The sequence below is a fragment of the Thiomicrospira sp. genome (assembly GCF_036568485.1).
Taxonomy (GTDB): Bacteria; Pseudomonadota; Gammaproteobacteria; order Thiomicrospirales; family Thiomicrospiraceae; genus Thiomicrospira.
The window spans coordinates 1-57,671 of the sequence record NZ_DATCSL010000006.1 but is presented as its reverse complement, the minus strand read 5'-3'; the positions used below and the strand labels follow the sequence as shown (position 1 = coordinate 57,671).

Below are 57,671 nucleotides of genomic sequence, written 5' to 3'. Positions count from 1 at the left end.
TATTTTGATTTTAAAGAGGCGGTCGACAAAGTTATTATCGATGTGCATCGAGCCCATTTCTGGGATATTAGTGCGGTGTATGCGTTAGATAAAGTAGTAATTAAACTGCGTCGAGAAGGTGCAGATGTTGAAATTATTGGCTTGAATGAAGCCAGCGAAACTTTGATGGACAAATACGCGGTGCATAACGACCCGGCAAAAATTGAAAAAGTGATGGGAGGTCACTAATGCAGACATTAGAGCAAAAATGGGTCATGGCTTGCGTAGACGGTTCAGAATTGTCTGACGCTGTTATCGATTATTCCGCTTGGATTGCGCAAAAAGTGAACTCGCCATTAGAGTTAGTGCATTCAATTGAACACAGTATGTTGCTGGATCACACCGACCACTCGGGCAATTTAACCCCAAACATGCGTGAAAACTTAATGCAGACTTTGTCCGAAGACGAACAAGCCGAAAGCAAACGTTTGATTGAATCCGGTAAAGCCATGTTGGAAAAAGCCAAAACACGCATTGCTAACATTTCGATTAAAGAGGTGTTAACCAAGCAGCGTCATGGTGATTTGGCCGAAACCCTAACCGATCTGGAAGCCGAGATTCGTGTATTGGTGTTAGGTTTACGTGGTGAAGATCATACTGAAGAAACCAAAGGCATCGGTTCACAATTGGAAACCTCGATTCGTGCTTTGCATAAGCCTATCTTTATTGTGAACGGCGACTTTAAAGAACCTAAGTCGATGATGTTGGCTTACAACGATACGGAAGGCGCAAATAAGGCACTAGATATGGTTTGTAAAAGCCCTTTGTACCGTGACATGCAAATCCACTTGGTACACGCGTCAGACAAGCCTGACGCGCAAGCTTTGTTAGATCAAGCCGCAGGGCAGCTAAAACAAGCGGGTTTGTCTTATCAAGTGGCTTTGCTAAGTGGCGATGCACAAACTGAATTATTGAAATATCAGGATGTAAATAATCTGGATATGACGGTAATGGGGGCATTTAGTCATGGTAAGTTACGCAGTTTGTTCTTTGGCAGCTTTACTTTGAAGATGCTCGAGAACAATAATAAACCTGTCTTGTTGTTACGTTAGACTATCGCGCGTGAAACAAAAAAGCCGACATTTACTTGTCGGCTTTTTTGGGGGCTTAAACAATGTAATTAATTACCAGGCCTGGTAATTAATCAGACTCGGTGGTTTGAGTTAAGGCATCTTTACCTGTTCCAGCTGGGCTACTCAATCCCATCTTTTCCATTTGTTGCTCACGGAAAGCCGCTAACCCTTGTTGGACGAGGTCGTAGGTTTTTTCAGCATTGTCTTTAATGGAGTCTTGATAAACCCCAAACCCTTGCAATATATTGGTCGCGTCTTTAAAGCCAGACTCGATTCCGCCACCAATCACGCTTAAGAATTTATCCAATAACGCTTCACCCTCTAAACCGGGGTTAGCGGCTTTGTAAGATTCAAAAAAACCGGTGGTGCCTTGCACGATACGCCCAGCGGTGTTTTCGGGTGACCAGTAGTCCATGCCACCTTGTTCCGCTAGTTTTTCGGCACTAATCGCATTTGGGCCTAAATCTGGCGCTAAGACTTCGTTTAGCTTTTCGATGGTTTCTTGAAATAAAATCTTAAGTGCATTCGATTCTTTAGGTGCGCCTTTGCCAAACAAATGTTCAATTAGGTTGGCTTGTTGCTCAACCTTTTGTTGTTCTTTGGTTAGCGGCTTGTCTTGCCCAGGCGCTTGGCTGGATGCATTAGAGCCATCCAGCGAAAACTTCTCGGTCTGACGAGCTTGATTGTCGAGCAACTTGTTCTGTGGTGTCGCGTTTTCGATTTGCGACACTTTTGAGTAAGCTTGGTTAAGGCCGTTAGCAGATTGAATAGCCATAGTAAAATCCTTTTCTGGTCAAGGGGTTAGCAGGTTTAACTTATATTTTATTTTAACGTACTTTTTTATTTAATGTGTTATTTCACCACCAGGCCTGGTGGTTTGTGTACTTTAACTATATCGGCGGAATTAACGAAAGCTTTAGGCTTGTTCAAAAACGTTCCTAGGATTTGGCTAATAATGGTATTATTCACGGTTTAAATTTTGATGGGAATAAGGCTCAATGGAACTTAATCCACTGTATAACCGAATTGACGATTACCAAGCCCGCAGCCAGGTGCTGAGGGGGTATCTTTGACTACGAAACCAAATCCGAACGTTTAGTCGAAGTCTCGCGTGAATTAGAAGACCCAAAAATTTGGGATAACCCGGAAAAAGCTCAAAGTTTAGGCAAAGAAAAAGTCCAACTCGAAAAGGTTGTCGGCACGCTGGACGAATTGTTAGGCGGCTTAGAAGCCTGTAAAGAACTGCTAGAAATGGCTGAAGCCGAAGACGATAGCGGCATGGTCGAAGAAGTCGAAACCGAACTCGATAGCTTAACCAAAAAGCTCGATGAACTTGAATTTCAGCGCATGTTTTCGGGTGAGATGGACCCCAACAATTGCTACTTGGAAATTCAGTCCGGCTCGGGCGGCACCGAAGCGCAGGATTGGGCGAGCATGTTATTGCGTATGTATTTACGTTGGATCGAATCGAAAGGTTTTAAAGCCGAAGTATTGGAAGTATCCGATGGTGAAGTCGCCGGCATTAAAGGCGCGACCATTCATGTGGTGGGCGACTATGCTTATGGCTGGATGCGCACCGAAACCGGCGTGCATCGTTTAGTGCGTAAATCGCCGTTTGACTCCGGTAGCCGTCGTCACACTTCGTTTGCTTCGGTATTTATCTCGCCGGAAGTGAATGATGATGTCGAAATCGACATTAACCCAGCCGACTTGCGGATTGACGTATATCGCGCCAGTGGGGCGGGTGGTCAGCACGTCAACAAAACCGAATCAGCGGTGCGTATTACGCATTTGCCCACCAATACCGTGGTGCAGTGCCAAAATGGTCGTTCGCAACACCAGAACAAAGCGGAAGCGATGAAACAGCTACGCGCCAAGTTGTATGAGCTTGAAATGCAAAGCCGTAATGCCGAAAAACAAAGCTTGGAAGATTCTAAATCGGATATCGGTTGGGGCAGTCAAATTCGCTCTTACGTATTGGATTCTGGGCGTATTAAAGACTTACGAACCAATGTTGAGACCGGCAACACCAGTGCGGTGTTAGACGGAGACTTAGACCAGTTTATTGAAGCCAGCTTAAAGGCCGGCTTATAACCACCAGGCCTGGTGGTTGATTACAGAATTAAAATTTAGGGAAAAATCGAATGTCAGAACAAACACCTACGCCAGAAGTCGATGAGAACAAAATTATCGCTGAACGCCGCGCCAAGTTAGACAGTTTGCGCCAAACCGGCCAAGCTTATCCCAACACTTTCCGCCGTGATGTATTAGCGATGGATCTGCAAAACGAGTATGCCGCTAAAACCAAAGAAGAATTGGCGGCGATGGAGCCAGTGCGCGTTAAATTAGCCGGCCGTATGATGTTGCGCCGTATTATGGGGAAAGCCAGTTTTGCTACCTTGCAAGACATGAGCGGGCGCATTCAGGTGTATGTCACACGGGATGAATTGCCAGAAGGCTTTTATAACGAGCAGTTCAAAAAGTGGGACTTGGGCGACATCGTGGGTGTATCGGGTTATTTATTTAAAACCAATACCGATGAATTATCAATTCATGTGGAATCGATTGAATTGATCACCAAAGCTTTGCGCCCATTACCGGACAAGTTCCACGGTTTGCAAGATCAAGAAGTGCGTTATCGCCAGCGTTATTTGGATTTGATCATGTCTGAGCAAAGCCGTAAGACCTTTGAGATGCGCTCAAAAATCATTCATGCAATGCGTGAATTTTTTGTACGCAAAGGCTTTATGGAAGTTGAAACCCCGATGATGCAAGTCATCCCCGGTGGTGCATCGGCCAAGCCGTTTGTGACCCATCACAATGCGTTAGATATGCCATTGTTCTTGCGTATTGCGCCAGAGTTGTATTTAAAGCGTTTGTTAGTTGGCGGGTTTGAGAAGGTATTTGAAATCAACCGCAACTTCCGTAACGAAGGGTTATCCACCCGCCATAACCCAGAGTTCACCATGGTTGAGTTCTACGAGGCCTATGCCGACTATAACGACATGATGGACTACACCGAAGAAATGTTTAAAGAACTGGCGCAGTTGGCGTTAGGCAGTGGCGAAGTGCCTTACCAAGGTCAGGTGTTCCATTTTGATAAATCGTTTGCACGTATTCCACTAAAACAGTCGATCGCGATGTTTAACGAAGGCGTCAATGCGGATGATTTAGACGACATTGAATACTGCATCGCGTTGGCCGAAAAGCTAAAAATTGATGTACGCCCAGGTTATGGTTTGGGCAAAATTCAAACTGAAATTTTTGAAGAAACCGTTGAACATCGTTTAATGGACCCAACCTTTATCACCGAATACCCAGCCGAAGTGTCGCCTTTGGCACGCCGTAAAGATGACAATCCGTTTGTGACGGATCGCTTTGAACTTTTTATTGGTGGGCGTGAATTGGCCAATGGTTTCTCAGAGTTAAACGATGCTGAAGACCAAGCCGAACGTTTTATGGAACAAGTTCGTGCGAAAGATGAAGGCGACGATGAAGCCATGCATTACGATGCCGACTTTATCACCGCGTTAGAACACGGTATGCCACCGGCCGCCGGGCAGGGTATTGGTATTGACCGTTTGGTAATGCTGTTTACCGATTCAGCCAGCATCAAAGACGTGTTGCTGTTTCCGCACATGCGGCACGTCTAATTCTAATTGTTACCAACTGCCACCAAAGCCCGTATTTACGGGCTTTTTTTATTTATGCCATGTTTCACTTTGAAACCATAAAAAACCAAGCTAAACACAAAATAGTGGGTTTATGGTGGGTTTTGGGTTAATATTTAAACCCACCTCGTTTTGAAAGGTGGGTTTGGTATATTTGAAGGAGTTTCAAATGCTTACGGACATGGAGTGCAGAAAGGCAAAGGCTAGCCAATCTAAGGTGTTGAAGCTGTTGGATCAGAATGGGCTCTACTTGTATGTCAGACCCACCGGATTAAAACAGTGGGTTTATCGTCGTAAAGCTAAAATAAACGGTAAACCTAAAGACCAGTCCTATGTGATAGGTGAGTATCCACAAACATCCTTGGTTCAGGCGCGACTAACTCACGCCGAGCTAAGAATGCAGGTGAAGCAGGGCATTGATATTCAAACAGCAAATCAGCCACAAGCTTCAGCTGAAAATAAAAATAGAATGACACTGAGTGAGCTGTCAGAAAAATGGTACGAGCACAAGCTGGCTCGCATGGCAGAGCGAACAGCGTATAACATAAGAAGTGTTTTGCGTAACCATATTGTGCCCATGCTAGGTGATATGTTTGTTGAAGAATTAAAACCCAGTCATGTGCTGGCGATGCTGCAAGAAATTGAGGCCGCTGGAAAAATGACGGTTGCCATACAGGCACGCCAGTTACTTTCTCAAATGCTTCGTTATGGCATATTGTTGCAAATTGTAGAAACCGATGTTGCAAGCAGTCTGGAAGGGTATATCCAGCGACCACCGATTCAACATGCTCGTGCGCTTAAACAGGATGAAATGCAGCAATTCCTTTGTAAACTCGCCGTTTATAATGGCCGTTTTGTTACACGTGAGCTGGTTTTATTTCAAGTTCTAACGTTTGTGCGTAGTGCTGAAGCGATCAATGCACGCTGGGAAGATATAGACTTTAAAGAAAAGTTATGGCGTATTCCTGCCGAATTTATGAAGATGCGTAAACCACATGTGGTGCCGTTAAGCGATCAGGCTATTTTGATCTTAGAGACGGTTAAAAAACTTACGGGCAAGTGGGATTATGTATTTCCTGGTACGGATAAGCGAAAGCCAACGGGTTCAACAACGATTAACAAGGCGATTGCTAACGCGCTATTTGGTTATAAATCATCCAAAAGAGGGGTTATCACAAGTCACGATTTCCGTGCGACGGCAAGTACATGGCTAAACGAAGCGGGCTTCCCTCACAACATAATAGAAATGCAGTTGGCGCATCAGTCACAAAACAAGGTTGCGGCTGTTTATAATCAAAGCGAGCATTTAGCCAAAAGGCGAGAGATTATGGCTTGGTATTCCAAAAAACTGGAACAACTTTGTCCGCAAGTTTTTGTTCCAAGGTACTGAATATTTGAGGCTTTTCAAAAGATTAAATTTCATAAAAATACTTAACGCAGGCCAAACACCATGACCGATAAATCCGAATCACAATCCGATAGCCGCTCTGGCACTCACCACCACGACACCGGTTATAAAGAACTATTTTCCTACCCGGAAATGGTGCAAGCACTAATCGAAGGCTTTCTGCCACAAGAATTGTCGCAACGAGTTGATTTTGAGACGCTCACGCCACAGCCGGGTAGCTATGTCACTCCCTTGTTTGATGAGCGTATTGAAGATGTGGTCTGGTCAATGGAAATTGACTGTGCAGGAACACGTCAGCCGCTTTATCTAGTATCGCGTAAAACCCCCGTGGTTTAGTTATTACTCGTTTGGCACAGCGTTTTCTGCGTTTTTTGAGTGATATCGCTACTGCCTGCGGTCTCGCGATATAGCACCTCGCAATAGCACCGGATTGCTCGCTATGACTAGGGGTTTGATTGGGTTTTGTGGTGTTGAGACCGTTTTAAGGTAGAATGCAATCTTGTGAGTTGCTTACTCCAGAGGTGAAAAGTCATGTTACGCGAAATTATTAGACCGGACATCGAGTTTTATAATTTGCACATCCCAAAAGAGTATGTGGGTAAGGATGTGGAAGTGATTGTTTTGCCGCTTTTTGATTTGGTTAAAACCTCATTGATTGGTGAGCGGAAGGCGTTTGACCCGATGGCGTTTTATGGTGCGGCTTCTGCGAGTAAAGAGAGTATAGATGCTTATCTATCCCGGACAAGAAGCGAATGGGATTAAGTCGTGAAAAATAGATATTTGCTTGATACCAATGTTGTTATCTATTTTTTTAATGGGCTTACGGATGATGCGACATTGATTGAGATTCTTCGGTCAAGTTTTAATATTTCGATTATCACTAAAATCGAGTTCTTGAGTTGGCAGAAATTGTTGAATGATCCTGTTCTTAATGACAAGGCGCTCGAGTTTATTTCAAATGCTAGAGTTTTTGATCTTGATGAAGTGGTGGCAAATCGTACGATTAAAAACAGGCAGCAATTTAAAATTAAAACACCCGATGCGATTATTGGTGCCACGGCATAGGTGCATGGCTTTGAGATAGTGACGAATAATGTTGATGATTTCAGGATACTAGATTTAAAAGTAACGACTGTCTCGATCAAATAAAAAACGCCGTACCATTTCAGCTTCCTCTTGTCATCTATTGAGCAGGAACGTCTTGCAGTAATGCAACAACGTGAGCTCAAAGGTAGGCTGGAAGCAGCGCAAACAATGGTGAAATATTTTGGAATATTGGTTAAAGATGCCGCATTAAAGTTAAAGGTTCCACTTGATCAGCTTACAGAGTATCTCAAAAAACGAGAACAGTAAATTTTAAAAAATCCGCCCCAATCATGGGGCGTTTTGTCATACATAACACGCTCAATCTAGCAGTGCTTTTGTGACCAAATGTTGTATTAACTATAGCGCGATAAAACATGCAAAAAACGCCCACAACTCAAACTCAAAAGTTACCACTTCAAAAGCCATCATCAATTCAAATGCGCTAAAATAGAGCCCAATAAAACAGGACGCGCTATGACAGATATTCAGGCAAGTAAGGATTCAGACAATCAAGACCACGACAGCCCATGGAAAGATGCCTTGGAACTGTATCTTGAACAGGCGATGGCATTATTGTTTTTCGGTGTTCACCAAGCGATTGACTGGGCACAACCGGTGACTTTTTTAGACAAAGAACTGCAAAAGATTCTAGCTAAAGCCGAACGCGGTCGCACCTATGCCGACAAACTGGTCAAGGTTAAACTTATCAACGGTGAAGAGAAGTGGCTGTTGATTCATATCGAAGTGCAAGGTGAGCCGGAAGAGGGTTTTTCACAACGTATGTTCGATTACAATAGCCGGATTCGCCAGCGTTACAAAAAGGATGTAATCAGTTTAGCGATTTTGACGGATAGCCGTAAAAACTATCGCCCTGATGAATATCTGTTTGAAATGCTAGGGTGTCGAATTCAATTTAACTATCCGGTTGTAAAGTTGCTAGACTTTTTACCTCAGAGAGAGGCTTTGCTCAATCATAATAATGTATTTGGCTTAATTGTGGTGGCTCAACTCGATGCCAAACAACTTAAAGACCCTAGGCAGCGATTTGGAGCAAAAGCAAGCTTGGTACGCAAACTCTATCAACGAGGTTTTGATCGAAAACAGGTATTAGTCTTGTTTGATCTGATTGACTGGATGATTACGTTGCCGCATAATTTAGAGTATGAATTTAAAGACGTCGTTCACCAAATTGAGGAGGAGCAACACATGGCCTATATGAATACGATTGAGCGCCTAGCTATAGAGCAAGGCATGCAGCAAGGTATGCAGCAAGGTATGCAGCAAGGCAAGCTGGAAATGGCATTGGAAATGGTACGGCAATTAAATGTATCTGTTAAACAAGCCGCTGAAGTTGCTAGTGTGTCGGTAAAAGACTTGATGGACTACATTAACCAGCGCGAAAAATCCTAATAAATCAAATCAATAACCGCCTCTCAAGCACCCCTTAAATGGGGTGTTTTTGTATGGTGCGTTTAAATTCATCAGACATTTTCAATCCATTCCTGCATCGTTTTAACCAACCGAAACTCAAATACATATTACTGCTCTGACAAGCTAACCGGCTTGATTTGAATATTCCATGATTTTAAGGAGGGTATATGTCTCATTTTTCAGCCTGCCCAAAATGTGGCAGCCATAACTGCGTATCTCAGTATAGGGCAAGAAAATTCGGTGGCATGCTCGGCATGATCGGTGGAGGCATGAGTGGTGCCAGTGGTATGTGGGCTGGTGCTAAAACTGGTGTTATTCTCGGTGCAGGGCTTTCCCAAATTGCGCCCACTTCTCCGCCTTATCCTTTGTCACTCTTGGCAGGAGCGGTATTAGGTGGTCTTGCCGGTGCCGCAGCGGGTGGCTTGGCCGGTGCCAAGTTAGGGCAAGAAATAAATCGACACTTGCTAGACAACCGCCAGTGCGTAGATTGCGGCTATGCGTTTTCAACAGAAGATTAACACAATATTATTTGATAAGACTGGGAGAAATAGCATGAGTGCATTAACACCAACCACCACAACACACACCAGAACCTGTCAGTTAAACTTACTGCTCGACAAAGATCTAAACCTTTTCCCATTTCCCTCTCATTTAACAAAAAAATCGCATTAAAAAATATTTCAAATACATATTACTACCATGATGAAACGCTACCACAGCGAGACATCAAACGCCCGCCATCATCAGCGGTGTAACCTTTATATGTTTTAAATTGAGGAAAGAAGCTATGACGATTTATTGCCCAAGGTGTGACTCGCATCATGTTTTAAGGAAAGATATTGGTCGAAAAGTCGGCGGTACGGTTGGTGCTGTCGCCGGTGGCGTAGCCGGATTGACAGGAGCTATGACAGGCGCGAGAGCCGGTGCTGCGATGGGAGTTATTGCAGGCCCACCCGGAATGGCATTAGGTACGCTGATTGGTGCGGTTTTTGGAGGTTTAACAGCGGGCGCGGCTGGCGGTTTAACCGGCGCCAAGCTTGGTGAACAAATCGATCAGCGAGTGTTACACAATTTTGTTTGCTCGGATTGTGGTCATAACTTCACCACAAGCTAATGCTTAATTTTTAAGGAGATTATTATGTCTGCAATTCCATCAAAAACCAACATAGATGACAACGATACATTCAGCCACCTTAAAGTTGTGCGGCGTTATGCTCAAGCTGAGCGTGTGGTCGATACCAAATCCCTCGACCGTAGTGATTGGCTCGCTTATCGAAAACAAGGCATTGGCAGCTCGGATGCCGCCGCTGCGATTGGCTTAAACCCCTATAAATCCCAGCTTGAACTCTGGATGGAAAAAACAGGACGTAGCCCAGTTGAAGCCTCTAACGATGAAGCTAGTCAGGACAGTGCGTTGCATTGGGGTACGGTGCTAGAGCCGATTGTCGCGGATCAATATGCTCTTCGTACCGGTTATAAAGTACGTCGGGTTAATTCCGTTTTACGCCACCCAACAAAACCTTGGATGTTGGCTAACCTTGATCGTGAGATTGTAGGGCAAGCCGATGTGCAAGTTTTAGAGTGTAAAACAGCGGGCATCAACGGCGCAAAACTTTGGCGTGACGGTGTACCGGAATATGTTCAAGTGCAAGTCATGCATCAGTTGGCGGTCACCGGACAACAAGCGGCGGATGTCGCGGTCTTACTCGGTGGTCAAAAGCTGGAGATTCACCGCATTACCCGCAATGAAGCGATGATTGAAAAAATCGCCTTGTTGGAACAACACTTCTGGCAGTTGGTTGAAACCGATACCCCACCGCCAGCCGACAGTTCCGATTCAGCCGGTCAAGCCTTGCGCTGGTTATTCCCCACCGATGATAACAAAACCGTAGATTTCAGCCAAGACTTGGCTTTATCTACAACATTCGACCAACTGCTGAGAGTCCGAGCGGATCTGAGTCAACTCTCCGATGAAGAGTCATTACTTCGCCATCAAATCCAACAGGCGATGGGTACGTCATCGGTGGCGTTATTTCATAATGGTCGGGTGAGCTGGAAGCAATCTAAAGCATCGGAACGGCTGGATGTAACCGCATTAAAATCCGACCATCCTGAGTTAATTGCCACCTATCTAAAACCCGTTGAAGGGTCGCGACGGTTTTTAGTGCAAGCGGCCTGATCCATCAACTTTTAACGCAACGCTTTTCCTGTTTTGTTCTGTCTTCGCCCCTACCGGTTGTCGGTTTAGGGGCTTTTTTATACCCATTTTTCAACAAGGAGTCCTGACATGATTAAAGGTCTGGCAATCACACCGCCGGTTATCGGACGGATTAGTATTGGTAAGGTCGTTGAAAAAGACGGCAAACGCTTACCGCAAAAAGATGATCAATTTACTCTCACTACCCAAATCCAAGGGCGTGATGGTTGGGTTGAGCATCCCATCAATAAAAAACTGCGCTCTGAAACTTCAGGCAAATTACGTTCTATCCCGATTCAATTGTTATTCAACCAACCTGACTTAAATTGTCGCGTGCAATACAGCCTGTTTGACCGTAGCTCTGCACGTCCCATCTGTGTCGGTAACGGGGAAACCTGTAAACGCCATACTCAAAACGGTATGGAAACTTTGCCTTGCCCGAGTCCGCAGGCTTGTGAGTTTGGCGTACAAGGCAACTGTAAACCGTATGGTCGCTTAAACGTGGTGGTCGGTGACGATGATCCACTGAGTAGTTTTATGTTCCGCACCACGGGCTTTAACAGTATCCGAACACTGGTGGCACGCTTGCATTATTTTAGTGCGCTGTCTGGTGGGCGTTTAGCTTGTTTGCCTTTGGCCTTAAAGCTACGCGGTAAATCCACCCGGCAAAGTTATGGTCAACCTATTTACTATGCCGACATTACCCTTCGAGAAGACCTCTCTCTCGAACAAACCTTAACCCAAGCCCATCAGATCGAGCATCAACGCATTAAAGCGGGCTTCGATCAAGCGGCGTTAGATCAGACCGCCCAACAAGGATTTAACAATGGTGCCTTTGAAGACACTGAGGATGAAGTGGAATCGATTGTGGAGGAGTTTTATCCCGCCCACGATTCGGTTCTTAATCATCCTCATTCAGCTACTTTACAGGATTCACGTCCAAGCTTGGCCGAGAAGATTAATCGGCAAGCGCAAGCATTAAGTGCTTAAAAGCTTAATAGTTACTAGAACAGATTTTTTCAACTCAACTTTCAACTCAACCCCTTTGCCATTTAGTGTGGCATTGGGGTTTTTTATTATTTATCGAAAAGGAGAATTCATCATGGCGATGACAATCTTAACCCCAGAAAAGCTACAAAAACTCGCGCCAGCGGTATTTGCAACGGCACCGGATCACCAAGTATCAGACCGTTATGGCTTTATGCCAACCATTGAAGTGGTTGATGCCCTGAAACACGAGGGTTGGTATCCGGTTCGTGCCTTACAAACCAATGTACGCGACACCTCAAAACGCAATCTTACCAAACACATGATTCGATTTAGACAAGACCCTGACCGACAAATTAAGGTCGGCGACTGTTTAACCGAACTGGTGTTAACCAACTCTCATGACCGCACCGCCGCTTATCAGCTCGATTTAGGGTTGTTTAGACTGGCCTGTGAAAACGGCATGGTGACCCAAACCAATGATTTAGGTGGCATTAAAGTCAAACACGGCAAAAACATTGTTGACTCCATTATTGATGGCAGTCTGAATCTGATTCAGTACGTGCCTAAAATCAGTGAGTCCGTCGATCATTACCGCTCAACCCTCATCTCAAAAGAAGAAGCGCGTCTGTATGCTAAGGCCGCCTTGTCATTACGCTACGGTGAGGATTGGGTGTATTCTTGTCCAGTTAGGCCGGATGACCTGTTACAAGTCCGACGCATTGAAGATCACGAATCCAGCCTTTGGAAAGTCTTCAACCGCGTGCAAGAAAACCTTTTTAAAGGTGGCCTAAGTGGTCGATCATCCAACGGGCGCAATGTCCGTACCCGTGCGATTCAATCCGTGAGCGAGGATGTGAAACTCAATCGTGCCCTGTGGCAATTGACTGAGGAATTCTCCAAGCTCAAGGATGGCGATCAGCTTGGCTTCTTAGTGCCTAAAGCGGCATAGGAGGTCACCATGATGCCACAACCTTTTATCGCCGATGAAAGTCGTGGGTATTATCGCGTCGAGCAACCCATCAGTGCCGATGCGATTATCCAAATGGCGCACTTCTTAGCGAAACAACAACTCAGCCCCGGTCAAACCCTCGACAGCCCTGAAAAGACCTATACCTATCTACAAACCATGCTCCAGCAATTGGAGCATGAGGTCTTTGGGGTGTTGTGGCTGGATCAGCAACACAGGTTGATTGTCTACCAAGAGTTATTCCAAGGCACGATTAATCAAGCGCAGGTCTATCCACGCGAAGTGGTGAAGCACGCGCTTAAACACAATGCCGCGGCGGTTATCTTGGTACACAACCATCCATCGGGCAACCCGCGTCCGAGTCAATCCGACAAGGCCATCACCCAACAAATCAAACAAGCCCTTCAGTTAATCGAGGTGCGATTGTTGGATCATGTGGTGGTCGGAAGGGAAGGATTTGTGTCGCTGGCGCAGTTGGGGGATGTCTAGTGTATGTAAAATTTTACGTATCAACACTATGTTATGAACAGTGACGCATAGTGAAATTTATTGCCAAGCTGTCAATAACTTTAAACCTCACAACCCGCTAAACAAAGCGGGTTTTTTATTGGAGACGTTTTTATGAAACAGCTAAATCAACAAGACATCACATTAATCTTAAACCAACTCAAACAAGTGCAGCAAGAATTGATCGAGCTTAAACGCTCAACTAGGTTGGACTTACTGACGATGGAGGAGATTTGTGAGATGACCAAGTTTTCCAGAAAACACATTTACTTCATGATGAATGAAGGCCGGTTCCCACGTCAAATCAAAATCGGTGGCTCATCTCGTTGGAAACGAACCGATTACGAATCTTGGCTAGAAGCGCAGGTAGCACAAACCGCCGCTTGAATTCAAACCATGCCATGGGCGCTTATTGTGGCCATGGTATTTTTTTTTGGCCAAAACCGGCAGACACATAACATAGTCCGCTAAGTAAAAAAATATTGCACCACATAGTATGAGCAATTCGTTTTTTAACCGAGTCTTCGTTATTTAACTGTTTTCCCGAGTTTTGATGCGATTTTGATTTTTGAGATCAATCTATGCATAGCATTTTAGCGCCTCAATACCGGGGTTAATAGTGTTATATAGTGTTTACGTTAGTAAAAACACTATACACATAAACAGTTAAGAATAGTAACCATAAGACAGGATAGCTATAACGAATTGTAAGCCTATAAACTCTATCAAAAAAGGATTACAAATATGAATAACCAAACCTATCCATTGCGTCACCCAGCCAATAAAGAACTCAAATTACATTATGACAAAAGCTATAGAAATGCACCCGTGGAAACTAAACGTGGCCCAATGGTGACCCAATACCTAGATGGCTTAATTGAGACCATCCGTTGTCAGATTGACCAATATCCTAAAGTTTTTGCTGTGCGGATTGATCTTTATTTTCCAAGTGACTGGAATGAATCAGAGCGAGTAAGCTCGGATTACTATACTCGGTTTATGGACTCCTTAAAAGCCAAGCTCGATGCGTTTAATCACCGCAAAGCGCAATCAGGGGATAGCCGATCAAATACCGTTAGATTTTGCCGTGTTTACGAAGTTGGCGAGTCGCGGGGATTGCATATCCATGCGGTTCTATTATTTAACGGCCATGTCTTTAGAGGGTTGGGTAATTTTGAGTCAACAGAGGAAAATCTTTATCACCGAATTAATGGCGCTTGGGCGAGTGCATTAGGTTTGCATCCAGCGCATATCGTCAATCAGGGTTTAGTCCATTTTGCAGACACCTTTTATATTGAAAAAGGTCAGCCTGATACCCCAGAGCAAATTAAACAAATCTTTACCCGCTCAGCTTACATTTGCAAAGCCGATACTAAACGATTCGATCTTCCAGTGAAAGTGTTTAGTCGTTCACGAGGGTGTATTGGTTAATGACATAAGTTGGCATTTATTTGTTTGAGGAGGGTTAAGTGTTTATGTAAATATTTTATTAAATAATGCAAGTATTTACTGCTACATTTGCTTTATTAGCAGTTGTAGCAGATAATTTATATATTGTATTTAATAAATTTTGGAATACGTGATGAATGAAGATAAAAAGCTACTAGATGAAGATATAGATTTTGAGGTCAATATAAGACACGATATTCATCGTTTTTTTGAGTCTGAGTGGCCGTCATTTGGTGAGACAAGTTTGTTGGAATCTGCGGTTATTGAAGCAGTTGAAAATATTCAAGTCAGCAAACCTATGGCGATTAATTGTGCATTAGGTGCGATGTCTACTGCTTGTCAGGGTCGGGTTCAAGTTCAGCAGCCGACAGGTAATGTTGTAAATACAAATTTAATGTTACTCACGATTGCTGAATCAGGTGAGCGGAAAACGACGGTAGAAAAGCAGTTTTTTAAATCGATTCGTGATTTACAAGCCAGAGCTTCTGAGGATGCCCAAACTAAAAATGCTCAGAATGAATTGGCAAAATTAAACTGGAAGACTGAGTGGACAGCGCTCAATTCTTCTCTGAAGAAGGCTAAACAGAAAGAGGTGTTAAAGCCTGATGATGAAGAGGCAAAAGCCAATCTAAAGCTTATTAAAGACGCGATTAAAGAACACAATGAATCCGAGCCGAAAACCATTACACCGGTTAAATTTATTTATGACGACACCACACCGCAAGCCTTGGTTCGGATGATGCACAAGCATTATCGTCACGCTTGCTTGTTATCGAGTGAAGCTAACGGCATTTTTAACGGTCGAGCGTTTGATGATCTTCATATGCTTAATAGTTTGTGGGATGGTATTGATATTCCGGTAGATCGAATTTCACAACCCAGTTTTATTTTATCCAATGCGCGTTTAACACTGGCTTTGATGACGCAAATGCAAGTGATTGAGTCCTTTTTGACCAAACGTGGCGAAGAGGCAAGGGGTTTGGGTTTTTTGGCAAGATTTTTGGTTGTGCAACCGCCCCATATGTCTGGGGAGCGTGATGCAACGGCAAAGCTCAACAATCTTGTTCATCTTAAAAATTTCAATGATCGCGTTCAGCAGATTATGCTGGATGATATGAAGCACCAGCAAAACAAAACCCTCACAAAGAATGAGCGCGATAAAAAAACGATCTTAACCTTTAGCGCAAAAGCGTCTCAGTATTGGAATCGTTATGCTCAGGCTATTGAGGACGCGCAAAAAGAAGGGCAGGTGTACGAGTTTTACAAGGATCATGCTTCAAAGCTAATGGATAATATTACACGTATAGCGGGTCTAGTTCACTATTTTCACGATCAAGACGATACACAAATTAATCATGCTACGCTTGAGTATGCCTACCAACTCGGTATGCGCTATTCAAAGCATTTTTTAACCTATATTGCTGACGAGCCTGCTTTAATTAAAAACGCCAAGGCGTTGATTGCCTATTTATATCAGCCACCGGCTGAAAGGGTGCCAGAAGGTTGGCAGGAAAACCTAAGTGATCGTTATAACCCTAACAAACAATGGCGAGTCCCGCCATGTAAAGTTATTGAAGGCGCTCACTACCGCGAAGGTCGAGTCATTAAGTTTACTGGGCGTGAAATTCGTCAATTTGGGCCATCCATGTTGCGCGACCCGCAAAAACTCTATCGGGTGATTGAGCTGCTTAAGCGAATGGGCTTTGTTACCCAGCAAGAGCGTGGACGAAAAACCCATTGGGTGTTTTATGAAGCCACCGTCTTTAGCAAGCGTGAGTTAATGCATAAGGATGACTTTAATCCAGAGTTTAAGAACGGGCATCAATATTCAATTAGCAGTTTGCCGTTATTTGAGGAGATTGAGCCGATTGAAAATGTTCGTTTAGATCGAGATCGAATAGAGGGGCAGCAGCAGGTCTATAGAGGAAGATTCAATACGAACCCAGATGGTTTGCAGTTGCGCATTCGCTGTAAAAATAGTGAAGCTGATTAATAAAAATCATGGTTATTCTTTGAATTGTAGTTTAACTCTGGCAAATAGGCATCCATTTCATAACCAAAGCTGGTGTAGGGTTGTGTGCCGCCACCAAAAAACCTGGGTGATAAGTGATTGCCTAAGCGGTCAAATGACTTCAGGCGTTCTGGTATATCGGGTGATGTGCGTTGGGCGCGATTGTGATCAATTTTCATGGCGTAGCCCGCTAACCGCATTAACACGGCAATAAATGCAGTATGCAGTTTGTCGGCATCTAAGCGGCTGTTAGAAGTCTTCGCTAGATCAATGCTCAGAGTTCGTTGATTTAGGTCGCATTCGTTGTTAAGGCTCTGTTCGCATGCCCAAACCACGGGACGACGCATAGCAATTTTGGGGGTAGCTGGAAAATCTAAGTGGTTTAGCGGCCATATTGCGCCATCCAATAATGCGACCACGTCTTTTTGCATGTCGTGTGAGAGGGTGTTTTGTGGCCCAAGATTTATTAGATGTCCTTCAAATGCCGCCTGCACCAGTTTATATGGATTAGAATCCGAGATAGGCTCAGAAGGTTGCTCGATACGGTTAAACCATGCAGTCAGGGTTTTTGTAAAATTTTGCGTCGCTTCTGGTGTTCCAACTACTTCAAGCGCAATTTGTGGTTCATTTAAACGTAAGCATTGCACCAGCCACGTAATCGTTAAACAGTGGTAATCACTTGGCACACCTGCACGCTCTAGCCAGGTAACCAACGGGTCAACTAGGTTTTTAAAATCCCAATTAAGTTCATTAAAACGATGATAGTGTTCATTTATATGCACAGGTTGATTGTTTTGAGAAAACGGGCGCTCAATATAGTAGTTGACGTGCTCAACGGCGGTTTTGGAGTTTTGTGGGGTGTCTTGAGAAATCGCCATTAAAAATCGATACTCATGGCGGTTGGGTAGAAAAGGGTGGATTTGCTGAGAATTTGGATTTTGACAGATGTAGGCGTAGCTTTGTGGGTTCAAGTGCCAGCGGGTTGAGTTATCATTACAAGTTACTGTCGAACTTCTATGAAGAAAGTCGATGTCAGCGGGGTCTTTAGGGATTTGGTGCAACGCACGCCATAGCAATATTTCAATCTCTTTTGCAGACAAGTTGTTCAGTTCATTACCCAGTTCACTTGTCATTAACGTTACAGCATGTTTTTTAAAGGCTGGATCGAGTAATTCATGTTCTTCTAGTTGGGTTTGAGCAATCAGGCCTGCTTCACTGGCAAATAAAAAGTCAACTTTTGCTTGATGCCTGCTCTCTGGGTCGAGCAGGTCAATTCGTCCATAAACTAAATGGTTGCCACCTTCAAAACACTGAATGTTTTTATTACGCAGCCAGCTTACAGCAGAAGAAAGCGAGGGCGAAAGTGACTGATCAAGCCTTGTTAAAAAATGAATGGACATGCCGATTAATTTACCTGTTAGTTGTTATTTTTAAGATTTTATGACATTTTTGTATGCAAAAGGCAAAACCTAATAATGTCATACAAAGCCGATTTTACCGACACTCTCGTTTCAAATGTTGTACAATCTCGACCAAATATTTTATGAGTCGTATTTGGTATCTTGCCACGTCTTATTTTGCAAGTAAAACTAGCCATCAACCCTAGGATAGGATGCTGATGAAAGTGAATTTGGAGTCAGAAGCTGTATTGTGCGTACTGCGTTTAGCAGGAGCGCATCTCAATCAGCGCATGATTTCTGAGAGTTTAGGGTTTAGTTTAGGCAAAACCAATTACTTATTGCGGGCGCTCATTGACGAAGGCTTAATAAAAGCCAAGCCGATAGCAGCAGACGCGGGCTTTGACAAACGTGCGAAATACCATTACGAGCTGACGAAAGACGGTCTTGCGTTAAGGATAGCCTTAACGGAAAAATTTATAGAACTAAGGCAGCAAGAGTGCAAAGAATTACAAGTTGAACTCAGTTCACTAAAAAATAACTAAAAGATGTAGCGAGGATTGAATGAAAGGAATTGTTTTAGCAGGCGGATCAGGGACACGACTTTACCCACTGACACGTGGCGTGTCTAAGCAGTTGGTGCCTATTTATGATAAACCAATGGTGTACTATCCCATTTCAGTTTTAATGTTGGCCGGTATAAAAGAAATCTTGATTATTACCACGCCTGAAGACCAAGAAAGTTTTAAGCGCCTGTTGGGTGACGGCACAGAATTTGGCGTCACATTTGAGTATGTTGTTCAACCTTCACCGGATGGTTTAGCGCAAGCGTTTATATTAGGCGAAGAATTTATCGGTGATAGTGATGTTTGTTTAATATTGGGTGACAATATCTACTATGGTCATGACTTAGCTGAAATGACAGCAAGTGCTGTGCAAAATGCCAAAGAAGAATCTAAAGCGACCGTGTTTGGCTATCATGTTCATGACCCTGAGCGTTATGGTGTGGCCGAATTCGATTGTCATGGCAATGTCATTAGTCTTGAAGAAAAACCGGAAAAACCAAAGTCAAATTACGCAGTAACGGGTCTATATTTCTACCCAAATGACGTTATTCAAAAAGCCAAAGCTGTTAAACCCTCGCATCGTGGTGAACTAGAAATTACCTCAGTAAATCAACTTTATCTAGCCGAAGGGCGTTTAAAAGTAGAGTTAATGGGCAGGGGTTATGCATGGTTAGATACCGGAACCCACGAAAGCCTGCTTGAAGCGGCGACTTTTATTGAAACCATAGAGAAAAGACAAGGCTTAAAAGTGGCTTGCTTAGAAGAAGTGGCCTATGAAATGGGTTATATCACCAAACAACAGCTTATAGATTTAGCCAAACCCTTGGCTAAAAACCAATACGGTCAATACCTGTTAAAACGCGCAGAAGAGATTTGCTAAATTATGGAGTTTGTTAAACAGTCCATTCCCGATGTGGTGCTGATTAAGCCAAGGGTTCATGGCGATGAGCGTGGTTACTTTGTGGAAACCTTTCGTCAGGATAAATTTGAGCAAGCCATCGGCTATAAAGTCAATTTTTGTCAAGATAACGAATCAAAGTCATCTAAGGGTGTCTTGCGTGGTTTGCATTTTCAGTTGCCACCTTTTGCACAGTCTAAATTGGTTAGGGTGATTGAGGGCGAAGTTCTGGATGTGGCGGTTGATATTCGTCAAGGCAGTCCAACCTTCGGTCAGCATGTGTCCGCGATACTAAACGATCAAAACAAACATCAATTATTTGTTCCGCGTGGTTTTGCGCATGGCTTTGTGGTGTTAAGTGAGACGGCCATATTTTCTTACAAAGTGGATAACTATTATTCCCCGGAATGTGATCGCGGTCTTGCGTTTGATGACTCTGCCTTGGGCATTGACTGGCATTTGTCAGCAACGGAACTTAAATTGTCTGCAAAAGATCAAGTGCAACCTAAGCTGAATCAAGTGCAATCAGAAATCAACGCATTTCAGTATGATGTGAACCTCTATGATTAAGCGCATTCTTGTTACCGGAAAATCAGGCCAGCTTGGGCAAAGCATTCAGAAACTTGCCAAGCAATACCCCCAGTTTGATTTTCAATTTGTCGGACGAGACGAACTTGATTTATCACAACCCAATCAGCTTAAAACCCAGCTTAACCAATGGGCGTTTGATGCAATTATCAACTGCGCGGCTTACACGGCAGTTGATAAAGCCGAAACCGAAACCGAACTCGCTGATGCGATTAATCATCGCGCCGTGGGCAAGTTGGCACAAATCGCCAAAGACAGAAACGTATTTTTGATTCATGTCAGCACCGACTACGTTTTTAATGGTCGTCACTTCAAGCCCTATGCTGAATCTGATGAGGTAGAGCCGCAGAATGTGTACGGTGACAGCAAGCTAAAAGGCGAGCAGGCCATTCGCATTATCAATCCGAGCGCAGCGATTGTCAGAACCAGTTGGGTGTATTCCGAGTTTGGTAATAACTTTGTCAAAACCATGCTAAGACTTGGCCAAGAGCGCGATCAGCTAAACGTTATCTTTGATCAAGTCGGCACCCCAACCTATGCGACAGACCTTGCAAAAGCCTTGTTGCAAATTTGTGAACAGCAGAACGTGTCAAGTAACAAGTCAGGCACTGCCATTTATCATTTCAGCAACGAAGGGGTGTGTGCATGGTATGACTTTGCCAAAACCATTTTCGAGTTAAGTGGTATAAGTTGCGATGTGAGTCCAATTGAAACCAAAGACTACCCAACACCGGCAAAACGGCCCCATTACAGCGTATTAAACAAAGCAAAAATAAAACAAGACTTCGCTTTAGCCATTCCTTATTGGAAGGACTCACTCAAAGCCTGTCTATTAGAAATTGAGAAAAACGATGCAAAATAACACCACCATTCTTGTCACCGGCGGTGCCGGGTTTATCGGCTCGGCGGTCATTCGTCATCTTATCAATGATACCAACCACAAAGTGATCAATGTCGATAAACTCACCTATGCGGGTAATTTAGAGTCGCTAGAAAGTGTCGCCGACAATCCACGGTATAGTTTCGAGCAGGTCGATATTTGTGATGCTCAAGAACTCAAACGTGTGTTTAACCAACATCAGCCGGATATTGTCATGCACCTTGCCGCAGAATCACATGTTGACCGTTCGATAGACGGCCCGGGTGAGTTTATTCAAACCAATATCGTCGGCACTTACACGCTGCTTGAACAAGCAAGAGCCTATTGGGCAGGCCTGCAAGACGACAAAAAAGCTAATTTCCGCTTTCATCATATTTCAACCGATGAAGTCTATGGCGACTTACCGCACCCGGATGAGGTGGGTGAAGGGAAAGGAGAGAAGTGTGAAGTCACCTCACACCTAACCCCTCACTCTTTACCGCTCTTTACAGAAACTACTGCCTATGCGCCAAGCTCACCATATTCAGCTTCAAAAGCCGCTTCTGACCATTTAGTACGTGCCTGGCTAAGAACTTACGGTTTTCCCACCTTAGTGACTAACTGCTCAAACAACTATGGCCCGTTTCATTTCCCGGAAAAACTGATTCCGCTCATGATACTCAACGCGCTAGAAGGCAAACCGCTACCGGTTTATGGCAAAGGCAATCAAATCCGCGATTGGCTCTATGTTGAAGACCATGCGCGCGCATTAGTGTTGGTGGCGACTCAAGGCAAAGTCGGCGAAACCTACAATATTGGCGGTCACAACGAAAAACAAAATATCGAAGTGGTCAAAACCATTTGTGAAATTTTGGATGATTTACGCCCTCTCCCTCAGGGAGAGGGAAGGGGTGAGGGTGAGATTTCAAGTTATGCACAACTCGTGACCTATGTAAAAGACCGCCCCGGTCACGACATGCGTTATGCCATTGATGCCAGCAAAATCCAAAAAGAACTCGGCTGGACACCACAAGAAACCTTTGAGTCCGGTATTCGCAAAACCGTGCAATGGTATCTCGATAACCAGGCCTGGTGCCAACGAGTACAAGACGGTAGCTATCAACGCGAACGTTTAGGAGAACAAGCCTAGGTGTTTCGTTATATTAAAGAACTAGCACGATTTGCCAAGCATCTAATTCAAAGCCGAACGCTCATGTTCGCTTTGATAAAAAACGACTTCAAAAAACAATATCTGGGCTCTTACTTAGGTTTGGCTTGGGCATTTATTCAACCACTGATGTTTATGCTCGTTATTTGGACGGTGTTTGAACTAGGTTTCAGAATCGGTCCCACCGCCACCGGTGTTCCATTCGCACTATGGCTGCTTGCCGGTATGGTACCCTGGTTCTTTTTTGCAGACGCCATCCGTTCCGGTGCCGATGCGGTTACCGGCAATGCGTTTCTAGTCAAAAAGGTCGCCTTTAGAATCAGCATCCTGCCGCTAGTGAATATCGGCTCGTCTTTTCTTATCCACCTAGGCTTGGTGTTGTTCCTTGTTATCGCCTTGCTGCTAAATGGTTTTTGGCCAACCCTATATTGGTTGCAACTCCCGTTTTACATCGCCTTGACCATTCTGTTTGCTATGGGCTTATCTTGGCTTACCAGCGCCATTCGCGTTTTTGTAAAAGACGTAGGCAGTGTCATCGCTGTATTACTTCAAATGGGCTTTTGGTTAACCCCCATCTTTTGGTCGCTGGATCTCGTACCTGAAAAATACCATTACCTCATTAAACTCAACCCGGCTTATTACATCGTCGATGGTTATCGTGATAGTTTTATAAGCCAAGTCTGGTTTTGGGAAAAACCAATCTGGTCGCTTTACTATTTGGCGATTACCTGCGTTATTTTGATTTTAGGATCCTTAGTGTTTAAACGTCTAAGACCCCACTTTGCGGATGTGTTGTAATGTCAAATACTGCTATCTCGGTTAGGAGCCTCACCAAAACCTATAAGCTTTATAATCAACCGATTGACCGGCTAAAAGAGGCGTTGCACCCACTTAAAAAGTCTTACCATAAAAACTTCAACGCACTCGATGGTGTCAGTTTTGAAATTAATCGTGGTGAAACCGTCGGTATTATTGGGCGCAATGGCAGCGGTAAATCCACTTTACTCAAACTCATTACCGGGGTGCTAACCCCAACGTCCGGTCGTGCAATTGTACATGGTCGTGTGTCTGCCATTTTAGAACTGGGTGCGGGCTTTAATGGTGAAATGACCGGACTTGAAAACATTTACCTAAACAACACCATTAACGGTATCCCCGAATCAGAAACTGCCAAAAGGGTAGCGCAGATAGTTGATTTTGCCGAACTGGGCGAGTTTATTCACCAGCCGCTTAAAACCTACAGCAGTGGTATGAAAGCACGTTTAGCGTTTGCCGTAGCGATTAACGTCGAACCGGATATCCTCATTGTGGATGAAGCGTTAAGCGTCGGCGATGCCGCATTTCAACGAAAATGCTTTGCCAAAATGGAGCAAATTCGCCAAGCAGGTGCCACCATTTTATTTGTGTCCCACAGTGAAGCCAGTATCGTCAGCCTCTGTAATCGTGCAATATGGTTAGTCAATGGCTCCAAAGTATTAGACGGCGAGCCAAAGCTCGTAACAAATCTTTATTTAAAACACATAAATAATAAAAAGCTCTCTGTGAAAGAATTATTAGACGAATATGAAGCACTATTAATAAGTCCCAAGCCCAAAGTAAAGGATAAGACGGAAAATGCTATTACTAATAATGTCGATTTTGGCAAAGAGTTTTTCAGCGCTGACTTGGAAAGCAAGTCTAAAATTATTCACCGAAGTGATGGTGCAGAAATATTAGGTATTCATATTCAAAATGAAAGTCAAAAAAAAGTGAATGTGATTCATCAAAATAACCTTTATCGGATATATTTCTCTTTCAAGTTGTTAAGAAATATGCATGACGTAAGAATAGGTCTTGCCATAAAAGACATAAAGGGAAACATTATTACGGGTGCGGCATTCGAGTTTGTTAAGCATTCTGGTGTGAATGTCAATCAAACTGGTATACACGAAGGTTTTTGGGAGTTTGATTGCCTTCTAGTGGAGGGTGTATTTGTAATTGATGCCGTCGTTATTGAACATGCTGCAACAGAACGAAAAGTTGTGAGTAAGGTAAATGATGCCTATTTGTTTAAAGTCATGCCAAATAAGAATGAACAAATAATAACGTCACACGTGGCTTTAATAAAAGGATTCGAGGTTATTTAATTAATGTTTTTTAAAAGTATTTTTAGTGGGCTTTTAAGTCAAAAAAAATCTATCTATTCGTGCCTTGTAGACGATCAACCCAAATATTATTTACAAGGTTACTACTTTGTTTTGGCTCTGGTCAAAATTGCTAAGGTTTCAGGTAGTCGTATATACATTCACATGACTACTAAAAATCTAGAATTTGAAAGTTTAGTTTCTCAATATGGGGTTAATATTGTTTATGTTCAGCCCTGGGGTGACAAAAAATACTGCAATAAGTTAGCACAGTTGGATACGCCTGCTTTATTAAAAGCTGATTATGTTTTTTTGTGTGATGCAGATATTTGCATTGTCGATGACTTAGCTGAGCTTGTAGCGCGTGATAAGGTATCGGGTAAGATCGTTGACTTTGATAATCCACCCTTAGAACAATTAAAACAAATTTACAATCATTTTAAGGTTGCTTTACCTGATGAAAGTAGCGACACACTTAACGCCAAACCAACCCTTGTCGGTAATTTTAACGGTGGTCTCTACGGTATTCCTGGAAAACATTTGAAAAAGTTTGGCGAGAAATGGAAAGAATACGCTCTGGCAATGTTGAATGATCAACACATTAAAGACCTGTTGAAAGAAAAAGTGATTCATATAGATCAGATTGCGTTTTCTTTAGCCCTTAATGCACTTAACTTACCTTTTAACTTGCTACCGTATGAATTGAACTGCCCAACTCATCTTAAGGACTTTAATTCATTAAACCAGAAATTGAAAACCAGCCCATCTGTTATCCACTATCATGCAAACTTAACCACTACGGGTCTGCTAGGGGATGTAAACCTCGATAAGGTTCAGTCTGTAATCAAACAAATAAACACGGTTTTGAGTCAAAACTTCAACAATGCGTTATTTTGGAACTATCGTTACAGCTCCAACCCTGCACTAGGCTCAGGCGTAGGCTCAAGGGGTGAAATAGCAGAATACAAATACAAACTTCTAAAGATGTTAGGCATTGAAGCGCAAAATAATGTGCTTGATGTAGGTTGTGGCGATCTAGAAATACTTGGTAGATTTAATATTCCGAATTACACCGGAGTGGATGTTTCAACGGAAGCACTGAATCGAGCCAGAGATAAATACCCTAACTTAAGTTTCTACTCTTATATTTCTCAACAGGAATCTGTTGAATCATCTGATATGGTGGTATGTCTTGATGTGGCTATTCACCAGCCTTCATCGGAAGATTATCATAAATTAATTAACTTCATTTCGAGTAAAACTAGAAAAAGATTGGTGGTGTCTGGGTATGACGCATCTTCAGATAAATCACACATGTGTTTTTATTATGAGCCATTAAAAGAATCTTTAAAGGAACAAAGTAAGTTTAAGTATATTTTTAAAATCGCTGAATACCGAAATTTATCGGTGTACTGTGCAGATATGGGTGATTTATCAAAACTTGATCAAGCTGTACCAAATGATATTACTAATCAAGAACTTGAAGAGTATTTAGTAAAATATTCAATTAGTCTAGATCAATTGCTATCAGCTGTGGTTGCATCGCGTGAGGCATTTGGTTGGTTCACGAAACATCGCCCTAGAATGATTGAGTACCCATGGCTACTGGAGAAGTTTTCTTATGATATGTCAGGTTTAAATGTTGTAGATTTTGGGGCAGGCATTACCCCATTGCCCATCATGCTTGCACAAAGAAATGCGCATGTATTTACGATTGACAATAATCAATCTATTCGACAAAAACAAGACTTACTAAAAGCAAATGAGTGGGGCTTTTTTGATTATGCTGTTTTATCAGATGGTATCACCAGCATTAATAAGACATTCGATGAAAACAGTTTTGAACCCGCCTCTTTGGACGTGTTTTACAGTATATCAGTTATTGAGCATATGCCAGCCATCCATAGAAGGGCGGTTCTTGCTAACGCAGCAAAATCGCTTAAAGCGGGTGGCAAGGTATTTTTAACTATTGATTTATGTAAAGAATCAGAAAATCTATGGAATATGGCGGCAGGGCAGATTGTTGAGAGTACAGAAGAACATGGAACGCTTGAAAGTTTGTTGCTTGAGTTAAAAAACGTAGGATTAACCGTGGAAGAAACACAAGTTATAAGACTTCCAGATGTTGAGCGTGTTGATCTAGCGCTTATATCGGCTGTGAAGGAGCCAACAAAATGAAACAAACCTGTATCTTAATTCTAGGTATGCATCGCAGTGGTACCTCAGCCTTATCCGGTACATTGAATTTATTAGACGTGTACTTGGGTACAGAGTTGATGAAGCCAATGGAGCAGAATGCAAAAGGGTTTTATGAAAACACCCACCTGTACAGGATTAACGAAAAGCTGCTAAAGCAAATGAACAGCCGTTGGGATGATGCTTTTTATACGGAATCAAAACTCAATGCGATAGACGACACAACAGAGCTCGAAGCAGTATTAAAACAAGAGTTTCAGTACAGTCAGCTTTTTGCAATCAAAGACCCGCGTTTAGCTTATTTGTTTCCGCTTTATACCAAGGCGTTAACCAATATGGGCGTGGATATAAAAGTGATTATCCCTTTTAGAAACCCCTTAGAGGTCGCAGACTCCCTCAAAACGCGTAACCAATTTAGCCAAGAAAAAGGCCTACTGCTTTGGGCCTATCATTTCTTGTTATCAGAAAAACTAAGTCGTGCTTTGCCTAGAGTTTTTACTCGCTTTGATGAGTTAGTTCAATCACCACAAACGGTGATAAAGCAGATAGACCAAAAATTAAAACTAAACCTAAATTCAAAGTACAACGCTAAAAAAGATCAAATAGCCGACTTCTTAACGCCGGGTCTAAAACACCACAATATCGCATTGGATAACTTGTCGGAAAAAGTGCCCAAACCGATAAGGGATATTGTGAGCTTGGTGCCAAATCTGAATGAAACAGAGTTGGATGCAAAATTTGATGAACTTCGCCAACAGCTTTTTGATAATCAAAGCCTGTTCTACAACGGTGATATTTTAAAAAGCATGCAAGAGCTGGAGCAAGCCAAACAAGGGCTGCAAGCAAAAGACCAAGAGCTAGAGCAAGCCAAGCAAGGGCTGCAAGCGAAAGACCAAGAGCTAGAGCAAACGAAACAAGGACTGCAAGCGAAAGACCAAGAGCTGGAGCAAACCAAACAAGTACTGCAAGCAAAAGACAAAGAGCTAGAGCAAACCAAGCAAGGGCTGCAAGCGAAAGACAAAGAGCTAGAGCAAGCCAAGCAAGGGCTGCAAGCAAAGGACCAAGAGCTAGAGCAAATTAAACATGAACTTGTTGCTATGCACTTAAGCACTAGCTGGAAAATAACGCGTCCACTGCGAAAAGTTAAAAGATTCTTTAGGTTAAAAAAATGAACAAATTAAAACGCTTAGTTAGAGCTATTAGAGATTACTACGTCATCAAAAACAGTGGGTTATTTGATGCGCATTACTATTTAACAAATAATACAGATGTTCGTCACGCTGACATAAACCCACTTAAACACTATGTAAAACACGGTGGACTGGAAGGGCGAAATCCATCTTCGGAGTTTGATGGGGAATATTATCTAAATGCGAACTCTGATGTTAAAGAAGCTAACCTTAATCCTTTAGCGCATTATATAAAACATGGTGGAAAAGAAAATAGATCACCCAATAAGGCTGGATTACACCTTTATAAAAATAAAGGCTTACACAATGATGCCGTTCAAAATGACACGAAGCTAATTGCTTCTCTTAAGCGTAATACAAAAAACAAAAATGTTATTGTTTTTCATGTTTTTTATATTGAGCTTGTTGACCACTTCATTGAAAAGTTTTCGCATCTTGAAGGCATTGATTTTGTCGTAACTTGTAGGGTTGAGATTTACCCAGACGTTAAATCTAAATTTGAAAATTTGAGTCACAATAGTTGTGTCTTGGCAGTAGAAAATCAAGGTTATGATGTATTACCTTTTTTAAAATTACTTAAACCTTTAAATGACGCGGGATATCATAACTTTATTAAGCTTCATACTAAAAGAGATCATCCGAATAAGTTGGTATCAAGTATTTGGCGAGAGAGTTTAGTTGATGATTTGATCAGAGATAACAAACAAAAAGACCTTGTATTTAATCAATTGTCAATAAAGGGTGGGGCAATTTTAGTTGGTTCAGGTATAAATTATTTATCCTATCGCTACACTAAGTACCATAACCATAACCATAACCATGTGGTTCAGATAGCTAAATTATTTAAACTCCAGATTTCTGAGTACGACGACTGGGGTTTTTTTGCCGGTACGATGTTTGCAGGTCGTGTTAAAGAGTTTCAAAAGCTTGATAATAAAGATTTAATAAAGTTTTTAATTGATGAGAATAAGGCCGCTTTAGGTTCAGGTGTTGACTCTTCTCCCTACCATGCATTGGAGCGTTTATTTTGTTTGTTGCTAACAAGAGACACCTCTCGTATTTCTTGTGTGGATTACGATATATCGAAAAATAATGTACATCCACAATTTACTTCGGACATTAAACCGCTTATGGCTAGTGCTGAAATAAGATACTCTTATTACAAAAATAAAGCCTATCTGAAAAAAATTAAGCTGCTTGAAAGAGCGAATTTATTGGATCCTTGGTGGTGTTACCACGAATATAGGATCATGGATATTGATCAGATTAATTTATTTGAAGCCTACGTAACCGGTGAGATTAATTTTTTATCAGAGGATCATAAAAAAGACATCATCAGTTTTAATTTTGATGAGGATAGGCTAAAAATTAAAAGCGGCTCTTTAGAATCAGAGGTTCGGCTAAATGAAGCATTATTAACACGCAATGTTTGTTTTAAGGATGGACTTAAGCCTGCTAATCAAGTAAATGGTAAGAATGAGATAAAAGTATCAGTCATATGCCAAACTTATAATCATTCAAAGTTTATTGATCAGGCTATAGAGTCCATGGTCAATCAAAAAACAAATTTCAAATATGAGATTTTAATTGGTGATGATTGTTCTACCGATGATAGTGCAAAAAAAATAGCGGTTTGGGCAAAAAAATATCCTGATAAGATTGTTTTTATAAATCGTGGAAAAAATATCGGGCCAAAAGAAAACTTCAAGGATTTGCTACAACGTTCGAAGGGAAAGTATATTGCTTTAAATGAAGGCGATGATTTTTGGTGTTCTGAGCACAAATTGCAGAAACAAGTTGATTACATGGAAGCTAATTTGAATTGTAATGTATGCTTTCATCAGGTTAAAGTCATTAATGATGAGGTTCGAGATTTTAAAGGTTTATTTCCTGGTAATAATATCAAGGGCGATATTATTTTGGTTGAGGATTTATTTGATCGTAACTATATTCAAACCAATAGCGTTATGTATCGAAAAAGCGAGGATACATTTGTCGCATTGCATAAGGATTTAATGCCCGGGGATTGGTTTAGACACATCCTACATTCTTTACGGGGCGAAATTCATCTTTTGCCAGATGTTATGTCGGTATATAGGCGTCATGCAGGTGGTATTTGGTCACCTTTAGCTGATCCAGCTAAAAAATTTGGTTACAACCAAGCTGTTTTTTTCAACCAATTAAACAAACTAACATCAAATTACTTCCATAGAAAAACCACAAGTAAAATTTATCACTTATACAGAAGAAAGTTCTGGGAAGCATTTGCTTCTAATGATCATGATTTATTATTTAAATTATTTACATTGGATAGATCTCTTAGTCGATATTTCTTTTACAGAGCTGGTTTAGCTGATTACATTGCAGAAGAAGCATTCGTTAGCTTAGAAAACTTTATATGTTTTATGAAAAGCCTGTTTAGTATTGATGTTATCGTTACATCTTACAATCATAAAGAATATTTACCAAAAACCCTAGATTCAATTTTAAATCAAAAGGGTTTGTATACATTCAGAGTTCTTGTTAGTGATGATTGCTCCCCTGATGGTACGGGTGATATTTTAGAACAGTATGTTCATACCTATTCTCAAGTTCTCCACAATATTTCACCTTCTAAAAACTTGGGCATGCTCAAAAATATGAAGCACGCTTTTTCAAAAGTAAGCGCAGAATATCTTGCTATTTGTGAGGGTGATGATGAATGGTTATCAGATCTGAAACTACAAAAGCAGCTTGGTTATATGTTACAGAATAAAGATGCATCAATGTGTTTTAATAAGGTGCTCCTAGACTATCCCGAAAAAAATCATACCCAACCACACCCTGGGCAGGAAAAAATAAAAACGGATAGTATTGACTTTAAATACATATTAAATACAGCAGTAACGGCTAATTTTTCTTGCTGTTTTTATAGAACGGATTTTGTTAAGTCGATACCAGAGAGCTATTTTGAGCGGAAGAATGTAGCTGATTGGTTGTTTAATTTATACATGGCTTCTTTTGGTAAGGTCGGTTTTGTGCCTGAGTTACTCTCTAAATACAGAGTCCATTCAGGTGGTCAATGGTCTGGCTTAAGTAAAGAAGAGCAATATGCACGTAAACAAAATTCATATAAATTGTATCTTGAACTTTTCCCTGCTTATGAAGTTGATATCAAGCCTTTAATAGATGTTCAACTATTACAAGAAGATAGCCAATGATCCCTGTCACCAAAGCCTATTTACCCAATAAAGACAAATACAAAGCCTATGTGGATCGTATTTACGACACCGCTTGGCTCACGAATAACGGCACACTCTTGCAAGAGCTTGAGCGCCGTTTAAAAGAACACTTGGGCGTTAAACATCTAATTTTGGTGGCGAATGGTTCGCTTGCCTTGCAGTTAGCCTATAAAGCGCTCGATCTAAAAGGTGAAGTGATTACCACGCCCTTTAGCTTTGCCGCCACCACCAGCACGCTCGCCTGGGAAGGCTTAAAACCCGTGTTTGCGGATATTCACCCGACTTGCTTTAACCTCGACCCAAATAACATCGAACCGTTGATTACCGAACACACCAGCGCCATTGTGCCGGTGCATGTATTTGGCAATCCTTGCCAAGTCGAAGCCATACAAGCGATTGCGGATAAACACAACCTCAAAGTCATCTACGATGCTGCCCACGCCTTTGGAACAGAATACACCGACCAGCACGGCCACACACAAAGCGTGCTTAACTACGGCGACATCAGCACCATCAGCTTTCATGCCACCAAACTGTTTCACACCATTGAAGGCGGGGCGGTCATCACCAACGACGACGAACTCGCCCGAAAAATCCGCCTGTTGATTAACTTTGGCATTACCGGCCCAACCACCATCGAATCGGTTGGCACCAACGCCAAAATGAACGAATTTGAAGCCGCGATGGGCTTATGCGTTTTAGATGAAATCGACACCATCAAAACCGAACGCCAACGCATTTGGCAAACCTACCAACAACAACTACCAGGCTTGGTGCAATTCCAACAATGGAACCCACAAAGCCAAAACAACCACGCCTACGCGCCGGTGTTATTTAAAAGCGAAGCGCAACTGCTCCAAGCTGAAGCCAAACTCAAAGAGCACAACATTATCCCAAGACGTTACTTTTACCCAAGCCTCGACACCTTGGAATATTTAAAAACCGATGTCATTGCGAGGAGCGAAGTAATTTCTAACCAAAACAAACGTCATTGCGAGGAGCGCAGCGACGCGGCAATATCTAGCCTACAAAATCGGAACAACCAGGCCTGCATAATTTCAAGAGACATCGCCAGCCGGATTTTATGTTTGCCGATTTATCCAGGTCTGGATTTCCCTGATCAGTTAAATGTAATAAAAGTGATAAAGGAATAATATGCCGTTTTTTATATTAGCCAATCCGCGTTCTGGTAGTTCAATGTTTAGGTTAATGTTGAATGCCCATTCGAATGTAACGGTTCCCCCTGAGTCTGGGTTTGCGCTATGGTATGCAGAAAAATACTCTGAGTTGGATGTATATAACCAAAAAGTTTATGCATCATTTGTGGATGATGTTCTACAAGCAAAAAAATTCGAGACATGGGGGGTAACACGTGATCAGTTGTTTGAAAAAATATCTGAAGTTAAACCCGACTCATACACTGGTATGGTTGATATAGTTTATCAAACATACGCATTTGCTCATGGTAAGTGTGCAAAAGTATTTGGTGATAAAAATAATTATTACGTGGAACATATTGATTCGATACAAAAAGTATTCCCTAATTCAAAAATGGTTTTTTTATTTCGAGATGGGCGAGACGTTGCTGTTTCATACAAGAATATTGATCAAGAAAAAATTAAATCTGATTATGTTCCTAAGTTGGACAAAAACATTAGCTCGATAGCAACAGAGTGGGCTAATAATGTGCAAAATTTTCTACGTGTAATGGATCAGGATAAAGAGACTATAGCGGTCAAGTATGAAGACTTGCTAACAAATCCTGAAAATGAGCTTTGTCGTGTTTTTAATTTTTTAGGTGAGGAGTTCGAAGGTCAAACACTAAATTTTCACCAATTTAATGATGAACCTAAAGAGTTTTTACAATGGAAGTCAAAAACTCTTGAAGGTGTTGATGATAAGAATATGAATAAATATAAAACGTATTTGACTGATGAAGAAATAACAGAATTCAACGAAATAGCTAAAGAGCAACTCCTCACCCTAGGTTATGAAGTTTAATTAGCTATTTGTTTTTGAATAGTTGAAGAAAAAACTTGCCTCTAATGGTTTTGTAACGGATGCGCAATATCATTTACAACAAAAGTTTGATGTCACGCGCAAGCCGGTGAGGGATGAACGAATAGTTTCAGCCTATGAGTGTTTTGCTTTTTCGGAACGCTAGTGCGGAATTTGGGATGGTTAGAGTAATGAAAGATAAGGTTTCAGATAAGAATAATTTGCATGATTTTGACAATAATCATGTTTTAACGATTCTGGCAGAACTCGAGGCCCGTGAGTTAGTTTCGCTCAAGAGTGCTGACGCTCAAACAATCTTAAAACTTTATTATGATTACCTTAAAACCCAAGAGCGTTTGAAGGTGGAGCAGATGAAATTTGAAGCCAAGCGTTTCAGAGTGTTGTGTGTCTGGGGTTTGATTATCTTTGTGTTTGGCGCAGGTGTAGGCGTTAGCCTTGGTTATTACTTTGCTCATACACCACAGACCACAGATACCAAGGTTAGCAAGTCTGTTTTACTATCGGGTGTTGAGTAGTGACTGAGATAATCGTTGCATTTATTGCGGCTATTTTGGCGTATCTTGGTTTGGTCCTTACTAAGGAGCAGAAAGTTTCTGAGTTTCGTCAAAAGTGGATTGATGAGGTTAGAAATGACTTGGCGGATTTGTTGTCTAGAAGTATCGCTATTCAATTGAATTTTGCGAGCTTTTGCAGAGGAAAGTTACAAGCAAATTTGTATGCGGAATTTATAAAAACTCACTCTGAGGACGCGCATACGCTTTTAATGTTGGCTGAACGAATTAAGTTTAGGCTAAACCCGAATGATGATGAAGGGCTAATAGAGTTATTGGATGAGTTGACTGCGATTATAACATCGCCAAGTAAATTAAAGTCAGGTGATGAGCTTGAGGTTATTACTTCAAAACTCAGTGACGCCGGTCATAGAGTTTTTAAAACAGAATGGGAAAGAGTGAAAAATGGCGAGCCTTGGTTTTATTGGTCAAAATGGGCTGTAATAGTTTTTTTCGGCTTAGTGTTGGTATTCGTTGTCTTTCGTTTAGTTTCTGCTTTTTGAGCAATTAGACATTAAAATATAAGATTGGGTTGGTAAATGGGCAAGTTGCGATGATGAAGTATTGGACAAATTTGGTTTTATTAAGTTATGCCGTGATTTCAGTTTTGTGTATAGTCCAATCTCAATTTCAGATGTTCTATGCATTTACGTTGTTAGCATTCGTTCTGTTGGTGTTTTTAAACTTAGAAAAATTTGAGTCTTTTAAACTACCAGGCTTGGCAGCCAAACTCAAAGCGAGTATTGCAGAAGCCGAAGTGACGAAGGCTGAGTTTGAGCAGTTAAGCCAAGAGTTTAAAGAGAAGACGCAGGAACTTGAAAAGCTTATAAAGCGGAACCACTCTATGGCATTGGCATTGTCTTTGTGAACATTAATAAACTTAGACAGGCTTAAACTTGAGTATCGCGATTTTACTTTCTACCTACAATGGTGCTGACTTTATAACGCAGCAATTAGATTCGTTATTTGAGCAAAGTCATGCTTCATTTGAGGTTTTTGTTCGTGATGATGGTAGTCAAGATGGTACTTTGGAGGTTTTGAAAGGCTATGATGTAAAGTTATTGCCTTCGGACGTAAACTTGGGTTCTAGAGAGAGTTTTGCTGCTTTATTAAACTATGCCGTGAGCAATAGTGATGCGGACTATTTTATGTTTTGCGACCAGGATGATGTTTGGTATGCCAACAAGGTTGAAAAGACGTTAGCGAAAATGAAGCAGATGGAAGCCCAGTATGGCGATGTTCCCTTACTTGTCCATACTGACTTGGAAGTAGTCGATGAGTTGTTAAACACGATTGCACCGTCTATGTGGCAATATGAACATACACTGCCGGAGAAAAATGCATTTAGTCGTTTGTTGATCCAAAATACCGTAACCGGTTGCACCGTTATGATTAATCGTGCATTGGCGGAGAAGTGTTTAACCATCCCAAACGGTGCGATTATGCATGACTGGTGGTTAGGTTTGGTGGCGAGTCAGTTTGGTAAGATTGGGTTTATTACAGAGCCAACAATTAAATACCGTCAACATGGTAAAAATACGATTGGTGCAAAAGGGTTCAAGGTTAATCCATTGCACATGGTTTTGGGTTTGATTTATAGCTTGGTGTTTCGTGATCAAGATTACCTAAAGCATTTGCAGGTGAATATTGATCAAGCACGAAGTTTTTTAGACGTTTTTGTTGATGAAATTGATGACAAAAACAAAGCATTGATAACCGATTTTATTACGTTAGAGCAAAAATCTTTTTTTCAGCGTCGTGTCGTTATCTACAAACATCGATTGTTGAAACAAGGTTTTTTAAGAAACGTCGCACTGTTTGTTAAGGTATAGATGGTGTGATGATTTGAACTATACATGTAGAGTACAAGGTATTTAAATGATTGGTAACCGATTAACCCACCTCAAAAAACTCGAAGCCGAAGCCATTCACATTATGCGTGAAGTGGTGGCGGAGTTTGATAATCCGGCGATGCTTTATAGTGTTGGTAAAGACTCATCCGTGATGTTGCACTTGGCGCAAAAAGCGTTTTATCCGGCACCACCGCCGTTTCCTTTGGTGCATGTTGATACCACCTGGAAGTTCCGTGAGATGATCGAGTTTCGTGATCGACGCGCTAAAGAAGTGGGCATGGATTTGTTGGTGCATATCAATCCAGAAGGGGTGGGGATGAACATTTCCCCTTTTGAACATGGCTCCGCTATGCACACCGATATTATGAAAACTCAAGGTTTGCGCCAAGCGTTGGATAAATATAAGTTTGATGCCGTGTTTGGCGGAGCGCGTCGTGATGAAGAAAAATCCCGTGCTAAAGAACGCATTTATTCCTTCCGTGATAAAAACCACCGCTGGGATCCGAAAAACCAGCGCCCGGAGTTATGGGATATTTATAACGGTCGCCATAATAAAGGCGAATCTATTCGTGTATTCCCTTTGTCCAACTGGACGGAGTTAGACATTTGGCAATATATTTATTTGGAAAACATCGAAATCCCTAGTCTGTATTTCGCCAAAGAACGCCCGGTAATTGAATACGGCGGCACCAAAATCATGGTCGATGACGATCGTACCCCCGAAGGTTTACGCGCTAACGCTAAAATGGAAATGGTGCGTTTTAGAACCTTGGGTTGTTACCCCTTAACCGGTGCGGTGAACTCTACTGCCTCAACGCTTCCTGAAATTATTCAAGAAATGCTGCTCACCAAAGTATCTGAGCGTCAAGGTCGATTGATTGACCACGACGAAGCAGGCTCTATGGAAAAGAAAAAAATGGAGGGGTATTTCTAATGGCACATCAGTCAGATTTAATTGCACAAAACATCGAACAATATCTGCAACAGCATGAAAACAAAGAGCTGCTGCGCTTTATCACCTGCGGCAGTGTCGATGATGGCAAAAGCACACTTATTGGTCGCTTATTACACGACAGTAAAATGATTTTTGAAGATCAACTCGCCGCCATTAATAAAGACTCCAAAAAACACGGCACCACGGGTGAAGAAGTTGATTTAGCTTTATTGGTAGATGGTTTGCAGTCTGAACGCGAGCAGGGCATCACGATTGACGTCGCCTATCGTTTTTTCTCTACCGATAAACGCAAGTTTATTATTGCCGATACCCCCGGGCATGAACAATACACCCGCAATATGGCCACCGGCGCATCGACAGCGGATTTAGCGATTATCTTGATTGACGCACGTCATGGCGTGCAAACCCAAACCAAACGCCATTCGTTTATCACCAAGTTGCTGGGTTTAAAGCACATTGTGGTGGCGATTAATAAAATGGACTTGGTGGATTATTCCGAAGCCCGTTTTAATGAAATCAAAGCACAATACACCGAGTTTGCAACAAAGCTGGATATTCAAAATCCCATCTTTGTCCCCCTGTCCGCGTTGAAAGGCGACAATGTGGTGAATCCAAGCGAACACATGAGTTGGTATAAAGGTCAGCCATTAATGAGCCTGTTGGATAGTATTGAAATTGGTGACAATATTAATCATCAAAATTTCCGCTTGCCGGTGCAGTATGTCAATCGCCCACACCTTAATTTCCGGGGTTTCTGTGGCACGATTGCCGCTGGTTCCATTTCGGTCGGCGATGCCATCACGGTTTTGCCATCGGGTAAGACCTCTAAAGTCAAACAAGTGATTCAGCCTGCGGTAAATGAATCCAATATGTCAGTGCAAACAGCCTTTGCCCCGATGGCTGTCACCCTAACGCTAGAAGATGAAATCGATATCAGTCGCGGCGATATGATTGTTAAATCGGATGACTTGCCCAAAGTGGCGAATGGTTTTGAAGTTAAGCTGGTCTGGATGAACGAAGCGGCGATGAAGCCGGGTAAAGAATACCTGATCAAGCGCGCGACATCATCGGTGACGGGGCGTTTTACCACCATTGATTATCAGGTTGACGTTAATACGTTTGAAGAATCACAGGTTGAGCAACTTGAGTTAAACCAAATCGCTCAATGTCAATTGCAATTGAACCAAACTATCGCTTTTGATGTCTACGAGGAAGTGAAAGGTACGGGTAGCTTTATTGTGATTGATAAATATACCCACGCCACACTAGGGGCGGGGATGATTGTGAAGGCTGGAGATACGGCTTCATCAGCATCTAGTCGTGAATACTCTGAGGCGGAAAAGGCGCTCAATGCCTATATTCGTCAGCATTACCCGGAATGGGGTGCATTGGCGATAAAGGATATTTAGCCTTGGAGCTAGGCGGCTTTTTGCAAGATGTTCAAGCCTATCTCGTTGTTGCGAGCTTGGTTGCGTTGTTTGTGCTGTTGGCAAAAAGCCGCGCTCACCCGGCTAAATGGATGGTGGGTTTAGCGGTCGGCTATTATTTAGCAGGCCTGGTGACGTTAGACGGGTTTTTAACCAGCTATGTTAATCCGGCGGTGATGACTTTAATGTTGTTATTGCTGGTTGGCATGGTGTTAGAAAAAACGACTTGGTTAAATCGATTAGCTGAAGGGTTATTTAAATCCAGCTTGCGTGTGACTTACGCTAAGATGGGGCTGTTTGTTGGTTTAAGTTCAGCCTTTTTGAATAATACCGCGATTGTCGCAAGCTTATTATCGGCAGCTAAAAACAACCGCTTTCAATTGCCTTCTAAGGTTCTCATTCCACTGTCTTACATTGCCATTTTAGGCGGAACCCTAACCCTGGTCGGTACCTCCACACACTTGCTGGTAAACGGTTTAATGGTGCAAGCGGGCTTTACGCCGTTTGCGCTATTGGATTTTATTTGGGTGGGCTTGCCGGTGCTGGTAATAGGGTCTTTAGTGATTGTGTTATTGGCGGGGCGTTTGTTGCCGACTATTGTGAGAGAAAGTACCAGCCAGCGCGATTACTTTATTGAGGCTCACATTAGCCCAAATAGCGTTTTTATTGGTCAATCGATTAAGCAGGCGGGTTTGCGCAACTTACAGAGTTTGTTTTTGGTTGAGTTAATCCGTGATGGTCAGTTGATCTCTCCGGTTTCACCGGATACGGTGCTGATGGGAAAAGATCGACTGTTGTTTGCTGGCGATGGAGACGGTGCCAATCAACTTAAAACTTTACCCGGTTTAACCCTACCAGGCCTGGTGGAAAGCCTAGATACCGATAACTTGGTTGAAGTGGTGATTTCGCCACAATCATCGGTGGTGGATTTGACGTTAAAGCAGGCCAATTTTAGAAACAAGTTTGATGCGGCAGTAGTGGCGATAAATCGTGGCGGTGAAACCTTGTCCGGCAAGCTGGGCGAGATTGCACTGCAAGCAGGGGATAAATTGCTATTGGCTACGGGGCATGATTTTAACCAACGCGAAAACTTGGCTAAAAACTTTTATTTTTTGTCTGAACGTAAACTCTATAGGCCGCTCACATCCATCCAAAGTCATCTAACGCTCTTTGGGTTTTTGGCGGTGTTGGGGTTGAATGTCGCCGGTGTGCTAGCGTTGTTTGATGGTTTATTGATATTGCTTGGTTTGTTTTTGGCGCTTGGTTTTTTGGGTGTAAAAGAAGTGCGCCATAGAATGCCGTTTGATTTGTTTTTAATGATCGGTTCAGCGTTGGTGATTGCCAGTGTGTTGTTATCATCCGGCGCCGCAAATTTAATATCTCACGCCATTATGCACCTGTTTGGGCAATGGGGGGTTATCGGCGCGTTTATCGGCGTTTATTTACTCACCCTAGTGATGACGGAAACCGTCACTAACAATGCGGCGGCGGCTTTGGCGTTTCCGGTAGCGATTGCTACAGCGCAAGGTTTAGATGTGAGTGTGTTGCCGTTTGTGCTAGCGGTAGCCTATGGTGCCAGCGCCAGCTTTTTAACCCCGTTTGGCTATCAAACTAACCTGATGGTTTATACGCCGGGTCAGTACCGCTTTATGGATTATGTGCGCATGGGCATGCCGGTATCTTTAGTATACTCCGTGACCGTGCTTGGTCTAACACCATTATTTTTTCCGTTTTAACCCTAGCAACCAACAACATTGTCGGTTAGGTTATTTTTTTAGTGTTTGTTAGAATAGCGGTGAGAACTGAATTTTTTGGAGGTAAGGTATGCTAAGTATCACTGAATTAACGCAGCGTGTAAAAGCAACGCCTGTTTCGCTTAGTCATTGTGAACGTATTGCTTTGTTGCAGGATGCGCACATTTTGGACTCCGATGAACGATTGAATCGTTTTTTTCAAGTGAAGGACGCTGATATTAGGTCTTTAGGTGGCGATAAGGCGAAAAGTAAACTAACACGTTCGTCTTATTCTGAGCATAAATCTAATTAATTATGTATAACGCAAAACCTGCTGTTGTTTATGGGTTTCACGGCATAGATAAAGATGCCGCGTTCAAAATCTTAATGCAAGAAGATCAGTTTCATCACAGTAATAACGATTATGACTGGCTTGGCGAGGGCGTTTATTTTTGGGAAAACAATCTTGAGCGTGCTCGCCAGTATGCTCAAGAAGACAGTCAACGTCAGCATTCAAAAATAAAAACGCCATTTGTTTTAGGTGCGGTGCTGGAGTTGGGAAACTGCTTAGATTTGCTTGATCAGCGATATATTGATTTCCTAGCCGTTGCCTATTCAAGGTTTATCGAAGATATGAAGGCAGAGGGTAAAGAGTTGCCTCTAAACCTGCCTGCTGTAGATGGTGATTTTGATTTTAAAATGAGAAAGCTTGATTGTGCTGTTATACGCTATGCATGTGCGCTTGCTCGTAAAGAAGGTTCGCCCTTTGATTCTGTTCGAGCCGCGTTTATCGAGGGCTATCCTATTTATGAAGGTGCCAAATTTTTTTCAGGAAATCATATTCAAATCGCCGTAATAAACCCTGATTGTATAAAGGGTATATTTCTTCCTCGCAATGCGACTGAGCAATCTGAATTTTTGACTGATAACACTTAGCCTTTTGCCATCTCTAGCCAGACAGTTCAATCATGCAAACGCGTGATTGCAGACATGAGCGATAAAAAAATGACTATTATTAATCCGTTTTTAACAAAGTAATAACCCTAATGACCCTTGAAAAAAATATCGTCTGGCATGACCATCACATTACCCAAGCAGAACGTGCCAATCAGAAACAACAAAAGCCTTGTATTTTATGGTTTACCGGTTTAAGCGGTAGCGGAAAATCGACCATCGCCAATGCGGTTGAGCAAAAACTGTTTCAATTAAACAAGCACACCTATTTGCTGGACGGCGATAACGTTCGTCACGGCTTAAATAAAGGATTAGGTTTTTCAGAAGCTGATCGAATTGAAAACATTCGCCGAGTCGGTGAGGTGGCGAAATTATTTAGTGATGCGGGGTTAATTGTTTTGACCGCGTTTATTTCGCCGTTTCAAAAAGACCGCGACATGGTGCGCCAACTCACCAGTCCTGGTGAGTTTATCGAAATCTTTATTGATGCGCCTTTAAGTGTCTGCGAGCAACGTGACCCCAAAGGCTTATACAAAAAAGCCCGTGCGGGCGAAATAAAAGACTTTACCGGCATTGATTCGCCCTACGAAGCACCGAAAAGCCCAGAGATTCATATCGCCAACAACGATATAGAAATTGACAAGGCTGCACAGCAGGTGATCGATTACTTACAACAGCATCAATACATTTAAAAAGAAACAAAAGCATGTTAGAAAAAATCAATATTCAGGAGATTATCCAAATCGCCAAACAAGCCGGTGACGCTATTATGCGCGTTTACCAAAAAGACTTTGCGGTGGAATATAAAGGTGATCAATCGCCGCTTACCGAAGCCGATAAAGCGGCGCATGACATTATTGTGGCGGGATTGGAGCAGTTGGAGATGGCTGTTCCAATCTTGTCGGAAGAGGGTAAACACCTTCCTTATGAAGAGCGTAAAGACTGGGAATACTTTTGGCTGGTTGATCCACTCGATGGCACTAAGGAATTTGTGAATAAGAACGACGAGTTTACCGTTAATATCGCACTTATTCATAAAGATACACCGGTGTTAGGTGTGGTCTATGCCCCGGCACTCAACCAATGCTATTGGGCAAAACAAGGCGAGGGCGCATTTAAAGAGGGTTTAAAACTACCACTCAAAACGGAGCAAGAACGCGAGACTTATAAAATTGTTGCCAGTCGTTCACACATGTCCGATGAAACTCAAGCCTTTATTGATGCGATTCAAACCGATAAACCAAAGGAATTGGTATCGATTGGCAGCTCGTTGAAAATTTGCCTAGTTGCTGAAGGCGAGGCCGATGTGTACCCACGACTCGGCCCAACAATGGAATGGGATACCGGTGCGGCGCATGCGATTATGCTTGAAGCGGGGATGCCTTTTAGCAAGTATAAAGATAATACGTTTTCACAACACTTGTATAATAAGCCAAATTTATTGAATGATTGGTTTGTAGCTGGACTTAAGTGAAGGTGGCTGGTAAAGGTGGCGTGATTTTGAATTTGGATAAAAAAAATAACCCTAAAGTGGATTTGAGCACCAAGCGTGTGGCGGTTTTGTTATGTACCTATAACGGTGGTAAGTATCTTCAAGAGCAGCTAGAGTCGATTGCACAGCAAACGCATCCGGTGATTGATATTTATGCCTCAGACGATGGTTCTAATGATTCAACGCACCGCATTCTCGAAGGCTTTAAGCCGCTTTGGACAAAAGGGGATTTTGTTATCTACCAAGGGCCATGCAATGGGTTTTGCGATAATTTTATGTCGTTGGTGTTTGATCAAAATATTCATGCTGACTACTACAGCTATGCAGACCAAGATGATATTTGGGAAGCTGACAAAATTGAAGCGTCTTTGAACCGACTTTTGCAATTAGATCAGACTAAACCGTTATTGTATTGCTCAAGAACCTGCTTGATCGATGAGAAGGGGAATATGTTAGGTTACTCTCCATTATTCCAAAAGAAGCCTAGTTTTGCGAATGCTTTAGTTCAGAGTATTGGTGGTGGCAATACCATGATGATGAATCAGGCCGCGAGGAATATATTGATGGATACGGCAGGTTGTAGTTTTGTAAGTCATGACTGGTGGACTTATATGCTGGTATCCGGTGCCGATGGTGAAGTGTTCTATGACCCGTACCCGAGCGTAAAATACCGACAGCATGCCAGTAATGTCGTGGGCGGCAATATGAGTTTTAAAGCACGGTTATTTCGGATAAAAATGCTTTTTGCAGGCCGTTTTCATGCATGGAATGATACTCACATGGAATCTTTAGCTCAAGTTCGACACTTGATTACGGAAAAAAATCAAAAGACCTTAGACGATTTCATGCGTGCCAGAGACAACCCACTTTTTAAACGCGTGTTTTATTACCTAAGATCTCGTGTTTACAGACAAACCTTGCTTGGAAATATTGGGCTTTGGGTAGCGCTATTTACGAGAAAGCTTTGATTTTTTTGGATGCGTTCTTGTGTTTGAAACAGGGGGGGCAGTCCAAGGATTAGATTTATTGATAAGTTTACGGTGGTCGTCATGAAGGCTCTTAAAATAACAAGAAAACTTTCGATAACTGTTAATTATCGAAAGTTTGGTTTTCTAGTAGTTTGAGCAGTGCATTGGAAAAACGAAGCAAACCAGTGTAACATTTTGTATCTTTTGTAATCCTACCCCCAATCGACAGCTAAAAACGGATATTTATAGTGGTAAGAAAAGTGGGTTTGTGGTGGGTTTAAAAGCCTGGTCTTGTGGGTTTGGTTTCGAAATATCAATATCTTACTTCTAAAGTAATGCTTGTTCCGCACATGCGTCATCAAGGTTAATGCTAAAGCACCAGGTCTGGTGCTTATGAAATTGACCTGGTCATTTTGATTGCGATTAAAAGCGAACTAGAGTCATAGCTAGTTTGGAAAACAGATTGCTAATAAATTAAAACTTTGTTAGAATTTTTCTATTAAGGTTAAAAGGTTGAGTCTGACTTAAAATGCGAAAGCGCTTAGTGAGCTTGTTTTTATTAATGCTAGTGGCTCTGCAATCAGTGCATGTGATGGCGACAATGCATCACACAAATGCTGAACATGAAGTACTGCATGATTCTTTAAGTCAATCTGAAACGTCTCAAACCAGTAACTATCAAGATCCACACGCTGGCCACTGTCAAGCCAGTCACCAGTTTAACTATCTGCCGAGTTTTAGTTGTGCTTTGTCTTTAAGTTCACAAGTGCAATCTTTGCAATCGGATTATCAAGTTCATTGGGTAACTATCCAATCCTCTCCTTTGTTTCGTCCTCCCAAAGCCTAGTTCTGGCGTATCTTATTCTCTTAGCATTTAATAATCGATTGGTTTAAAGCTCTTTGGAGCTTGATATTGGTCGTTCGCTTAGTTTGATAGGGTCGCCTAATAAAACATTTGGCGCATAAGTGCGCGTTGATTTTCCATGTTTACTAGGTGTATTTGCATGAAAGTTTTATCCATACCGCAACAAAAAACGGTTGTGATTCGTCCTTGGCTTCAAGCCATAAACCGGGTTTTTGCAAGCTTATTGTTCTGTACTTTGTGTGCAGGTGTTTCCACGAGTTGGGCATCGGGTACCACCTTGAATTTAGATCAGGCTTTACAAAAAGCCTTGGATTTAAATCCCGCTTTAAAAATTTATCGTTTTAAAAATCAATCACTTGAAGCTCAGCTTGAAACTGCCAGTTTAAAACCCGCTTATCAGTTAGGTTTAGAGCTGGATCGATTTGCTGGAACAGGCCAGTCTAGTGGTTTTGATAATTTAGAAGCCCTTGTGTCCATTTCATCACGTTTTGAGCTGGGACAGAAAGTGGATGCCCGACAACAGCTGGTCCGAAATGTTCAAGCTGATTTGGCCTTGCAAAAACAGTGGCAAGCATTGGACTTAATTGGTCAGGTTACCCGTCGTTATATTGAGGTTTTGCGGGCCCAGGAGCACTTTAAGCTGGCGCAAGAACGCCTTGAGTTAGCACAGTCGGCTCATCAAACACTCTCAAAACGGGTGGCCACTGGGGCTGTGTCAAGCCTGGAAGCTCGTAGAGCGAAGGCAGACCAAATCCAAGCCGAACTAGAATTGTCGCAACATGAAACCAATTTGAAAATTGCTCAAATGGCGTTAGCTGAAACCTGGGGTGAGCAAAGTTTAAGTTTTGAACGTGTGTCAGGTAATTTATATGAATTGGGTCGTGACCCAGCCTTCGAAGTGTTTTTTGAAAAACTAGAAAATAACCCAGAAATTCAATTGTTTGCCAGTCAAGAACGCTTAAAACAGTCTGAGTTGCGTTTAGCGCAAGCCGAGTCCAATTTGGATATTGATTGGTCTTTAGGTATTAGGCAAAGTCAGATGAGTGGTGACTCGGATTTGCGAATGCAACTTAGCGTTCCATTATATTCGGTTAAGCGCAACCAAGGGCGTGTGCAGGCAATTGAGGCCGAACAGCATAGCATACCGCTTAAAAAACAGCAGACTTGGCTGCGTTTTCACCGTCAGCTTTATCAAACTTATCAAAATCGTCAACAGGCCATCTTAACCGCTGAACGTTTACGAACTCAGCTTATCCCCGAATTACAGACGGTGATGAGCGAAATGGAAGCCGCTTATTTAGGTGGACGCTATAGCTATTTAGATTACATCACGTCGCGTCAAGAATTACTCAACGCTAAACGCCATTTGATTGAGGCGTCCAGTGGTGCGCTGACTTATGGTGTTGAGATCGAACAACTGACAGCTGAACCTTTATTGGATGGTTCAGATCGTATTAAAAATTTATGAATTTAGGGTGTTTTAAAATGAAAACATATTGTTTAAAAGGCTTTACTGCAACCAGCGTTGCGTTGGGTTTGGCATTGTTATTTGGCTTAGTTTCATCGCTTAGTTTTGCCTCTGGAGGTCATGATCATGGGGTTGAATCTCATGAAGAGATGGTTGAAAAGGGGCCAAATAATGGTCGGTTATTTTATACAGATCAAGTGCGCCTTGAATTAGCTATTTTTGAACGGGGTGTGCCACCAGAGTTTCGAGCTTGGGTAACGGATTTAGAAGGCAAGCCGATAGCATCAGATCGCATTGCGCTCAGGGTAACGCTTGATCGGTTAGGTGGGCCATCGGATGTGCATCGGTTTAGTCACCAAGGAGACTATTGGCTTGGCAATCTCGAGGTGTTTGAGCCACATTCATTTGATGTAACCGTGCGTTTATCAATCGATGATCAGTGGTATGAATGGCGTTATGCCTCTCATGAGGGACGTACTCAAATTAATGATGAATTGGCGCAACAAATCGGTGTCACGACAACCAAAGCAGGGGCGGGTGCTATCCAGCATAATCAAACTTTATATGGCCAACTTGTGATGAATCCGGACAATCAAGTCAAGGTTCAGGCTCGGTTTGCCGGTGTATTGACTCAAGTGAAAGCCAGCGTAGGTGAAACGGTTAAAAAAGGTCAAGTATTAGCTGAAGTAGAGTCAAATCAAAGTTTACAGCGTTATCAAATTAAAGCGCCCATGTCTGGCACGATTGTGCAACGTCATGCCAACGTGGGTGAACAAGCCAGAGATCAGGATTTATTTGTGATTGAAAATTACGCTTCGCTTTGGGCGCAAATGCGAGTTTTCCCCACACAACATGGCTTGATTAAAGTCGGTCAAAAGGTTCGCTTGATGCTAGCTGATCAAGTGGTCGAAGCTAAGATTGATTCTATATTACCCGGTAGTCTGTCTGAACCATTTCGGCTTGCTCGAGTGGTGGTGGATAACCCTAATCAACAATGGATGCCTGGTATGTGGTTAAACGCTCAAGTGAATGTAGGTGAAACAGCGGTCGGGTTAAGAGTCGATAATCGTGCTTTGCAGTCTTTTCGGGATTGGATAGTGGTGTTTATTAAAGTGGGCGATGAATATGAAATTCGACCTTTGGACTTAGGTGAGAGTGATGCGCAGTTTAGTGAAGTGTTGTCAGGGTTAAATGTCGGTGATGAGTATGTGGTTAACCAAAGTTATTTAATAAAAGCCGACATTGAAAAATCCGGCGCATCACACGATCACTAAGGGGTGACAGTATGTTAGAAACAATTATAAAAAATGCCATCGACCGTCGTTGGTTGATGATGTCTCTGGTGTTGATCATTATTGGTATTGGTGTATGGAGTTACCAAAAGCTGCCCATAGATGCGGTACCAGACATTACCAATGTACAAGTTCAAATTAACACAGAAGCCCCTGGTTATTCGCCACTTGAAGCTGAGCAGCGTATTACTTATTTGATTGAAAATGAATTAGCCGGGTTGCCAAAACTCGATTATACGCGTTCATTATCACGTTATGGTTTGTCACAAGTGACGGTGGTGTTTGAAGAAGGTACGGATTTATATTTTGCCCGCAACCTGATTAACGAACGCTTGGTGGCCATTAAAAGTCAATTGCCTACTGGTTTAGATCCTAAAATGGGGCCGATTGCGACGGGTTTAGGCGAAATTTTTATGTACACGGTAGAGGCTGAACCCGGCCAGTTAAAACCAAACGGAGAGCCTTATAACACAATGGATTTGCGTGAAATTCAAGATTGGATTATTAAACCGCAGCTGGCCAAAGTGCCAGGGGTCACTGAAATCAATTCAATTGGTGGTTTTAATAAGCAATACCATGTTACCCCCGATCCACTTAAGATGCGTCAATTTCAGGTGACTTTCCAAGACCTTCAACAGGCTTTGAAGTTAAATAATCGTAACTTGGGTGCGGGCTATATTGAAAAACAAGGGCAACAGTTTTTGGTGCGCTCACCCGGTCAGCTAGAGAGTTTGTTAGATATTGAGCAGGTGATAGTTAAGCAACTCGGATCGACGCCAGTTCGAGTGTCTGATATCGCCGAAGTATCGATTGGTAAAGAACTTAGAACAGGTGCGGCCACACGTAACGGCCAAGAAACCGTAATGGGTACGGCCATGATGTTGGTTGGCGAAAATTCGCGCGAAGTGGCCAATGCGGTGGCCGAAAAATTACAAGCCATCCAAACGTCTTTACCGCCAGGAGTGACAGCTGAGGCCGTATACAACCGGACTATTCTGGTGGATAAAGCGATTGAAACGGTGCAGAAAAATCTGATTGAAGGCGCTTTGTTGGTGATAGTGGTGCTGTTTTTATTGTTAGGTAATATTCGAGCCGCATTGATTACAGCGGCAGTTATTCCATTAGCGATGTTGATCACAATTACCGGTATGGTTGAAGCGGGTGTATCCGCGAATTTGATGAGTTTGGGAGCATTAGATTTTGGCTTGATCGTAGATGGTGCCGTCATAATTGTAGAAAATTCGATTCGGCGTTTAGCTCAGGCACAAAAACAGCAGGGAGTATTGGAACTAGCTGATCGACTGAAGGTGGTGTTTAGCGCCACAAATGAAGTAATTCGACCGAGTTTGTTTGGTATTTTGATCATCACGGTGGTTTATATTCCATTATTTTCACTAAGTGGTGTCGAAGGAAAAATGTTCGAACCTATGGCCGCCACGGTTGTCATGGCATTGTTAGGCGCATTGTTTTTATCACTTACAGTCGTACCAGCGGCGATAGCGATATTCTTAAATGGCAAAATTACTGAAAAAGAAAGCCCTATTATTGCTCAAACTAAGCGGGTGTATCGACCCTTATTGGTTGGGGCGCTTAAGTTTCGTTGGTGGGTATTATCGGCTGCGATATCCATGGTGGTGGTATCCGGTTGGCTTGCTCAAACCTTGGGTTCAGAGTTTGTGCCTAATTTGCAAGAAGGTGATGTGGCCTTGCACGCATTGCGTATACCGGGAACCGGTTTGGAGCAAGCGATTGATATGCAGTTTTTGCTCGAAGAAAAAATTAAAGCTTTCCCTCAAGTGGATAAGATTGTTGCCAAAATAGGGACACCCGAAGTGGCTACTGATCCTATGCCACCAAGTGTCGCTGATAACTTTATTATGATGAAACCACGCGAGCAGTGGCCTGATCCGGACTTACCGATGGAGGAACTGGTCGCACAGATTCAAGCAGTGGTTGAGACCTTACCAGGAAATAATTATGAGTTCACTCAGCCGATTCAAATGCGTTTTAACGAGTTGATATCGGGTGTGCGTGCTGATCTGGGCATCAAGGTGTTTGGCGACGATATGGATCAATTACTGGCTTCGGCTGAATCGATCAAACAAGTGGTAAGTCGACTTGAAGGGGCACAGGATGTGGCCGTAGAGCAGGTAACAGGTCTGCCGATGTTATCGATCGAACCAGACCGTTCAGCTTTGTCTCGATATGGTTTAAATATTAGTCAGCTGCAAGATGTCATATCAGCCGCTATTGGTGGTCAGGTAGTAGGTGACCTGTTTGAAGGTGATCGCCGTTTTGAGATCGTAGTGCGTTTGCCAGAAAAACTTAGAACGGATATCCAAGGGTTGGCTGATTGGCCGATTGAGTTGCCATTAGGCGGTTATGTACCTTTGTCAGAGGTGGCTAGTTTAGTTCTTACCACTTCACCCAATCAAATCAGCCGTGAAAACGGTAAACGTAGAGTGGTTATTACGGCAAATATTCGAGGTACTGATTTGGGCAGTTTTGTTCAACAAGCGCAAGAACGTATTGCACGTGATGTGAATCTTCCTGCGGGTTATTGGCTAGACTATGGTGGCACGTTTGAACAAATGCTATCAGCGCAAACACGTTTGATGATTGTCGTGCCTATCACACTAGCTTTGGTATTCGGTTTGTTGGTGATGGCATTAAACTCGGTTAGAGATGCAGGCATTGTCTTTACTGGTGTGCCCTTAGCTTTAACAGGTGGTGTATTGGCTTTATGGTTCAGAGATATGCCGATTTCTATTTCAGCGATGGTTGGATTTATTGCATTATCTGGGATTGCGGTACTAAATGGCTTGGTGATGTTGAGCTTTATTCGCAAACTTTGGCAGCAAACCGGTGACTTATTAAACTCGGTGATTGAGGGTGCGTTGTTGAGACTGCGTCCAGTCATGATGACCGCATTAGTGGCCAGCTTAGGTTTTGTGCCAATGGCACTTAATATCGGCACAGGTGCGGAAGTTCAGCGCCCGCTTGCAACCGTTGTAATTGGAGGCATTATCTCTTCGACGATTTTGACTTTGTTTGTATTGCCCATTCTATATAAGTTGGTTTATCGTCATCGTCAGCCAAATAGTTCGGAATAACCTGCACACCACCAGGCCTGGTGGTGACACATAAAAAAACCGCGTGATTCATAGAAACACGCGGTATAAAACTCGTCTATAAACAAAGATCTAAGGATAAATGATCGAAGTCTATATAAGTTGGTTTATAACCAATCTAACAATTAATCTGAAGGATTAAGGTCTTAAGTAAACATAACCTTGTTGCTGTAAGTGAGCTAGCTCGGCGACACCAGAAGGTACGATGTCGCTTTCTTGGGCATCATGCAACTCATTTAGAGCAATTTTTTTGCCTCTTAAAGTATTAGCACACACGTTAAAGTCGACGCCTTGAGACTTCAAATTATCAATACTGGCTTGTAAAGCTGGGTTGGTTTTTGCGTGTCTTAATAACTCTACGCCATTGCCGTGCATAACCACTTTAATATCGACTCTCTCTGCTCCTACACTATTGATATGGTTTTGAATGTTGCGGAGCGCGCCACCCTGTCTTTTAACATCATCATAATTAACGTGGTAAATGACTTTTTGCTCACTGTATTTACTGTCTGCCGCTAAAGTTTGGGTAGATGTCAAAGCCAATAAGCTTGCCAATGTGATGGAGAAAATGGTTTGTAATGTTTTCATCTGAATAACCTCATTATTTATATTTAATTATTTTTAGAAACCAAGGTTTCTTTGCTTCTCATATAAATAACGCGTTTATTCCATTTTTATTCCATCTTAGTTTTTTATCAGTCTATTAATTAAAAATATATAGCTATATTATTAAATTTTAATATAGGTCCAACCTTGCTTCATTTTAGCGACGACTTCATCTACCGCTGGCGAGTCGGTGCGTACTTTTTGGAGGAGTTCAAACTTTTCACCTTGTTTTTTCAAACGCTCTACGGTGCGTTGGCAAGCCATTAAATGCAAATTGTCGTATTGTGTGAGTAACTGCATAATTTGTTGCGAGCTGGCTTGTGAGGCGTCAAAAAGTTGAATACCTTCATGGTTGGTTACAATCTGGACGTTAGCGGATGGCTGGCTATCAAGCAAATAGCGTGCTTTTTCAAGTGTCGCGGCTAATTTATCGGGTTGGTTAGTATCTAGATGCACAACAAAATTGGAGTCGGCTGAGTGGGATTGTACAAAAGATGGAGCCGCCCCCTGATGTGTGATGATTTGATAACTGTATAGAGAAGCCGAGCCCAAAAAAGCGCCTAATATTATCGAAGCGGCCATACGGCTGAATGATTGGAGGGATTTAAGTTTAGGCAAGTTTTGCTTGGGTGGGGTAATGCGGGTGTAATATTGATGCAATTGACGTTTATTGTGTGTCAATTCGCACAGTTCGGCTTTCAAGGCCGGATTAGCGGCGAGTTTTTGTTCAAATGCCACCGCTTCGTCAGCCGACAGTTCGCCATCGATATAGGCATGAATTTGATAAAGAGTAAAAGGATGATTCATTTTTGGGCCTCCAGATAGACCACATTATTAGCACCGGAAACGGATTGCTCTTCTTTCAATAGTTGTTTAAGTTGGTTACGAGCGCGCGAAAGCCGCGACATGATTGTACCAATGGGTACGTCTAGTATTTCGGAAGTTTGTTGATAACTCAAGCCTTGTAAGTCGACTAGAGTAATAATTTCGCGTTGTCCGGCACTTAATTGCGAAATGGCTAGATGAATTTTTGAGTGGGTTTGTTCTTCAATACAGCTGTCTTCGGAAGAAGGGCTGGCAAGCTGATTGTCGATTTCGGTTTCTTCTACAAATAGCCATTTGTGGTCATAGCGCAATTTATCCATATAGAGATTGTGCATGATTTTGCACAGCCAAGGTGTCATGTCATCCAGCTGTTTGAGTTGATAATTTTTTTCAATCGCTTTAAGCATGGTCTCTTGCACTAGGTCTTGAGCAAGCGGTTTCTGTTGTGCCCAGGAGTAGGCCAAACGGTATAAGTTGGTGTAATTATCATGTAGTCGTTCATTAAACAGACTGGTTTGTGGGGTTGGCTTTACCCAGCGTTTGATGGTTTTTATAACTTTCATGTTTTTCTAACCAATAAGTGAATTCGTTGCTGATTTAACGCCTATTTTAAATAGTTTTCAAGCACATTAGAGTTTTAGAATATAAGGTTAAATATTTATAAGTTTTATTTAGGGTGGTATTAACTTTAATAAAAATGAATAATTGGGATTAAATAAACTTTATGAAATTATTCATTTAAAGTTAAGAGATAAAAAACGAGGAGTACCAGGCCTGGTACTCCTCGTTTCTAAAAATGAAAAGCTTTAAAGTTGGATTAGTTTAGGTGGGTCTTTGCTATCGAATGTAGTTTGTCAGCCTTAATGCCGGCTTCACTGGCAAAACCTAATGCACGCGCTAGACGAGCGGGTGCTGAGCGCCCCATGCATTTGTGTTGAGGATCGCCAGCAAAGGCTTCTGATAAACCTTGCATTAAACGTTTTCGATCTTGTTTTTGATGGGTCAGCCAGTCTTGAATATCTAATACATCATTTGCTACGGCTTGCATCAAGTCAGGGTGTTGGGTTTCAAGTTGTTGAACGTCGCCACCAGCTTCTAACCCAGCGATGTTCGTCGTCAAGATATACAGGTTTTTACGCACCAACTCATATTCGAGTTCATCGGGTGAATCGACAATATAGCTAGGCAAGTCAAGTTGGGCTAGCGCGTCGAAAATTAAGCGCGCTTTGGGGCCATAAATGGGAGAGGGCATGACTACCTTGCTGTCCATGCCTTTCTTTTTTTCAAACCAAACTGAAATAACGGTTGGGTTTTCGATGGCATGCGCTTGCCAGTCGCGAGGTAAAAGCTCGTTTTGAATAAGCACTAGGCAGTCTTGCCAGGCGTCCGGCACTTCGGCTAGTAAGGTGTGAATGTCCGCTTCGCCAACTGCGATGATGACGGCCTCGGGGTTGATGTGGTTAACCAGTTCCGCCATTGAATTGTGGCGAGTCACTGGGGTGACGCTGTAACCTAATTTTAAACAACCACGAGCAAATACGCTCCCTAACTCGCCTAAACCGACGACAACGACACTTTTATTCATGTGACCCACTCCTAATGTTTTACAATGGTTGACTAGTTTAATAAGGATCAGATGGAGACGCAATGGACAAAGAACGCATCCCGTTTACTTGGCATTACTATGCGATGGGCTTAGGCGCGGTGGGCTTGTTTTTAGCCTTAACTTTATTGGCTTGGGGATCGGTTGTGAGCGCTTTGGGTTTTATTATTCTCTCACACCCCGTGATTCGTTTTAGCGGACCAACCCGAACAGTATTTTTATTATTGTTTGCAGTGATGTATGGATTTGCCTTTCCAGATGCAGATACCGTTCGCAGCTTAATGCTGGATTAAAGTGGCATTAAGCTTGGGATGCTAGTCGGCTCGCTTCTCGTGCTTGCTGGATGCGTTTAACCATTAGGCTGATGATTAGGATCAGTCCGGCCGCTACGCCCATTGAGGCGGAGATTGCACTATCGAGCCAGGCGGCTAAGCCCAGTCCAATCAATACAGAGGTTTGCGCGAATAGAACCGCATAAAGCAACATTTTTGATAGGCTATTAGCAAATAAATAAGCCGTGCTGGCCGGTATCACCAGTAGCGCCACCACCAGGATAGAACCGACGGCATCAAATGATGCTACTGCGGTAATCGAGACTAAACTCATTAGTACATAATGCCAAAATGCGGCGCTTATACCTAAAGTGGTGGCGAGCAATGGGTGAAAGCTGCTGAGTTTAAAGCGTTCGAATGCCATTCCAATCACCAATAAGTTAATCAATAACACGCTCAGCGATAACCAAAAAGCTTTGGGTCCCCAGTTAATCTCAAAAGCTTGCAGATTATTAAAGGGAATAAAGGCCATCTCGCCAAATAGCACATGGTCATGGTCCAAATGCACATTGTCGGCATAAACAGCAATTAAAACGATCGCTAAGGCAAATAACCAGGTGAATACCAATCCCAGGCTGGCATCGGATGGCACTGCCGCTTTTTGATGAACCCATTCACTTAACCAAGCCGTTAAAAGCCCAATCAATACGGCTCCACTCAGTAACCAGAGTATATTGGTTTGGCCAAATAACAGATAGACCAATACAATTCCTAATAAGACCGAATGACTAATCGCGTCACCTAGCATCGACATGCGGCGTAAAATCAGCAGGCTGCCAACTAATGCACAAGAGGTGGCAATTAAACTCGCCGTAATGAAAATCCAAAATTCATACATGGCGTTGGCCTCGAACCCAAGGGGCAGCTAACCAGGACAAGCCAAATAACAAACCAAGGATCAGTACAATCCAGGGGCCGGTGGGCATGTGAGGAACCATAAAAGAAATCTGCGTGCTGATGCCCGCGCTCATTACACTCAAAATCGCCGCGATGATTAAAAGCGTCCTTAAAGATTGTGACCAGAAACGCGCAATTGTAATCGGGATAAGTAAGGCGGCCGCCATTAATACCACGCCCACAATTTGCAAGCCGATCACAACGGTTAATACAAGCACTAAGGCAAAGCTCAATTCGTAAGCTTTTAAGTTTAGTCCCAAAGTTTGAGCATATTGCGGGTCAAAGCTCATTAATCGTAACTTGTGAAACACGAGCGCAATAAAACAGAGTGAAATAATCGCCACCCAACTTAACCAAACGACATCTTGTTGAGTGATGGCGGCGGCTTGACCAAATAATAAACGGTCTAGACCCGCTTTATTAGGTAGGTCGAGCGTTTGGATATAGGATAATGCCATCATGCCGATGGAGAAGAATAGCGATAAAACGATCGCCATCGCGGCATCGCCTTTGATTTTGCTAACCCTTGTGATCCAGCTAATAAGGTAATAAGCGAGTAAACTTGAAAGTAGTGCTGAAACAAGCACCAGGCCTGGTGCTTTGCTTTCAAATAAAATAAACGCCACCATAATGCCAGGCAAGGCCGCGTGTGCTAGCACATCCCCAATTAAAGCGCGTTGACGTAATACCGCAAACCCACCTACTACTGCGGCACTGACACTGAGTAATAGAGTGCCGGTTAATACCCAAACTAGGTTGGCATCTTGCCAAAAAGCCAGCATTAATTTGTCCCCGCTGGTTTGGCGAGGTCAAGGTTTTGCAAGATAGGCAAACGACCGTCGTAGGTTTTATTTAAATTATCTAAAGTTAATACTTCATTAATTGGACCATAAGCCACGAGACCTGCGTTGATCATAATCACCCAGTCGAAATAATCTTGTAGAGTATTAAGATCGTGATGCACACATATCAAGGTTTGCTGGTTTTCTTTAAGTTGTTTGAATAACGCAACAATCGCTTTTTCAGTCGCCATGTCAACACCGGCAAAAGGCTCATCCATCAAATAGAGTTTGGCTTGCTGGGCGAGGGCACGGGCGATAAAAACACGTTGTTGCTGGCCGCCGGATAGCTGGCTGATTTGACGTTGTGCAAAGGCCTGCATGCCGACCTTTTCAAGACTTTGCTGTGCTAACTCTTGGTCTTGTTTAGTGGGGCGTTGCCAAAATTTAAGTCGGCCATGTCGCCCCATTAGAACCACATCCAATACGCAAATCGGAAAATCCCAATCGACTTCTTCACGTTGTGGAACATAAGCAATATTGTGATATTGTTTTTTGAGTGGTTGACCGAAAAACTCAACCTTTCCCGACATGTGTGGCAATAAATTCATCAAGCCTTTTAATAAGGTGGATTTACCGGCACCATTAGGGCCGATAATGGCGGTAGCTTGAGATTGAGGTAACCTAAGATTGATTTCTTGCAACACCTTGCTGGTTTGATAACCTAAGGTTAGGTTTTGCGTGCTTAATGCGTTCATTTCAAAGCCTTTACAATCGTATTGGTATTGTGGCGAAGCATGCCAATATAGGTGTCAGTGCCGTGTTTACGATCGCCTAGGGTGTCGGATAACAACTCGCCCCCTAAGGTGAGCTGACCTCCTTCAGCTTTGACGCCTGCAATCAGTGATTCAATCGAACGTTTTGGTACACTTGGTTCCATAAATACCGCTTTTACTTGACGTTGTTTAATCACCTCTTTGAGTAAGCGCAAATCATTTAAACCAAACTCTACCGTGGTGTTAATGCCTTGTAAGCCCATGACATCTAAGCCGTAACTAATACCATAATAGTTAAAGGCATCGTGGGCGGTAATGAGAATGCGTTGGTTTTGTGGAATGGCCATAATTTGCTTGCCAATCCAGCGATGTAAGTCATCTAGTTCTTGAATATAAGCTTCTGCACGTTTTGAGAAATAATCGGCTTGTTCGGGAAGATGTTCAGTTAAGGTGGCTTGCACACCTTTAGCGGCTTGTATCCAGAGGGTGACGTTTAACCAAATGTGCGGATCAATCACACCTTCTTCATGGATCAGATCGTCCTTGTTTAGGAAGCGCGATACTGGAATCACGGGTTTGAGTGAGGCAAGGTTTTCTAACACCGATTGCATGCGGCCTTCTAAACCCAGCCCATTATAAAATACTAAGTCGGCGTGGGCGAGTTTGCGCATGTCGCCAAATGTCGCTTTGTAATAGTGTGGATCTATGCCAACCCCCATTAAGCTGGTGGTTTCAATTTGGTCACCACCAATTTGTTGAACTAAGTCCAGCACAATATTGGTAGTGGTCACCACCTTTGGCTTCGCCATTAAGGCCGATGCAAAGCTGAGTGTGATCGCTAGTGTTGTGAGTTTTAATAAGTTATTCATTTATCCACGTTGTGTTGAGTGTGCTAATCAAAAGTTTAGTCTAGGCTAAACTTAATCAAAAATCCAGTCTTGAGTTTGTAAATAATGCGCATATTAAAAAATAATCTATGGCTACTGAGCTTAGCAAAATCGATTTTTAGTGCGGTTTTTGAATCAAAAATTGGGTAAAATCAAATTCCAATGCACTAAAAAGCAGATTTTTGCCTTTTTATGGGGCAAAATGGGAGTTTGTGACTTGTTTAAGCTGTTATAAGGAATGGTATGTCGGCGTCCAAGGCGATAGAAGATTATCTAAAATGTATTTATAAACTCGAAGACTTAAGTATTAAAGACAAGGGGGTGCATACCTCTGCACTGGCAAGTCGTTTAGGCGTGGCGCAAGCCTCGGTTTCTAACATGATTAAAAAACTGTCTGAGCAAGGTTATGTTGCCTACGAACCTTATTACGGTGTGTCTTTAACTGAAAGCGGGCGTCAGTTAGCCTTGCAAATGATTCGACGTCATCGAGTGATTGAGCAATATTTAGTTGAACGTTTGGATTATTCGTGGGACGAAGTCGATGCGGAAGCCGAAGTGCTGGAGCATGCCGTCAGCGACAAGTTAGTGGATGCGATGTGGGATGCGTTAGGCCGACCTTCACATGATCCGCACGGCTCGCCTATTCCTGACCAAGATGGCCTAATTTTGCCCCAAAACTGGTTGCCTTTGAGTGAGTTTTCAGAAGGTGCCCAAGTGCGTTTATCCAGAATTAAAAATCGCTCACCAGATGAATTACGTTATTTGTCTTCTATCGGCTTAACCATGGGTGTAGAAGTACGCATCAAATCTAAAGCACCATTTAACGGTCCGTTAATGATCGAAGTCAATGAGTGTTTGCATGCACTCGATTATCGGTTAGCGAGTGCTTTATTAGTTGAAACAGGTGATGTTACATGAAAGATCTAGCCGAGAAGAGCGCCTGGGATGAATTGCTAGATGGTTTGGCTACCGCCGTGATTTGGGTCGATCACCAGCAGAAGGTCGGTTATATGAATATTGCCGCGGCTGAATTATTACAGGTCAGTACCAAGCGAATTGTCGGTGTGCCTTGGAAAGTCTTGCTACCAGGCCTGGTGGATGATTTAACGAGTTTTGGTGAACAACGTTTAACGATTCACGAATATCAAGTTCAACTTCCTGATTTACAGCGCATCCGTATTAGTTGTACTTTTTCAAACTACGAACATAACGGTCAAGACGGC

At 42.6% G+C, this 57,671-nt stretch carries 60 protein-coding genes (1 of these 60 running past the window's edge); 50 read left to right on the top strand and 10 right to left on the bottom strand.

All coding sequences use genetic code 11. The annotated features are described in order from the left end of the window. Positions 1-228, top strand: the end of a protein-coding gene (locus VIM91_RS00585; RefSeq protein WP_331862912.1) for a SulP family inorganic anion transporter. 1,263 nt of this gene lie to the left of the window's left edge; 228 of the gene's 1,491 nt are visible here — the last part of the coding sequence; its start codon lies off the left edge, out of view; its stop codon occupies positions 226-228. Next, positions 228-1,091: a universal stress protein gene (locus VIM91_RS00580; protein ID WP_331862901.1), complete on the top strand. Its 864-nt coding sequence runs from the start codon at positions 228-230 to the stop codon at positions 1,089-1,091. The genes VIM91_RS00585 and VIM91_RS00580 overlap by 1 nt, the downstream gene beginning before the upstream one ends. 88 nt (positions 1,092-1,179) lie before the next feature. Here VIM91_RS00580 and VIM91_RS00575 read toward each other — a convergent pair whose 3' ends face one another. Then, complete coding sequence (locus VIM91_RS00575; RefSeq protein WP_331862900.1) at positions 1,180-1,887, bottom strand: DUF5610 domain-containing protein; 708 nt, start codon at positions 1,885-1,887, stop codon at positions 1,180-1,182. Between the two features lie 223 nt (positions 1,888-2,110). Between VIM91_RS00575 and prfB the strand changes: the two genes are divergently transcribed. The 17 genes from prfB to VIM91_RS00490 all read left to right on the top strand — a co-directional run bounded on the left by prfB (position 2,111) and on the right by VIM91_RS00490 (position 16,811). Continuing rightward, a protein-coding gene (prfB, locus tag VIM91_RS00570; protein WP_331862899.1) for a peptide chain release factor 2 occupies positions 2,111-3,206 on the top strand; the annotation gives its coding sequence in 2 pieces (ribosomal slippage) (positions 2,111-2,182 and positions 2,184-3,206; 1,095 coding nt in all). A 50-nt stretch (positions 3,207-3,256) separates the two neighbouring features. Beyond that, entirely contained in the window at positions 3,257-4,765 is a 1,509-nt protein-coding gene (gene lysS, locus VIM91_RS00565) for a lysine--tRNA ligase (RefSeq protein WP_331862898.1), read from the top strand. A gap of 187 nt (positions 4,766-4,952) precedes the next feature. Next, positions 4,953-6,173, top strand: a complete 1,221-nt coding sequence (locus tag VIM91_RS00560; protein WP_331862897.1) for a tyrosine-type recombinase/integrase — start codon at positions 4,953-4,955, stop codon at positions 6,171-6,173. A 60-nt stretch (positions 6,174-6,233) separates the two neighbouring features. Beyond that, positions 6,234-6,527, top strand: coding sequence for an Rpn family recombination-promoting nuclease/putative transposase (locus VIM91_RS00555; RefSeq protein WP_331862896.1), 294 nt, complete (start codon positions 6,234-6,236; stop codon positions 6,525-6,527). 195 nt (positions 6,528-6,722) lie between these two features. Then, complete coding sequence (locus VIM91_RS00550; protein ID WP_331862895.1) at positions 6,723-6,953, top strand: hypothetical protein; 231 nt, start codon at positions 6,723-6,725, stop codon at positions 6,951-6,953. Positions 6,954-6,956: 3 nt separating this feature from the next. Then, positions 6,957-7,256, top strand: coding sequence for a type II toxin-antitoxin system VapC family toxin (locus tag VIM91_RS00545; RefSeq protein WP_331862894.1), 300 nt, complete (start codon positions 6,957-6,959; stop codon positions 7,254-7,256). Positions 7,257-7,400: 144 nt separating this feature from the next. After that, on the top strand, positions 7,401-7,544 hold the full coding sequence (locus VIM91_RS00540) for a hypothetical protein (RefSeq protein WP_331862893.1): 144 nt from the start codon (positions 7,401-7,403) through the stop codon (positions 7,542-7,544). Positions 7,545-7,751: 207 nt separating this feature from the next. Next, entirely contained in the window at positions 7,752-8,687 is a 936-nt protein-coding gene (locus tag VIM91_RS00535; RefSeq protein ID WP_331862892.1) for a hypothetical protein, read from the top strand. Positions 8,688-8,875: 188 nt separating this feature from the next. Beyond that, positions 8,876-9,226, top strand: coding sequence for a hypothetical protein (locus tag VIM91_RS00530; RefSeq protein ID WP_331862891.1), 351 nt, complete (start codon positions 8,876-8,878; stop codon positions 9,224-9,226). 269 nt (positions 9,227-9,495) lie between these two features. After that, on the top strand, positions 9,496-9,822 hold the full coding sequence (locus VIM91_RS00525; protein ID WP_331862890.1) for a hypothetical protein: 327 nt from the start codon (positions 9,496-9,498) through the stop codon (positions 9,820-9,822). Positions 9,823-9,846: 24 nt separating this feature from the next. Beyond that, positions 9,847-10,887, top strand: a complete 1,041-nt coding sequence (locus VIM91_RS00520; RefSeq protein ID WP_331862889.1) for a lambda-exonuclease family protein — start codon at positions 9,847-9,849, stop codon at positions 10,885-10,887. Positions 10,888-10,995: 108 nt separating this feature from the next. Then, on the top strand, positions 10,996-11,895 hold the full coding sequence (locus tag VIM91_RS00515) for a hypothetical protein (RefSeq protein WP_331862888.1): 900 nt from the start codon (positions 10,996-10,998) through the stop codon (positions 11,893-11,895). Positions 11,896-12,007: 112 nt separating this feature from the next. Next, positions 12,008-12,844, top strand: coding sequence for a DUF932 domain-containing protein (locus VIM91_RS00510; protein WP_331862887.1), 837 nt, complete (start codon positions 12,008-12,010; stop codon positions 12,842-12,844). A 9-nt stretch (positions 12,845-12,853) separates the two neighbouring features. Further along, positions 12,854-13,351 (top strand): RadC family protein, encoded by a 498-nt coding sequence (gene radC / locus VIM91_RS00505; RefSeq protein ID WP_331862886.1) that lies wholly within the window; start codon positions 12,854-12,856, stop codon positions 13,349-13,351. 132 nt (positions 13,352-13,483) lie between these two features. After that, the gene (locus tag VIM91_RS00500) at positions 13,484-13,756 is read left to right on the top strand and encodes a helix-turn-helix transcriptional regulator (protein ID WP_331862885.1); all 273 of its coding nucleotides are present in this window, start codon (positions 13,484-13,486) and stop codon (positions 13,754-13,756) included. 357 nt (positions 13,757-14,113) lie between these two features. Next, on the top strand, positions 14,114-14,800 hold the full coding sequence (locus tag VIM91_RS00495; protein ID WP_331862884.1) for a YagK/YfjJ domain-containing protein: 687 nt from the start codon (positions 14,114-14,116) through the stop codon (positions 14,798-14,800). Positions 14,801-14,951: 151 nt separating this feature from the next. Then, on the top strand, positions 14,952-16,811 hold the full coding sequence (locus VIM91_RS00490; protein ID WP_331862883.1) for a YfjI family protein: 1,860 nt from the start codon (positions 14,952-14,954) through the stop codon (positions 16,809-16,811). Here VIM91_RS00490 and VIM91_RS00485 read toward each other — a convergent pair. Continuing rightward, on the bottom strand, positions 16,808-18,229 hold the full coding sequence (locus VIM91_RS00485; protein WP_331862882.1) for a hypothetical protein: 1,422 nt from the start codon (positions 18,227-18,229) through the stop codon (positions 16,808-16,810). The two genes, VIM91_RS00490 and VIM91_RS00485, sit on opposite strands and share 4 nt — an antisense overlap. 218 nt (positions 18,230-18,447) lie before the next feature. Here VIM91_RS00485 and VIM91_RS00480 point away from each other — a divergent pair, with 218 nt between their 5' ends. The 28 genes from VIM91_RS00480 to VIM91_RS00345 all read left to right on the top strand — a co-directional run bounded on the left by VIM91_RS00480 (position 18,448) and on the right by VIM91_RS00345 (position 49,725). Next, on the top strand, positions 18,448-18,771 hold the full coding sequence (locus VIM91_RS00480; RefSeq protein WP_331862881.1) for a winged helix-turn-helix transcriptional regulator: 324 nt from the start codon (positions 18,448-18,450) through the stop codon (positions 18,769-18,771). Positions 18,772-18,790: 19 nt separating this feature from the next. Then, a complete protein-coding gene (gene rfbA / locus VIM91_RS00475; protein WP_331862880.1) occupies positions 18,791-19,672 on the top strand; it encodes a glucose-1-phosphate thymidylyltransferase RfbA in 882 nt (293 codons plus the stop codon). A 3-nt stretch (positions 19,673-19,675) separates the two neighbouring features. Then, complete coding sequence (gene rfbC / locus VIM91_RS00470; protein WP_331862879.1) at positions 19,676-20,260, top strand: dTDP-4-dehydrorhamnose 3,5-epimerase; 585 nt, start codon at positions 19,676-19,678, stop codon at positions 20,258-20,260. Then, entirely contained in the window at positions 20,253-21,140 is an 888-nt protein-coding gene (gene rfbD / locus VIM91_RS00465; RefSeq protein ID WP_331862878.1) for a dTDP-4-dehydrorhamnose reductase, read from the top strand. Before rfbC ends, rfbD begins: the two co-directional genes overlap by 8 nt. Then, positions 21,130-22,287, top strand: coding sequence for a dTDP-glucose 4,6-dehydratase (locus tag VIM91_RS00460; protein WP_331862877.1), 1,158 nt, complete (start codon positions 21,130-21,132; stop codon positions 22,285-22,287). The genes rfbD and VIM91_RS00460 overlap by 11 nt, the downstream gene beginning before the upstream one ends. After that, positions 22,288-23,103, top strand: coding sequence for an ABC transporter permease (locus VIM91_RS00455; RefSeq protein ID WP_331862876.1), 816 nt, complete (start codon positions 22,288-22,290; stop codon positions 23,101-23,103). Next, a complete protein-coding gene (locus VIM91_RS00450; RefSeq protein ID WP_331862875.1) occupies positions 23,103-24,431 on the top strand; it encodes an ABC transporter ATP-binding protein in 1,329 nt (442 codons plus the stop codon). Before VIM91_RS00455 ends, VIM91_RS00450 begins: the two co-directional genes overlap by 1 nt. Before the next feature lie 3 nt (positions 24,432-24,434). Further along, complete coding sequence (locus VIM91_RS00445; RefSeq protein WP_331862874.1) at positions 24,435-26,606, top strand: class I SAM-dependent methyltransferase; 2,172 nt, start codon at positions 24,435-24,437, stop codon at positions 26,604-26,606. Beyond that, entirely contained in the window at positions 26,603-27,796 is a 1,194-nt protein-coding gene (locus tag VIM91_RS00440; RefSeq protein WP_331862873.1) for a hypothetical protein, read from the top strand. Before VIM91_RS00445 ends, VIM91_RS00440 begins: the two co-directional genes overlap by 4 nt. Beyond that, positions 27,793-31,014, top strand: coding sequence for a glycosyltransferase (locus VIM91_RS00435; RefSeq protein ID WP_331862872.1), 3,222 nt, complete (start codon positions 27,793-27,795; stop codon positions 31,012-31,014). The genes VIM91_RS00440 and VIM91_RS00435 overlap by 4 nt, the downstream gene beginning before the upstream one ends. Further along, positions 31,011-32,189 (top strand): DegT/DnrJ/EryC1/StrS family aminotransferase, encoded by a 1,179-nt coding sequence (locus VIM91_RS00430; protein WP_331862871.1) that lies wholly within the window; start codon positions 31,011-31,013, stop codon positions 32,187-32,189. The genes VIM91_RS00435 and VIM91_RS00430 overlap by 4 nt, the downstream gene beginning before the upstream one ends. 1 nt (position 32,190) lies before the next feature. Beyond that, complete coding sequence (locus tag VIM91_RS00425; RefSeq protein ID WP_331862870.1) at positions 32,191-33,036, top strand: sulfotransferase; 846 nt, start codon at positions 32,191-32,193, stop codon at positions 33,034-33,036. Between the two features lie 188 nt (positions 33,037-33,224). Next, the gene (locus tag VIM91_RS00420; protein ID WP_331862869.1) at positions 33,225-33,569 is read left to right on the top strand and encodes a hypothetical protein; all 345 of its coding nucleotides are present in this window, start codon (positions 33,225-33,227) and stop codon (positions 33,567-33,569) included. After that, on the top strand, positions 33,569-34,108 hold the full coding sequence (locus tag VIM91_RS00415; protein WP_331862868.1) for a hypothetical protein: 540 nt from the start codon (positions 33,569-33,571) through the stop codon (positions 34,106-34,108). The genes VIM91_RS00420 and VIM91_RS00415 overlap by 1 nt, the downstream gene beginning before the upstream one ends. A gap of 53 nt (positions 34,109-34,161) precedes the next feature. Beyond that, on the top strand, positions 34,162-34,473 hold the full coding sequence (locus VIM91_RS00410) for a hypothetical protein (RefSeq protein ID WP_331862867.1): 312 nt from the start codon (positions 34,162-34,164) through the stop codon (positions 34,471-34,473). A 28-nt stretch (positions 34,474-34,501) separates the two neighbouring features. After that, a complete protein-coding gene (locus tag VIM91_RS00405) occupies positions 34,502-35,437 on the top strand; it encodes a glycosyltransferase family 2 protein (RefSeq protein ID WP_331862866.1) in 936 nt (311 codons plus the stop codon). 49 nt (positions 35,438-35,486) lie between these two features. Continuing rightward, complete coding sequence (gene cysD / locus VIM91_RS00400; protein WP_331862911.1) at positions 35,487-36,392, top strand: sulfate adenylyltransferase subunit CysD; 906 nt, start codon at positions 35,487-35,489, stop codon at positions 36,390-36,392. Continuing rightward, positions 36,392-37,822 carry a sulfate adenylyltransferase subunit CysN gene (gene cysN, locus VIM91_RS00395; RefSeq protein ID WP_331862865.1) on the top strand — a complete coding sequence of 477 codons (1,431 nt, stop codon included), beginning with the start codon at positions 36,392-36,394 and terminating at the stop codon, positions 37,820-37,822. The genes cysD and cysN overlap by 1 nt, the downstream gene beginning before the upstream one ends. Before the next feature lie 20 nt (positions 37,823-37,842). After that, positions 37,843-39,576, top strand: a complete 1,734-nt coding sequence (locus VIM91_RS00390; RefSeq protein WP_331862864.1) for an SLC13 family permease — start codon at positions 37,843-37,845, stop codon at positions 39,574-39,576. An 88-nt stretch (positions 39,577-39,664) separates the two neighbouring features. After that, positions 39,665-39,886, top strand: a complete 222-nt coding sequence (locus VIM91_RS00385) for a hypothetical protein (protein WP_331862863.1) — start codon at positions 39,665-39,667, stop codon at positions 39,884-39,886. Between the two features lie 2 nt (positions 39,887-39,888). Then, positions 39,889-40,509 carry a hypothetical protein gene (locus VIM91_RS00380; RefSeq protein ID WP_331862862.1) on the top strand — a complete coding sequence of 207 codons (621 nt, stop codon included), beginning with the start codon at positions 39,889-39,891 and terminating at the stop codon, positions 40,507-40,509. 110 nt (positions 40,510-40,619) lie between these two features. After that, entirely contained in the window at positions 40,620-41,219 is a 600-nt protein-coding gene (cysC, locus tag VIM91_RS00375; protein WP_331862861.1) for an adenylyl-sulfate kinase, read from the top strand. Positions 41,220-41,233: 14 nt separating this feature from the next. Continuing rightward, positions 41,234-42,001, top strand: coding sequence for a 3'(2'),5'-bisphosphate nucleotidase CysQ (cysQ, locus tag VIM91_RS00370; RefSeq protein ID WP_331862860.1), 768 nt, complete (start codon positions 41,234-41,236; stop codon positions 41,999-42,001). 26 nt (positions 42,002-42,027) lie between these two features. Further along, positions 42,028-42,987, top strand: a complete 960-nt coding sequence (locus VIM91_RS00365) for a glycosyltransferase family 2 protein (protein WP_331862859.1) — start codon at positions 42,028-42,030, stop codon at positions 42,985-42,987. Positions 42,988-43,516: 529 nt separating this feature from the next. Beyond that, complete coding sequence (locus tag VIM91_RS00360) at positions 43,517-43,834, top strand: hypothetical protein (protein WP_331862858.1); 318 nt, start codon at positions 43,517-43,519, stop codon at positions 43,832-43,834. Positions 43,835-43,991: 157 nt separating this feature from the next. Then, the gene (locus tag VIM91_RS00355) at positions 43,992-45,320 is read left to right on the top strand and encodes a TolC family protein (RefSeq protein ID WP_331862857.1); all 1,329 of its coding nucleotides are present in this window, start codon (positions 43,992-43,994) and stop codon (positions 45,318-45,320) included. Positions 45,321-45,337: 17 nt separating this feature from the next. Beyond that, the gene (locus VIM91_RS00350) at positions 45,338-46,594 is read left to right on the top strand and encodes an efflux RND transporter periplasmic adaptor subunit (protein WP_331862856.1); all 1,257 of its coding nucleotides are present in this window, start codon (positions 45,338-45,340) and stop codon (positions 46,592-46,594) included. 11 nt (positions 46,595-46,605) lie between these two features. Further along, a complete protein-coding gene (locus tag VIM91_RS00345; protein WP_331862855.1) occupies positions 46,606-49,725 on the top strand; it encodes a CusA/CzcA family heavy metal efflux RND transporter in 3,120 nt (1,039 codons plus the stop codon). Positions 49,726-49,881: 156 nt separating this feature from the next. Here VIM91_RS00345 and VIM91_RS00340 read toward each other — a convergent pair whose 3' ends face one another. From VIM91_RS00340 to VIM91_RS00325, 4 genes are all read right to left on the bottom strand, one after another. After that, positions 49,882-50,331, bottom strand: a complete 450-nt coding sequence (locus tag VIM91_RS00340; RefSeq protein ID WP_331862854.1) for a DsrE family protein — start codon at positions 50,329-50,331, stop codon at positions 49,882-49,884. A 141-nt stretch (positions 50,332-50,472) separates the two neighbouring features. Beyond that, the gene (locus tag VIM91_RS00335; RefSeq protein ID WP_331862853.1) at positions 50,473-51,156 is read right to left on the bottom strand and encodes a hypothetical protein; all 684 of its coding nucleotides are present in this window, start codon (positions 51,154-51,156) and stop codon (positions 50,473-50,475) included. Then, positions 51,153-51,737 (bottom strand): RNA polymerase sigma factor, encoded by a 585-nt coding sequence (locus tag VIM91_RS00330; protein WP_331862852.1) that lies wholly within the window; start codon positions 51,735-51,737, stop codon positions 51,153-51,155. The genes VIM91_RS00335 and VIM91_RS00330 overlap by 4 nt, the downstream gene beginning before the upstream one ends. A gap of 254 nt (positions 51,738-51,991) precedes the next feature. Beyond that, positions 51,992-52,759 (bottom strand): hypothetical protein, encoded by a 768-nt coding sequence (locus tag VIM91_RS00325; protein WP_331862851.1) that lies wholly within the window; start codon positions 52,757-52,759, stop codon positions 51,992-51,994. 62 nt (positions 52,760-52,821) lie between these two features. Here VIM91_RS00325 and VIM91_RS00320 point away from each other — a divergent pair, with 62 nt between their 5' ends. After that, entirely contained in the window at positions 52,822-53,070 is a 249-nt protein-coding gene (locus VIM91_RS00320; protein WP_331862850.1) for a hypothetical protein, read from the top strand. 7 nt (positions 53,071-53,077) lie between these two features. Here VIM91_RS00320 and VIM91_RS00315 read toward each other — a convergent pair whose 3' ends face one another. Genes VIM91_RS00315 through VIM91_RS00300 form a run of 4 tightly spaced genes read right to left on the bottom strand, consistent with a single transcriptional unit; the run spans position 53,078 to position 56,430 of the window. Beyond that, entirely contained in the window at positions 53,078-53,947 is an 870-nt protein-coding gene (locus VIM91_RS00315; protein WP_331862849.1) for a metal ABC transporter permease, read from the bottom strand. After that, positions 53,940-54,788 carry a metal ABC transporter permease gene (locus VIM91_RS00310; RefSeq protein WP_331862848.1) on the bottom strand — a complete coding sequence of 283 codons (849 nt, stop codon included), beginning with the start codon at positions 54,786-54,788 and terminating at the stop codon, positions 53,940-53,942. Before VIM91_RS00310 ends, VIM91_RS00315 begins: the two co-directional genes overlap by 8 nt. After that, positions 54,788-55,543 (bottom strand): metal ABC transporter ATP-binding protein, encoded by a 756-nt coding sequence (locus VIM91_RS00305; RefSeq protein WP_331862847.1) that lies wholly within the window; start codon positions 55,541-55,543, stop codon positions 54,788-54,790. The genes VIM91_RS00310 and VIM91_RS00305 overlap by 1 nt, the downstream gene beginning before the upstream one ends. Beyond that, positions 55,540-56,430: a metal ABC transporter solute-binding protein, Zn/Mn family gene (locus VIM91_RS00300; RefSeq protein WP_331862846.1), complete on the bottom strand. Its 891-nt coding sequence runs from the start codon at positions 56,428-56,430 to the stop codon at positions 55,540-55,542. Before VIM91_RS00300 ends, VIM91_RS00305 begins: the two co-directional genes overlap by 4 nt. A gap of 261 nt (positions 56,431-56,691) precedes the next feature. Between VIM91_RS00300 and VIM91_RS00295 the strand changes: the two genes are divergently transcribed. Next, a complete protein-coding gene (locus VIM91_RS00295; protein ID WP_331862845.1) occupies positions 56,692-57,366 on the top strand; it encodes a metal-dependent transcriptional regulator in 675 nt (224 codons plus the stop codon). Next, the coding region (locus tag VIM91_RS00290) for a PAS domain-containing protein (protein ID WP_331862844.1) at positions 57,363-57,671 on the top strand (309 nt) is incomplete at its 3' end. The genes VIM91_RS00295 and VIM91_RS00290, both read left to right, overlap by 4 nt.

Bases quoted from the DNA above. Each gene is read 5' to 3' on its own strand.
- VIM91_RS00330 (WP_331862852.1), bottom strand. From the start codon at position 51,737: ATGAAAGTTATAAAAACCATCAAACGCTGGGTAAAGCCAACCCCACAA.
- VIM91_RS00560 (WP_331862897.1), top strand. From the start codon at position 4,953: ATGCTTACGGACATGGAGTGCAGAAAGGCAAAGGCTAGCCAATCTAAG.
- rfbA (WP_331862880.1), top strand. From the start codon at position 18,791: ATGAAAGGAATTGTTTTAGCAGGCGGATCAGGGACACGACTTTACCCA.
- VIM91_RS00315 (WP_331862849.1), bottom strand. From the start codon at position 53,947: ATGTATGAATTTTGGATTTTCATTACGGCGAGTTTAATTGCCACCTCT.
- VIM91_RS00535 (WP_331862892.1), top strand. From the start codon at position 7,752: ATGACAGATATTCAGGCAAGTAAGGATTCAGACAATCAAGACCACGAC.
- VIM91_RS00425 (WP_331862870.1), top strand. From the start codon at position 32,191: ATGCCGTTTTTTATATTAGCCAATCCGCGTTCTGGTAGTTCAATGTTT.
- VIM91_RS00500 (WP_331862885.1), top strand. From the start codon at position 13,484: ATGAAACAGCTAAATCAACAAGACATCACATTAATCTTAAACCAACTC.
- VIM91_RS00310 (WP_331862848.1), bottom strand. From the start codon at position 54,788: ATGCTGGCTTTTTGGCAAGATGCCAACCTAGTTTGGGTATTAACCGGC.
- VIM91_RS00420 (WP_331862869.1), top strand. From the start codon at position 33,225: ATGAAAGATAAGGTTTCAGATAAGAATAATTTGCATGATTTTGACAAT.
- VIM91_RS00320 (WP_331862850.1), top strand. From the start codon at position 52,822: ATGGACAAAGAACGCATCCCGTTTACTTGGCATTACTATGCGATGGGC.
- VIM91_RS00480 (WP_331862881.1), top strand. From the start codon at position 18,448: ATGAAAGTGAATTTGGAGTCAGAAGCTGTATTGTGCGTACTGCGTTTA.
- VIM91_RS00305 (WP_331862847.1), bottom strand. From the start codon at position 55,543: ATGAACGCATTAAGCACGCAAAACCTAACCTTAGGTTATCAAACCAGC.
- VIM91_RS00360 (WP_331862858.1), top strand. From the start codon at position 43,517: ATGCGAAAGCGCTTAGTGAGCTTGTTTTTATTAATGCTAGTGGCTCTG.
- VIM91_RS00490 (WP_331862883.1), top strand. From the start codon at position 14,952: ATGAATGAAGATAAAAAGCTACTAGATGAAGATATAGATTTTGAGGTC.
- VIM91_RS00440 (WP_331862873.1), top strand. From the start codon at position 26,603: ATGAAACAAACCTGTATCTTAATTCTAGGTATGCATCGCAGTGGTACC.
- VIM91_RS00435 (WP_331862872.1), top strand. From the start codon at position 27,793: ATGAACAAATTAAAACGCTTAGTTAGAGCTATTAGAGATTACTACGTC.
- cysC (WP_331862861.1), top strand. From the start codon at position 40,620: ATGACCCTTGAAAAAAATATCGTCTGGCATGACCATCACATTACCCAA.
- VIM91_RS00540 (WP_331862893.1), top strand. From the start codon at position 7,401: ATGCAACAACGTGAGCTCAAAGGTAGGCTGGAAGCAGCGCAAACAATG.
- VIM91_RS00485 (WP_331862882.1), bottom strand. From the start codon at position 18,229: ATGTCCATTCATTTTTTAACAAGGCTTGATCAGTCACTTTCGCCCTCG.
- VIM91_RS00555 (WP_331862896.1), top strand. From the start codon at position 6,234: ATGACCGATAAATCCGAATCACAATCCGATAGCCGCTCTGGCACTCAC.
- VIM91_RS00495 (WP_331862884.1), top strand. From the start codon at position 14,114: ATGAATAACCAAACCTATCCATTGCGTCACCCAGCCAATAAAGAACTC.
- rfbD (WP_331862878.1), top strand. From the start codon at position 20,253: ATGATTAAGCGCATTCTTGTTACCGGAAAATCAGGCCAGCTTGGGCAA.
- VIM91_RS00525 (WP_331862890.1), top strand. From the start codon at position 9,496: ATGACGATTTATTGCCCAAGGTGTGACTCGCATCATGTTTTAAGGAAA.
- lysS (WP_331862898.1), top strand. From the start codon at position 3,257: ATGTCAGAACAAACACCTACGCCAGAAGTCGATGAGAACAAAATTATC.
- cysQ (WP_331862860.1), top strand. From the start codon at position 41,234: ATGTTAGAAAAAATCAATATTCAGGAGATTATCCAAATCGCCAAACAA.
- VIM91_RS00335 (WP_331862853.1), bottom strand. From the start codon at position 51,156: ATGAATCATCCTTTTACTCTTTATCAAATTCATGCCTATATCGATGGC.
- VIM91_RS00580 (WP_331862901.1), top strand. From the start codon at position 228: ATGCAGACATTAGAGCAAAAATGGGTCATGGCTTGCGTAGACGGTTCA.
- VIM91_RS00515 (WP_331862888.1), top strand. From the start codon at position 10,996: ATGATTAAAGGTCTGGCAATCACACCGCCGGTTATCGGACGGATTAGT.
- VIM91_RS00530 (WP_331862891.1), top strand. From the start codon at position 8,876: ATGTCTCATTTTTCAGCCTGCCCAAAATGTGGCAGCCATAACTGCGTA.
- radC (WP_331862886.1), top strand. From the start codon at position 12,854: ATGATGCCACAACCTTTTATCGCCGATGAAAGTCGTGGGTATTATCGC.
- VIM91_RS00295 (WP_331862845.1), top strand. From the start codon at position 56,692: ATGTCGGCGTCCAAGGCGATAGAAGATTATCTAAAATGTATTTATAAA.
- VIM91_RS00410 (WP_331862867.1), top strand. From the start codon at position 34,162: ATGAAGTATTGGACAAATTTGGTTTTATTAAGTTATGCCGTGATTTCA.
- VIM91_RS00460 (WP_331862877.1), top strand. From the start codon at position 21,130: ATGCAAAATAACACCACCATTCTTGTCACCGGCGGTGCCGGGTTTATC.
- VIM91_RS00380 (WP_331862862.1), top strand. From the start codon at position 39,889: ATGTATAACGCAAAACCTGCTGTTGTTTATGGGTTTCACGGCATAGAT.
- VIM91_RS00510 (WP_331862887.1), top strand. From the start codon at position 12,008: ATGGCGATGACAATCTTAACCCCAGAAAAGCTACAAAAACTCGCGCCA.
- VIM91_RS00300 (WP_331862846.1), bottom strand. From the start codon at position 56,430: ATGAATAACTTATTAAAACTCACAACACTAGCGATCACACTCAGCTTT.
- VIM91_RS00350 (WP_331862856.1), top strand. From the start codon at position 45,338: ATGAAAACATATTGTTTAAAAGGCTTTACTGCAACCAGCGTTGCGTTG.
- VIM91_RS00550 (WP_331862895.1), top strand. From the start codon at position 6,723: ATGTTACGCGAAATTATTAGACCGGACATCGAGTTTTATAATTTGCAC.
- VIM91_RS00355 (WP_331862857.1), top strand. From the start codon at position 43,992: ATGAAAGTTTTATCCATACCGCAACAAAAAACGGTTGTGATTCGTCCT.
- VIM91_RS00345 (WP_331862855.1), top strand. From the start codon at position 46,606: ATGTTAGAAACAATTATAAAAAATGCCATCGACCGTCGTTGGTTGATG.
- VIM91_RS00520 (WP_331862889.1), top strand. From the start codon at position 9,847: ATGTCTGCAATTCCATCAAAAACCAACATAGATGACAACGATACATTC.
- VIM91_RS00450 (WP_331862875.1), top strand. From the start codon at position 23,103: ATGTCAAATACTGCTATCTCGGTTAGGAGCCTCACCAAAACCTATAAG.
- VIM91_RS00575 (WP_331862900.1), bottom strand. From the start codon at position 1,887: ATGGCTATTCAATCTGCTAACGGCCTTAACCAAGCTTACTCAAAAGTG.
- cysN (WP_331862865.1), top strand. From the start codon at position 36,392: ATGGCACATCAGTCAGATTTAATTGCACAAAACATCGAACAATATCTG.
- VIM91_RS00385 (WP_331862863.1), top strand. From the start codon at position 39,665: ATGCTAAGTATCACTGAATTAACGCAGCGTGTAAAAGCAACGCCTGTT.
- VIM91_RS00325 (WP_331862851.1), bottom strand. From the start codon at position 52,759: ATGAATAAAAGTGTCGTTGTCGTCGGTTTAGGCGAGTTAGGGAGCGTA.
- VIM91_RS00445 (WP_331862874.1), top strand. From the start codon at position 24,435: ATGTTTTTTAAAAGTATTTTTAGTGGGCTTTTAAGTCAAAAAAAATCT.
- rfbC (WP_331862879.1), top strand. From the start codon at position 19,676: ATGGAGTTTGTTAAACAGTCCATTCCCGATGTGGTGCTGATTAAGCCA.
- VIM91_RS00430 (WP_331862871.1), top strand. From the start codon at position 31,011: ATGATCCCTGTCACCAAAGCCTATTTACCCAATAAAGACAAATACAAA.
- VIM91_RS00340 (WP_331862854.1), bottom strand. From the start codon at position 50,331: ATGAAAACATTACAAACCATTTTCTCCATCACATTGGCAAGCTTATTG.